Genomic DNA, 57671 nt, shown 5'->3' on the forward strand with positions numbered 1-57671 from the left:
TTATGAACTTATCATTTAAATCTTAAATCTACAATCGTAGATCTTAAATCTGTAGTCTCAGGCAGACTCGAACTGCCGACCTCTACATTATCAGTGTAGCGCTCTAACCAGCTGAGCTATGAGACTGTCTTATAGTAGTGAGTAATCAGTAATTAGTAATTAGATATAAATCTAAAATAATCTTACTTAACACTTAATACATCTGTACTCAAAACTAAATAATTAATTAACAGCATAAAGACTAAAAACAACCAAGATACATTCCATCGTATCATTTTTGGTCTCCTATTAAATAGGAAATCTCTAGAAAGGAGGTGTTCCAGCCGCACCTTCCGGTACGGCTACCTTGTTACGACTTAGCCCCAGTTACCAGTTTTACCCTAGGCCGCTCCTTACGGTGACGGACTTCAGGTACTCCCAGCTTCCATGGCTTGACGGGCGGTGTGTACAAGGCCCGGGAACGTATTCACCGGATCATGGCTGATATCCGATTACTAGCGATTCCAGCTTCACGGAGTCGAGTTGCAGACTCCGATCCGAACTGTGATAGGCTTTATAGATTCGCTCCTGGTCACCCAGTGGCTGCTCTCTGTACCTACCATTGTAGCACGTGTGTGGCCCAGGACGTAAGGGCCGTGATGATTTGACGTCATCCCCACCTTCCTCGCGGTTTGCACCGGCAGTCTTGCTAGAGTTCCCGACATCACTCGCTGGCAACTAACAACAGGGGTTGCGCTCGTTATAGGACTTAACCTGACACCTCACGGCACGAGCTGACGACAACCATGCAGCACCTTGTAAATTGCCCGAAGGAAAGTCTATCTCTAAACCTGTCAATCTACATTTAAGCCCTGGTAAGGTTCCTCGCGTATCATCGAATTAAACCACATGCTCCACCGCTTGTGCGGGCCCCCGTCAATTCCTTTGAGTTTCATTCTTGCGAACGTACTCCCCAGGTGGGTTACTTATCACTTTCGCTTAGCCACTCAGACCGAAGTCCGAACAGCTAGTAACCATCGTTTACGGCGTGGACTACCAGGGTATCTAATCCTGTTCGCTACCCACGCTTTCGTCCCTTAGCGTCAATTAATTGTTAGTGATCTGCCTTCGCAATCGGTATTCTGTGTAATATCTATGCATTTCACCGCTACACTACACATTCTAACCACTTCACAATAATTCAAGACTTGCAGTATCAATGGCAATTTTCCGGTTGAGCCGAAAACTTTCACCACTGACTTACAAACCCGCCTACGGACCCTTTAAACCCAATGATTCCGGATAACGCTTGGATCCTCCGTATTACCGCGGCTGCTGGCACGGAGTTAGCCGATCCTTATTCGTAGAGTACCGTCAGCATCTCACACGTGAGATGGTTTCTTCCTCTATAAAAGTAGTTTACAACCCATAGGGCAGTCTTCCTACACGCGGCATGGCTGGATCAGAGTTGCCTCCATTGTCCAATATTCCTCACTGCTGCCTCCCGTAGGAGTCTGGTCCGTGTCTCAGTACCAGTGTGGGGGATCTCCCTCTCAGGACCCCTATCTATCGTAGCCTTGGTATGCCGTTACCATACCAACTAGCTAATAGAACGCATAGTCATCTTATAGCAATAAATCTTTAATCCTTAGTGAATGCTCACTTAAGATACTATAAGGTATTAATCCAAATTTCTCTGGGCTATCCCTTACTATAAGGTAGATTCTATACGCGTTACGCACCCGTGCGCCGGTCGTCAGCGAGTGCAAGCACTCCTGTTACCCCTCGACTTGCATGTGTTAAGCCTGCCGCTAGCGTTCATCCTGAGCCAGGATCAAACTCTTCATCGTTTGTCTTTAAATATTATTCAAAACAATACAACGGAATTATAATCGTATCTCAATAATGTCTCTAGTCTTTATTCTTTGTATAAACTATTAATAGTTTAATACGCGCTGTCAATCAATATGTCTATGAACTTTTTTAACTAATAAAGCAATCTTCATCGCTATTAATTATAGATCGTAAATAAGGAATCGAACCCTATAAATGTTTACAAAAAACACCCTAAACCAATACTACTATTTTTATGAACTATGCTTTGTTTCTCTAAGCGGGTGCAAATATACAACCCTTTTTATTTCTACAAAGTTTTTTTTGATTTATTTTTAAAAAAAATTCTAAGAAAAAAATCAAACCAAATCTCAATGAACTCGCAAAAACATATCCCATTTTTGCAGGGCGCAAACATACAACCCTTTTTTATTCTGACAAGACTTTTTTGATAAAGTTTTTAAAACTTTCTCTTAACCTGAAAATCAAAAAAATAAATCTCAATGAACTCCCAAAACAATATCCCGTTTTGCGGGTGCAAATATAGAAACCTTTTTATTTCTAACAACAACTTTTCTTAACTATTTTGAAACTTTTTCTTAATATCTTGATATTACATTATTTACACGAAAATGAAAATAAAAACTCAAATTACACTACACAAACCTTTCAATATATAACCACAAAAAGCACAACCAAGACACATCAAAGATTCCGAATATCAACAACTACTCTACCATACAACTTTATTATAACAATAATCTATTAAATTATACCTTATATATATTGTATGGATTTTATTATCGTATTATCTTTACCCCTTTAATTAGAAAAAAAATGATCAAGATTACCTTACCAGACGGTTCAATTAGAGAATACAATAGCGAAGTTACTGCTATGGATGTTGCAAAAGATATTAGCGAAGGTTTTGCCAGAAATGTAATTTCTGCAAAATTTAACGGAACGACTATCGAAACCTCCACAGAATTAACCACAGATGGTAATCTTGTTTTATTCACATGGAGAGATGATGAAGGCAAAACAGCATTTAGACATTCTACATCTCATGTATTGGCTCAAGCTCTTGAGGAATTATACCCTGGTGTTAAACTATCTATTGGCCCGGCTATAGATAATGGATTCTATTATGATGTAGACTTAGGAGATCAAATTATTTCTGAAAAAGACTTTAAAGCGATCGAAGACAAAATGCTTGAAATTGCAAGAGGAAAGCATGATTTCAAAATGAGATCTATTTCTAAAGCTGATGCCTTAACCAAATACAAAGAAGAAAATAATGAGTATAAGGTTGAATTAATTGAAAACTTAGAAGATGGCACCATAACATTTTGCGATCACGATACTTTTACTGACTTATGTAGAGGAGGACACATTCCTAACACAGGACTTATTAAAGCTGTGAAAATCATGAGTGTTGCGGGAGCATATTGGCGAGGTGATGAAAATAACAAGCAATTAACAAGAGTTTACGGAACTTCTTTTCCCAAACAAAAGGAATTAAAAGAATACTTAGAACTACTTGAAGAAGCTAAGAAACGTGACCACAGAAAACTCGGAAAAGAGTTAGGACTTTTCACTTTTTCCCAAAGAGTAGGTCAAGGACTACCTCTTTGGCTTCCTAAAGGAGCTGCTTTGCGTGATCGTTTGGAACAGTTTTTGAAAAAAGCACAGAAGAAAGCTGGTTATGAAATGGTAGTTACACCTCATATTGGCCAAAAAGAATTGTACGTAACTTCTGGTCATTATGCAAAATATGGAGAGGATAGCTTTCAACCTATTAATACTCCGGCAGAAGGCGAGGAATTTTTGTTAAAACCAATGAATTGCCCTCATCATTGTGAGATTTACAACAGTCAACCATGGTCGTATCGAGATTTACCGAAACGATATGCAGAGTTTGGTACAGTATACAGATATGAACAAAGCGGAGAGCTTCATGGTCTAACTCGAGTAAGAGGATTTACTCAAGATGATGCCCATATTTTTTGTACTCCTGATCAATTAGATTTAGAGTTTAAAAAAGTAATTGATTTAGTTTTATATGTTTTTAGATCTTTAGGTTTTGAAGATTTCACAGCTCAAGTTTCTTTAAGAGACATAGAAAATCCTGATAAATATATAGGAGATGTCGAAAATTGGGAAAAAGCAGAAAATGCCATTATAAATGCCGCAAAAGACAAAGGGTTAAATTATGTAATAGAAAGTGGGGAAGCTGCTTTTTACGGCCCTAAGCTCGATTTTATGGTAAAAGATGCATTAGGAAGAAGTTGGCAACTAGGAACTATACAGGTAGATTATAATCTCCCTGAGCGTTTTGACCTTACCTACAAAGGTAGTGATAACGAATTACACAGGCCAGTAATGATTCACAGAGCTCCTTTTGGTAGTTTGGAACGATTTATTGCCATCTTGCTAGAACATACAGGAGGTAATTTCCCTCTATGGCTAATGCCAGAACAAGCTATTATACTCTCTATCAGCGAGAAATATGAAAAATACACTGAAAAAGTTTTAAATTTGTTAGAAAATGACGAAATTCGCGCCCTTACCGATCATAGAAATGAAACGATAGGTAAAAAAATTAGAGAAGCAGAAATGAATAAATTTCCTTATATTATCATCGTAGGGGAACAAGAAGAGAGAGACAATACCATATCTGTTCGCAAACATGGTGGTGAAGATTTAGGAGCTATATCTGTCGAAGAGTTTTCTAAAATAATAAAAGAAGAAATTAACAGAACGCTAATACCGTTTAATGGATAACGATAAATTAAGTTTAATTTAAAAATTTTAAGTCATAGCAATAAGAAGAAGAAGGTCTCAAAAACCACTAAGAGTAATCAAAGAAGATGCACACAGAATCAATCATAAAATTCGTGTTGATGAAGTGCGTCTTGTAGGTGACAATGTAGAAGTTGGCGTTTACCCAACAAAAAAAGCACTACAGCTTGCTGAAGAGCAAGAACTTGATCTTGTAGAAATTTCGCCTAAAGCAGTGCCTCCTGTTTGCAAAATAATGGATTACAAAAAATTCCTTTATGAACAGAAGAAAAGAGACAAAGCCTTAAAATCAAAAGCAACTAAGGTTGTTATTAAAGAAATTAGATTTGGTCCCAACACCGATGAGCATGATTATGAATTTAAGAAAAAGCATGCTATTAAATTTTTATCAGAAGGTGCCAAACTAAAAGCCTATGTCTTTTTTAAAGGGCGTTCTATAATATACAAAGATCAAGGTCAAATTCTACTACTTAGATTAGCACAAGAGTTAGAAGAGTATGGCAAAGTAGAGCAAATGCCTAAACTTGAAGGTAAACGAATGATTATGTTTATCGCTCCAAAAAAATAAGAAATTCCTACATACGGAATAATTAAGATAATAAGTGAGATTATAAAAACAAGGATACAATGCCTAAAATGAAAACAAAATCCAGTGCAAAAAAGCGTTTTAAGCTTACCGGTACTGGTAAATTAAAAAGAAAGCACGCTTTTAAGAGTCATATTTTGACAAAAAAATCTAAAAAACGTAAGCTTGCTTTAACGCACTCAACATTAGTGCACAAAAGCGATGAAAATAGTATTAAAGAACAATTACGTTTAAAGTAATTCTTTTTTAATCAGGTTAGAATTAGTATAAACCCAGGAGTTAGGCCTACAAATTTTAGATTGACAATTCTCGAATTAAGATGTAAAATTTAAATGATCAAGTGTCGGTTATCGACCGCCTACTACTAAAAAATTTAAATTATGCCAAGATCAGTAAATTCTGTTGCAAAAAGAGCTAGAAGAAAAAAAGTTCTCAAGCAAGCAAAAGGTTATTTCGGACGTCGTAAAAACGTTTGGACAGTAGCAAAAAATGCGGTTGACAAAGCGATGCAATATTCGTATAGAGATCGTAGAGCAAAAAAGAGAACTTTCCGTGCATTATGGATTACTCGTATTAATGCGGGTGCTCGTTTACACGGTATGTCTTATTCTCAATTTATGGGAAAAGTAAAAGCTAATAATATCGAATTAAACCGTAAGGTTCTTGCCGATTTAGCGATGAACAACCCAGAAGCTTTTCAAGCAATTGTAGAAAAAGTAAAGTAATTCTTTTAGTAAAATAATACAATCTCACTTATAAAAAATCCTGCTTTTAGAAGCAGGATTTTTTTATACATGACACTTAAGTCGAAACTGTATTTCGTCGTTAAAAACAGCATTTAGTCTATCAAAAAGAATTCAAATTGGTATTTTTTCATTACTTTTAAGAAAACTGGACAAAGTATGAAAAAAAAAGACTTTTTATTTATATTAGTATTGCTTTTCATAAGTCGAGAATCATTTGCTCAAGATCATAGTGCACATTCTAATACTAGTAATTTAGGAGTAGAACAAATTTTTGGACTTTTAGAAATGCCCTTTCTAGCTATCGCTCTTGTATTTAGTTTTCTAACAGCAACAAGGTTAAAAGGAGGAAAATTTGGATCAGGAATGACACTACTCGCTTGGGGGTTTGTAGTTATGGCTCTTGGACATCTTCATATGCAAATAGCTCATATCTTTGACTATAATATTTTCAAGAATATATTTGGGGATACTTTGGGCAATTACATTTGGTTCATTGCGTTAATTATTACATGGGGTTTATCAGCATTAGGTTTTTACAAAATATATAAAGCTAGCAAAATATGACCCTAGATGATCTCAAAATGGTTTAAAAGAATAACGACCACTAAGAAAACTAATCCAAAAAAAAGCCAAGAAGAGCAAGATATTATTGATCTAATTGATTTTCTTTGGAAAGAGATTGACATATCTAAAAACACTTCTAATCTAAAAATAAAAGTAAAAGCTTTTAGAGAATTTTCTCATGTAAAAAAGATTGAGTTTTTACCCGAAATATATTTATTACTAGAAGAATACATTACAGAAAAAAACGAAATTAGACGACCTAGTAAACAATTTGTACGTAATCAAATTATAGAGCAGTATAATTCGGTATTCAAACACACATCTTTTAAATTAATATTTGATCCACTAAAAGAACAAGAATTAATCTTATGCAAAGTTTTTCTCTCTAAAGTATTAGAGAAATCTTCAGAACTTATTGGAAGTTATAATGATCTAAAAATCATTCAGATCAAAAAATATCTTAACACTCCATATGATTTTCGAACTATTGACCTCATCAAAGAGAGAAAAAATCTATTAGAGTTTTCTAATCAGATTTTTCTTAAAATCAAAAATAGTTTAGGCATAAATGCAATTACCAATATCTATTTACTTATCTATAAAAAGCATTTTCAATCTTATCATTTATTAGACTCATTTACTGCAACATTAAATGTAATTCCCGAAGAAATTCTTGCTAAAGACCTTATCAATTTTCCTAGTAAACAACAAATGCATAAGATGCTGCAGAAACAGCTCTATAGCTTAGAAGAAATCAACGAAAGGCTTACAGAAGAAGTTATAGAAAGAAAAAAAGTAGAGGAAGAACTAAAATATAGTGAACATCTAAATACAACAATTTTAGAAACAGCAATGGATGGGGTGATTTTGGTGAATAGTAAAGGAGTGGTATTGAATTGGAATAAGCAAGCAGAAAATATACTAGAGTTAAAAAGAGAGGAAACAATTGGCCACAATATCTATTCGTTGGTCCCCTATAAACTTAGACAAGAGTTAAAAAGAAGTTTTAGTAATTATATACAAACCGGAAATGATGAATTGATCAATAAAAGAGTAGAAACCTCTGTAAACAGAAAAAATGGTTCTATTGTATACATAGAGCTTACAGTTATTGCTATTGAAACCAAAGATGATTATCTTTTCAATGGTTTTTTTAGAGATATAACAAATCGAAAGATTATTGATAATGAAATTAGAGAAGCTAAAGTTATCGCAGAAAAATCTACTAAGGCAAAGACTGTTTTCTTGTCTAACATGAGTCATGAAATCAGAACTCCCCTTAATGTTATTTTAGGACTTACTGGTATTTTACAAAAAAGTAACTTTACAAACCCTCAAGTTGACAAAAAGAACTTGGATGGAATTCAATTTTCTGCCGAAAACCTTTTAATACTAATCAATGACATTCTTGATTTTTCTAAAATTGAAGCTGGAAAACTCACATTACATAATACAGATTTTAGTCTTAAGGAATTAATCACTAACATCTCACGTGGTTTTAAAATAAAAGCAGATGAAAAAGGTTTAAAATATACAACGCTTATTACCCCTTCTGTACCTAAATTTATTATTGGAGATCAACTTAGACTAAATCAAATCCTAATTAACCTAATAGGTAATGCTATAAAATTTACGCAAACTGGTGAGATAACGATACAGGTAAAAACGGAAGAATCAAGCACAGAAGGAATCATTATCAATTTTTCTGTTAAAGATACAGGGGTTGGTATCCCAGAAAATAAGCTCAAGAATATTTTTGAAAGTTTTTATCAGGTACACAAACCAGGAAAAGATAAGATTGAGGGAACAGGGCTTGGCCTTTCTATCTCTAAACAACTTATTGAACTGCAAGGAGGAATACTTAAAGCTGAAAGCAAACCAGGAGCTGGATCTACTTTTGATTTCTCTATAACCTATGGCAAAAGTAATTTTAGATCTACAGGAATAAACAAGAAACATACTACAATGTCTGATAATACCCCTAACCTATCTGGGATGAGAGTACTGGTCGTTGAAGACAACAAAATGAATCAGTTCTTTATAAAACAATTATTCTCTAATTGGCATATAGACACGCATATAGCTGATAATGGAGTGATTGCATTAGAAAAACTCAAAAGCTCTACTTATGACCTTATTCTTATGGATATGCATATGCCCATAATGGATGGTCCTGAAACTACAGAAATCATAAGAAACTCTAATAATAATCAAATCAATAAAATACCAATAATAGCTTGCTCGGCAGACGTGTTTCCTGAATCAAAAAAGAAAGCAATAGAATCAGGAATGAATTTTTATCTTACTAAGCCGCTAAGTGAGCAGGCTCTTGAAGAAGTACTATTAAGTATTCAATCAAAAAACTCACAAAACGATATCTCTATACCTAACAACATTGATCATCCCAACAAGTTAACATCCCTAGAAACCAAAAAATTATGTGACCTGTCTTTTCTAAAAAATACTTTTGACAATGATACCGAGATCATTAAAGGTGTTTTACAAATGTTCATTGATGAAACCCCCAAGGACTATCAAAAACTAAGACAGGCCATTGAAGAAAAAAACTGGGGCGTGACACAAGAAACTGCTCACAAACTTAAATCTAGCTTTAAAACTATTGGTCTAAAAAATGAAACAGATATTCTGCAAAAAATAGAATATTCGTCAAAAGAAAAATTAGATTTTAACCTACTCAAAGAACACTTCATGGTACTAAATCAATCCTACTCTAAAATCATCAAAGAAATCAATAATTACATACAAGATTTCCCCTCTTAAATACATAAAAAAGAAAACATTTTTTTATTCGCTATTATTATCTTTGCGTTTATGCAAAACCAAATAAAAAGTTTTCAGAATGATAAAATAAAATTTCTTAACCAACTTAAAGAAAAATCGAGAGTTCGGAAAAGAGAAAAACGTTTTATTATTGAAGGTAAACGTGAAATTACATTAGCCATACAGGGAGGATACTCAATCTCTCAACTTTATTATTGTTCTTCTATAATCACTTATGAAGAAATTTCAACACTAATTACCACCTTTTCTCATCAAATTGAGCTGTTTGAGATTACTTTAGAAATATACCAGAAGTTAGCCTACAGAACCACAACTGAGGGGGTCATTGCATTGATGATTTCAAAAGATATTGGCATAGAAAATTTCACATTATCATCTACCAACCCTCTAATTCTTGTTGCCGAGGCTCCAGAAAAACCTGGTAATATAGGAGCATTATTACGTACCGCGGATGCGGCACAATTAGACGCTGTTTTTATTGCAAATCCTAAAACAGATATATACAACCCAAATATTATACGGTCTAGTGTAGGGTGTATATTTACAAATAAAATAGCAACAGGATCGTCTGAGAATATTATAGATTTCTTAAAAAAACACAACATCCACATCTATGGAGCTGCATTACAAAAATCTGTTGATTACCACACTCAAGATTACACCAAACCTTCTGCATTAGTTGTTGGTACAGAAGCTACAGGGCTAAGCAACATCTTTTTAGAAAATGCAACTCAAAATATCAAGATACCTATGAGTGGTGTGATAGATTCGATGAATGTTTCGGTCGCAGCCGGAATTCTTATTTTTGAAGCAAAACGACAACGGGGCTTCAATGGTTAAAAGATTAAAAATAGTATCAAAAATCAATTAAAAATCATTAACTTACAATTTCCTACATATCCCAAATCTTTAAACTACTAATTGCTCTAAACCAATGACCCCCAATTCCCTTTTTTACTTATTAATAGCTATAATTATTATTGTATTTCTAATAGATTCTTTATTAGATATTCTTAATTCTAGACACTATAATAATCAGATTCCACAAGAACTCGCAGACGTTTACCCTGAAGAAGAATACCGAAAATCAATAGCTTATAAAAGGGCTAATTATAAATTTAAATTAGTTTCTTCTACTATTTCGTTGTGTATAATGCTTGTATTTTTCTTTTTAGATGGGTTTGCCCTAGTAGATAATATATCAAGAAGTATTTCAAATAACCCCATTATAATTGGTCTTATTTTTTTTGGAATCATAATGATTGGAAGTGACATTCTCTCTACTCCTGCTACCTATTATAAAATTTTTGTTATTGAAGAAAAATTTGGTTTCAACAAAACTACTGTAAAAACCTTTTTTATTGACAAAATAAAAAGCATTATAATGATGATAATTGTTGGAGGTGGGCTTTTGGCATTAATTATATGGTTTTATCAAATTACAGGAAATTCTTTTTGGATCTATGCATGGACATTGGTATCTATATTTACATTGGCAATGAATATGTTTTATGCAAAGCTTATTGTCCCTATATTTAATAAACAAACCCCTTTAGAAACTGGAGAACTAAGAAATACTATTGAAGCATACTCTAAGAAAGTCGGTTTTCAGTTAAAAGATATTTTTGTCATTGATGGCTCTAAAAGAAGTACTAAAGCAAATGCTTACTTTTCTGGTTTGGGTAGCGAAAAAAGGATCACTCTTTATGATACATTAGTCAACGATCTAGATAATGAAGAGATTGTTGCAGTATTAGCTCATGAAGTTGGGCATTATAAAAAAAGACATGTAATCATTAATTTGTTTTTGTCCATTACACTTACTGGTTTAACATTATGGTTTTTATCTCTTTTTATTGGCAACCCTCTGCTATCTGAAGCACTTGGAGTAGAAACCCCTTCCTTTCATATTGGACTTATAGCTTTTGGAATTTTATATAGTCCGATTTCAGAAATAACCGGATTAATAATGAATATAGTTTCTAGAGCTTTCGAGTATCAGGCAGACAACTATGCAAAAGAGACTTACAACAATGAAGCATTAATTAGCAGTTTAAAAAAATTGTCGAAAAATAACCTTAGTAATCTAACTCCTCACCCTGCTATGGTATTTATTCATTACTCACATCCTACTCTATTACAAAGAATTAAAAATCTTAGAAAATAAATCCCTTACTCAAGACTTGGTGGTTACATTTCTTAATTGTATTTTTAATTATTAATGACAAAAAAATAATTTAATCATTAATCTCAAGGCACAATTTTGTCGGTTAATATTACTGGGGATATCACACACGATACTTAATAGGGCTTTCTTAAAAAACTTTATGTTATGACTGAAGCTGCTATAGATAAAGAAAATAAACAAATTGCGAAGCAATACAAAGAATTGCTTCGCATTAGTTATAGGAATCTTACTAAAGAAGATAAGGCACTTATACGACAGGCGTTTGACATTGCTGTTGATGCACATAAAGATCAACGTCGTAAAAGTGGTGAAGCTTATATTTTTCATCCTATAGCGGTAGCAAAAATTGTAGCTAGTGAAATTGGATTGGATGCTACATCAATTGCAGCGGCATTACTTCATGATGTTGTAGAAGACACAGAATATACCCTCGTAGATATTGAGCAGATGTTTGGCGAAACAGTAGCTCGTATTGTAGATGGTCTTACCAAGATCTCATCTCTTAAAAAGGATAGAGACATTTCTTTACAAGCAGAGAATTTTAGAAAAATGCTTCTTACACTTAATGATGATGTAAGGGTTATTATTATAAAAATTGCTGATCGTTTACATAATATGCAAACGATGGATGCCATGAGACCGGATAAACAAGTAAAGATTGCGTCTGAAACTTTATACATATATGCCCCTCTTGCTCATCGAATCGGTTTATACAATATCAAAACAGAATTAGAAGATCTGGGCTTAAAATATACCGAACCAGAAGTATATAAAGATATTCTCGAAAAAATTAAAGAGAGTAAGGAAGAACAAGATGAGTATATCAAAAAATTCTCTGATCAGATTAGAGAAGGTCTTGATAAAGAAGGACTAAATTATGAAATAAAAGGAAGGCCTAAATCCATTTTTTCGATTCGTAGAAAAATGGTAAAACAAAACATCTCATTCGACGAAGTGTATGACAAATTCGCAATACGAATAATATACAAGTCTGATAATATCGAGAATGAAAAGTTTATTGCTTGGAAAATATATACTGTAGTAACGGATTATTACAGACCAAACCCTATCCGATTAAGAGATTGGATTTCTCAACCGAAGTCCACTGGTTATGAAGCCTTACACATAACTGTTATTGGCCCAGACAGCAAATGGGTAGAAGTACAAATTCGTAGTGAGCGTATGCATGAAATTGCAGAAAAAGGATACGCAGCACACTATAAATATAAGAATACTGAAGAAAAACAAGATCAAGGATTAGATGGGTGGCTTAATCGATTACAAGAAGCTCTGGAAAATTCTGAAGCAAATGCTGTAGATTTTGTAGAAGAATTTAAACTAAACCTTTATGCAAAAGAAATATTTGTCTTTACTCCGGAAGGTGATCTAAAATCATTACCAAAAGGAGCAACTGCACTTGATTTTGGTTTTAGTGTACATACCGAGGTTGGATTAAGAACTAGAGGTGCACGAGTAAATGGCAAATTAGTACCATTAAGTCATGAGCTTAAAAGTGGTGATCAGGTAGAAATAATCACTTCGACCAAATCAAAACCTTCTTCTAGTTGGCTGGATTATGCTACTACAGCAAGAGCAAGGTCCAAAATTAAATCTGCTTTACGAGACGAGAAAAAACAAATTGCCGAAGATGGAAAAGTCGTTTTAAAACGTAAACTTCGTTCTCAGAAAATAACAATGAGCGAAAAAGTAGTTAATGAACTTGTACTCTATTTTAAACTTAAAACAAGTTTGGATCTGTTTTACAGAGTTGGCATAGGAACTATTGATAATCAAAAAATCAAAGAGTTCGCTACTACTCGAAGTAATGTCTTCATGAATTTTATCAAAAATAGAATTCGAAGAGGTAATATTAAAGATGTTAATAAAGATGAAATTACTTCTAAATACGACTTACTTGTTTTTGGAAAAGATTCAGAAAAACTAGAATATAAATTATCTAATTGTTGTAATCCAATTCCTGGAGATGATGTTTTTGGTTTTATAACAGTTAATGAAGGTATAAAAGTTCATAAAAACAATTGTCCGAATTCGTTACAATTACAAAGTAATTATGCTTATCGTATTATTCCTGCAAAATGGATTGATTCTAGTCAAGAAGAATTCAAAGCTGTAATAAGACTTAATGGTATTGATAATATTGGAGTCGTAAATGAGGTAACTCAAATTATTTCAAACAATATGAGTCTCGCCATATATAACATGAATTTTGACACCAATGATGGGGTTTTTACAGGAAAAATAACAGTAGGTGTCAAAAATAAAAACACTTTAAAAACTGTTATGAAAAACCTTTCAAAAATAAATGGTATCGATAAAGTGGTAAGAGAATAAAATCTTTGTGTTTTTATTCAAAAAAAATCATAAACTAAGAATCGTCTTATTCCATAAAGGCTCTCTTTTATGAAAAGATTGGTTCAAATCAGCTAATTTTAAAAATCCTCAAATAATCGTTTTTAAATCAGAGTCTCACTAATAAAAAATAATGTAACTTTGCGTTTTTAAACGTATGAGTACTAAAGCAACTACACAAAACGATCAAATTATCGTTAAAAATGTTTTCACCAGTTTCTTAGAAGAAAATGGTCATAGAAAAACACCCGAAAGATACGCTATACTTCAAGAGATTTACGAAAGTGATGAGCATTTTGATATAGAATCATTATACATCAAAATGAAAAATAAAAACTATAGGGTAAGTCGTGCCACACTTTATAATACTATAGAGCTTTTATTAGAATGTAAACTAGTTAGAAAACATCAGTTTGGACAAAATCAAGCTCAATACGAAAAATCATATTTCGATAGACAACATGATCATTTAATTTTAACTGATACAGGAGATGTATTAGAATTTTGTGATCCTAGAATTCAATCTATAAAAAAAACAATCGAAGAAATTTTTGATGTAGATATTACAAATCATTCTTTGTATTTCTACGGTACTAAAAAAAACCCAACTAATAAAGATAACTAATGGCGGTAAACTTATTACTTGGTCTTCAATGGGGAGACGAAGGGAAAGGAAAAATTGTAGACGTTCTTACAAAAGATTATAATATTATTGCACGATTTCAAGGTGGTCCTAATGCTGGTCACACTTTAGAATTTGATGGAATCAAACATGTGTTGCATACTATTCCTAGTGGCATTTTTCATGATAAAGCGATTAATTTAGTTGGAAATGGTGTTGTAATAGACCCTGTGATTTTCAAAAAAGAATTGGATAACCTTGATAAATTTAATTTGGATTACAAATCCAAATTGTTGATTTCTAGAAAAGCACATCTAATTCTTCCTACTCATAGGATTCTGGATGCTGCTTCTGAAGCTTCTAAAGGAAAAGCAAAAATAGGTTCTACCTTAAAAGGGATTGGTCCTACGTATATGGACAAAACTGGCAGAAATGGTATTAGAATTGGAGATTTAGAATTAAGTGACTGGAAGGAACGCTATCGCGCTTTAGCCAATAAGCACGAGGCTATGATTGACTTTTATGATTCTAAAATAGAATACGATCTAGTAGAATTAGAGAATGAATTCTTTGAAGCTGTTAAAGTTTTAAAAACACTTACTTTTATTGATAGTGAAGAATATTTACATCAAGCTCAAAAAGAAGGAAAAACAATTCTGGCCGAAGGAGCACAAGGATCTTTATTAGATATAGATTTCGGAACATACCCATTTGTAACTTCGTCAAATACTACTGCAGCAGGAGCATGTACTGGTTTAGGTATTGCACCAAATAAGATTAAAGATGTTTTTGGGATATTTAAAGCATACACTACGCGAGTTGGTAGTGGGCCGTTCCCTACCGAATTATTTGATGAAGATGGAGAAACAATGGCACAAGTTGGTCATGAATTTGGGGCTACAACTGGTAGACCAAGAAGATGTGGATGGTTAGATCTTGTAGCTTTAAAATATGCAGTACATGTAAATGGTGTTACAAAATTAATGATGATGAAAGGCGATGTACTAAGTGGATTTAACACCTTAAAAATATGTACAGCTTATAAATACCAAGGTAAAACAATTACTCATTTACCTTATAATATAGAGCCCGAAAATGTAACACCTATATATACCAAAATGAAAGGTTGGTCAGAAGATCTTACCGGTATGAATGACCCTTCTCAGCTTCCAAAAGAGTTAAACGAATATATTTCATTTTTAGAGAAAGAGTTAGAAACACCAATTACGATTGTTTCTGTAGGACCAGATAGAACGCAAACCATACATAGGTAAAACATATATTATTATAAAAAATAAGAGCGTCTGTCAAAAACAGACGCTCTTATTTTTTATATGCAACACTATTAATTTCCCAAATAAATAAAGGTATTAATTACCAAATAAGGTTGATAGCGATCAAAAGATTGATTTGCTCCGCCGCTATTTAGCGTTACATTATGATTATGATTACCTGCATTACTTGTATTTGTATTTCCTCCAGCTAATAAAATTCTTCTATTTGCATCTACACCATTTCGCACACGTTGATTAGAAAAGAAACCAGCAAATCATAGATATGATTTGCTGTAGTATTATTCGATAGCAGTAACATTAGGTAATCCAAATATAGAACTCCTATCTACCTGTGTATAAAAAAATTGAAGTATAAAGATGAAAATAAAAAATAGTTTTGATTTTATATAGTAATTTCTTTTAACTATAAATATATGAAAGCAAAACACCTATCAGAAAATAAATCTAAAAGACATTTTTTATTAAGAAATATTATAATGAAGTAGTTCCTTCTTTGCTAGGCTTTAACTCTATGATTCGTTCTAATTTTTTCATGATTCTTGGTTTACTATGATACTGTTCAGGAAATGAAATTAACTGTCTAAAACCATAAATATCATCGTCGCCTTTACCTCCACTGCGATTACTTGCAAAATAACCTGTTTTATTCTCTTCATTAATAATAAAGGTAAAATCATCTTTAGGGCTATTAATAGGTTCTCCAAGATTGTAAACTTCAACTAATCCTTCTTTATTTTCCATAGCCATAAAAATATCCAACCCTCCTATTCCCTGATGTCCATCACTTGCAAAAAACAATTTCCCCTTATCACTAATATATGGAAAGGTTTCTCTACCCGAAGTATTAATTTGACTCCCTAGATTCTTAGGGATTCCAAAACTTTTATCTTCATTTATTGCTACTACATACAAATCTGATTTCCCTTGAGTTCCCGGCATATCACTTGCGAAATATAAAAATTTCTCATCATAAGATAATGCGGGGTGTGCTATCGAATACTCATCACTATTAAATGGCAACTCTTCTACATTTCCCCATTTTCCTTTCTCATAACGTGCTCTATAAATTTTTAACAAAACAACACCCTCTGTATTTGTTTTAGATTTTCTTTTAGAGTAATTATTTCTGGTAAAGTATACTGTTTTTCTATCTTTACTAAACGTCGCTGAAGATTCATGGAACTTTGAATTAATATCTCCTTTTAATTTTTTAACACTCTGCTTTTTAACTGTTCCTTTTGTAGTTGTGTATAGGTCCAGAAATGGCTGATTGTTCCATTCATGCACTACTGCAGAAAAATTACGTGTATTTCTTGAAGAAGCAAATACTAATTCCCCATTATTAAAGCTAGGAGCATAATCCGAATATTTCGAATTAATATTTAAAACATCAACTATATATTTTTTTGATTTTTCTTTCTTAAAGGATACATCATTTATTAGGTTATACACCTCCTCTTCTTTCTGATCGTCACTATGACTAGCATATAACTGAGATGTTACATCATCTTCTTTTTCATCTCCCTCTGCACTCTTAAGACACTGTGCATATCTAATTCGATATTCTGATTTCACCTTTTCTGGATACAAAGAAGATAATACTCGATACCATTGTGCTGCCTTTTCTAATTCACCATTAAAGTAATATGAATCCCCTAATCTTTCATATAACTCTATTGAATTACCTCCTTTTTCTATTGCTTTTAAAAACATTTCTCTTGCCTCGATATAGGCATAATTTCTAAAAGCTTCGTTTGCTTTTTCTAATTGTTTTTCTTGAGAAAATACAGCACCCCAAAAAAACAAAAACAATAGAGCCCCTAAGTTTTTTTTCAAAACCATCTATTATCCTTTTGTTAATAGTAAAACGATCTAAACTGTTCTTTTTTTCAAAAAAAGCAACTCTAAATCTATTCTTAATAGTAGATCAGAATAAACAAATTTGTTTTTGATAAAAAATAAAAAGTTAAGATGACGCTATCCCCATAGCATTGATCGTTTCCTTTGTTGTTTCCGGTTGCAATTTACTGATGCTTAAGTAGATCTAGTGTTAAAAAAAATGAAAATTTAATTTATTTGCTTCTTTTTGCCTGTATTAGTCCTTTGATCGTACAAAACTTACAGATCGTCCTTTTTTTATTGATTTATTACATCCCAACTAGTACAGAAATCACTTGTATTTAACTTATCACAGAGGTAAAATATGTTAAAATGCAACATGAGTAGAGACTTATAGTTATTAATTGAACATGACTTACTTTTTATTTTAGCCTCAGAGCTACAATCATTAGATACAATTTTCGTTATTTTGCATACAAATTTGAAACACTTGAAAAACAAATTCTTCTATATATTACTTTCTTTCATATTTTCGGTAGCATCATTTGCACAGGAAGGAAAACAAATTAAAGTTCAATCTGATCGTACCATAAAAGATCAAAATCGGTTTCCCGGAGCAACTATTCTGGCTAAAGTAGACAAACAGGTATACATGCAACATGAAGGAATTGAGATATGGTGTGACCAGGCTATTCATTATGGTGAAGACAAATTTGTAAAGGCCTTAGGAAATGTAAAAATGAAGCAAGGAGATACTATTACTATGACCAGTAAATATGCTGAGTATAATGGTAATACTCAATTTGCATATGCAAGTGATAATGTATTTATGGAAACTCCTTCAAATACATTACGCACAGATACTCTATTCTTTGACCGACTTAAGCAACAAGCTTATTATCGTAGTGGTGGAACGGTTCGGGATTCTTCAAATACATTAACCAGTCAAATTGGCCGGTATTTTATGGATCGTAAACAATATTCATTTAATACGACAGTAAAAATTGTAAATCCAGAAAATACAATAGATTCGGATCGATTAGATTACTATGCAGAAAATGGTCATACATATCTGTATGGCCCTTCAACAGTAAAAGACAAAGAAAGTACCTTATATTGTGAACGAGGGTTCTATGATACTAAAGTTAAGACCGGATATGCTATCAAAAATGCCAAAATCGATTATGATAAACGTACTGTTTTTGGAGATAGTATTTTTTATAATAGTGCTAATCAATTTGCTTCGGCGACTAATAATATTAAAGTACTTGATACGGCTAATAATTCTGTAATTACTGGCCATTATGCCGAAGTTTTTAAAGAAAAAGATTCTGTATTTATTACCAAAAGAGCACTAGCCGCCACTTTACAAGAAAAAGATTCTATTTTTATTCATAGTGACACCTTGATGATTACCGGAAAACCTGAACGAAGAATAATGAATGGTTTTTATGATGTAAGAATCTATAAGAGTAATATGAGTGGTAAAAGTGATTCTATCAATGTTAATCAAACTACAGGTTATACTAAAATGATTGGCCGACCTATTATTTGGTCACAAAGAAATCAAATGACTGGTGATACTATAAAAATTATTTCGAATACAAAAACCGAGAAATTAGACTCACTTATCGTATATCAAAATGCGTTTTTGGTTCAAGAAGACACTCTTAAAGCAGGATATAACCAGGTAAAAGGCCAAATACTTTATGGCTTATTTAAAGATAATGAACTCTATCAGGTAGATATCGATAAAAATACAGAAACTATATTTTACCAAAGAGAAAGTGAAGGAGAGTTAAAACTTATTGGCATTAATAAAGTACTCTCTAGTTCTATTAAATTATTACTAAATAATCGCGAGATAGAAGATGTCTATTATTATCAGAATATTGACGGTACATTATATCGTGAAATTGATCTGCCAGAAAACGCTCGTGAACTCTCTGGTTTTAATTGGCGTGGTGATGAACGTATTAATAGTAAGGCTGACCTATTTAGAGGAGAATCTCCTCCAGAACTTATTAAAATAACAGGAATCCCATTACCAAAAGATGAAGCAGATTTCTTTGATGAAGAAACCGTGAAACGTTTGGAGGATAATAAATCTGAAGGGTCGCGACTATTAGAGCAAAAACTCAAAGATGCTGAACTTAAAGAAACCAACGAAGAACTAGATTCTATTCCTTCTAAAAAGAAAACAAAAGAAGAGCTTAATATTGAAAAGAAAAAAAATCAAAAAGAAGGGTAAAATTGAACATTAATATTATTTCGAATATTAGACAATATCAAGTAACGATACTAAAGCCGAAATATCTAGTAAAAAAACAACCTTGAAACAAGATTTTTTTAAATATCAAGCCCAAACAACTCCGCATCCTTTAGCAATAGAAGTCTCACATGCAGAAGGTAGTTATATTTACGATACCAATGACAAAAAGTATCTGGATTTTGTTGCTGGAGTATCAGCATGTAGCTTAGGCCATAAGCATCCCAGAATTATACGTGCAGTAAAGGATCAGCTAGACAAATATTTGCATGTCATGGTGTATGGAGAATACATACAACAACCTGCTGTAGAACTCACTAAACTATTGGCTTCTCACCTACCCAATCCTTTAGAAAAAACTTACTTAACGAACTCAGGAACCGAAGCTATTGAAGGATCTTTAAAATTAGCCCGAAGAGTTACTGGTCGGAGTCAGATTATTGCTGCAAAACTAGCATATCACGGTAATACTATGGGATCTATGAGTGTCATGGGATACGAAGAGCGAAAACAGGCATTTAGACCATTAATTCCCGATACCGCCTTTATTACATTTAATGATGAAAAAGATGTAAAACAGATTACGAGCAAAACTGCAGCGGTTATCTTAGAAACTATACAAGGAGGAGCCGGATTTATTGAACCTAAAAATGAATATTTAAAAAAGATAAAAAAGCAGTGTGAAGAAGTTGGAGCACTATTAATTTTAGACGAAATACAACCTGGGTTTGGGAGAACTGGTAAATTATTCGGTTTTCAAAATTATGATATCGTTCCTGATATCCTTGTAATGGGTAAAGGAATGGGTGGTGGACTTCCTATCGGAGCCTTTACTGCTTCGACAACAATGATGGATCAATTGCAAGATAATCCTAAATTAGGTCATATTACAACGTTTGGAGGAAACCCTGTCATTGCAGCTGCCGCTTTGGCAACATTACAGGAAATTAATGAAAGTGACGTAATGGCAGCTACTCTGGAAAAAGAAAAACTATTCAGATCACTATTAATTCACCCATTAATTAAAGAAATCAGAGGAGTAGGGCTTATGCTAGCTTTTATAACTCCATCTGCAGAAATAACAAATCAAGTTATATTGAAGTGCCAACACCATGGATTAATCTTATTCTGGTTGCTTTTTGAGCCCCTTGCAGTGCGCATTACACCACCGCTTACTATATCTGAAAAAGAAATCAGAGAAGGATGTCAAATCATTCTTAACGTTTTAAATCAAATACAAGACACCAAAATTTAAACAGTAATTATTGAAGGTTTATTAAAAAAACCGTATCTTTAGTAGACTATCCATTATTTTCACAAATCCATTAATGCTTTTCGGCTTATAAAAAGAAAAACTCTATATCGTTATCTATATAATGGTACGTATTTTGTTAATTAGTTTGTTAAAAACAATTGGTTTTTGAAGTATAATTATTCAATTTCATTTGTAATTTTAATACTGAGGAAATCAATAATGCAAAAATAAATTAAGTAATGGGATTATTAGGTACTTTTGTTTGTCGGGGAGAACAAAAAAGTATTTACATCAATTTTATGATTTATTGAGCATCTTTAATCAACGTGTATGAGATTTAACCACGAAGAAGAAGAAAATAATTTCTCGATTACTCGATACGAGTCTATGTTGAGATCTAATGATGTTAAGTTTTTTGATTCAGATGAATTTGAATCCATCATTCATCACTATCTGGAAAACGGAAAAATTGCTAAGGCAAAAAAGGCAATTTCTTTAGGCCTTTCTCAACATCCGTCGTCTGTTAACCTTAAGTTATTAGAAGTTGAAGTTCTTGTCTTCGAAAATCGCTTAGACAAAGCAGACAATCTTTTGGCTCAACTATATGCTATAGAGCCTGAAAATGAGGAAATCTACATCCAAAAAGCTAATATTCTTTCTAAACAAAACAATCACACAAGAGCTATAGAGTTATTAATGATGGCTCTTAGTTATACAAATGATGCAGCTGATGTGTACTCTCTTATAGGAATGGAGTATCTTTTTATGGATGATTTTGAAAATGCTAAAATCAATTTCATGAAATGTCTCGAAGCAGATGATCAAGATTATTCTGCTTTATATAATGTAATATATTGTTTTGATTTCCTTGAGCAACATGAAGAAGCCATCGAATATCTAAACATGTTTCTAAACAAAAATCCTTACTGTGAAGTTGCATGGCATCAGGTTGGTAAACAATATTTTGATTTAGAAGAATATGAAAAAGCACTTGCCGCTTATGATTTTGCAATTATAAGTGATGAACATTTTATTGGTGCTTATTTAGAAAAAGGAAAAGTATTAGAAAAACTGAAAAGGCATAATGAAGCTATAGAAAACTATAGAATAACATTAGAGCTAGATGACCCTACTTCTTTTGCATTGCTAAGAATAGGAAAATGTTATGAAAAACTAGGCGTAGATGACCTAGCCATTCAACACTATTCTAAGACCGTACATGAAGATCCATTATTAGATAAAGGATGGATAGCCATTACGGATTTCTACATGCGTAAACGCGATTATCAAAAAGCATTATACTATACAAACAAGGCTATAAACATCGATAGTGAGAATGTTTTATACTGGAAACGTTATGCTAAAATAAACAATAGACTTGCATTTTTTGAAGAAGCAGAACGAGGATATAGAAAAGCTATTGAATTAGGAAATTATGAACTAGAAACCTGGCTAAATCGTTCAGATATTCTTAGGTTTATAGGAGAATCAAATGCTGCAGTTCAAAACTTACATCAGGCTATCGAGTTTTATCCAGATAATGCAGAAATTCAATACAGACTTGCAGGTTTACACTATGAACTACAAGACTATCAAAAAGGTGAATATCATATAAGAAAAGCACTGGATCTCGATTATGAATATCATATTGTTTTGGAAGAGCTTTTTGAAAAGATTTTTAATCTTTCTCTTGTTAAAAACATTATTTCTGAATATAAATAATTCTAAAAAAGACTGTTTTTTTTCTACTAGATTACATTGCAAAAATCCATACATTTGTTTTAACTAAAAACACCAATAAAACAAATAAAGAATGCAAAGAAATCTTAAGGATTACCTCATCATCTCTGCAAAAGGATTAGCAATGGGAGCAGCAGATGTAGTTCCTGGAGTTTCTGGAGGAACTATTGCATTTATATCTGGCATATATGAAGAATTAATTGAAACTATTAATGGCTTAGATCTTAATTTTTTCTCAGTTTGGAAAAAAGAAGGATTTAAAACTTCCTGGAAAAAATACAATCTTTCTTTTTTAACAGCCCTTTTTTTAGGTATTATAACCAGTATTCTTTCTCTTGCAAAACTCATAAAGTGGTTGCTTCATAATGAACCGTTATTACTTTGGGGGTTTTTCTTCGGATTAGTTCTTGCCAGTATCGTTTATATTGGAAAACAAATCACTACCTGGAAACCTAAAGTAATTATTAGTATTGTTCTGGCAGCTGTACTTTCCTATTTTATAACTATAGCAGAACCTCTGGCTTCACCAGATAGTAACTGGTACCTCATGTTTTGTGGATTTATCGCAATCATTGCCATGATACTACCAGGAGTATCGGGAGCTTTTATACTACTTATCTTAGGAGTATATCAAACAGCCATTGATATCCTAAACCAATTACGTGAAGGAGTTGCGCAAATGGATTTTGATATGATGTGGCAGGCTATTTATAAAATAATAATTATGGCTATTGGTGCCGTTATAGGCTTAAAATTATTTTCTAAAGCACTTAACTGGATGTTTAAACATCATAAAAATACAACTCTAGCCATACTTACAGGATTCATGATAGGCTCTCTTAATAAGTTATGGCCCTGGAAAAAAGTAGAATCCTGGAGAACAAATTCTGAAGGAATTAAAATCCCTTTTATAGAAAAGAGTATTTTGCCAAGTCAATTTGAAGGTGATATCAAAATGATGTGGGTGTTACTTTTTATAGGTATAGGTTTTCTATTAATCCTTATCTTAGAACGCCTTTCTGCAAAAAAACCAAGCTAGCCAATGCAACAAAGTACCCGAACCTTTACTGATAGACTTTTCCTTGTTATTAAAGGTCTTGCAATGGGTGCTGCTAATAAAGTTCCTGGTGTTTCTGGAGGTGTAGTTGCATTTGTTGCCGGGTTTTATGAAGAATTTATCTATTCTCTTCAAAAAATAAATTTTAAAGCATTTAAACTTTTTATCAATTTTAGATTTAAAAGCTTTTGGAGATATATAAATGGGCGGTTTCTTGGCCTTTTAATCTTAGGAATGCTAATTAGCTATTTTAGTGTTTCTAAAATTTTGGATTACCTCATTATTCACTTTGAATTATACGTGTGGGCAGCATTTTTCGGAATGATCATAGGCTCAATTTATTACATAGTAAAAGATTTTAATGACTGGAGCAAAAGAAATATCTGTCTTATCATTATTGGTATTATAGTTGGCGTCAGTATTAGTTTATTGGCTCCTGCAAAAGAAAATGACAATCTCTGGTTTGTATTTATATGTGGTATTATAGGGGTGTCGGGTATGACATTACCCGGATTATCAGGTTCTTTTATTCTTATCTTATTGGGCAATTATGTTCTTTTACTAGTAGACTCGGTAAACGCGCTATACGATACAATAGCTGACCTAATACGTTGGGACTTCGATTTTATGGGAAACCCTCAAAGAATTCGATTATTACAAGTACTTACAGTATTTAGCCTTGGGTCATTAACCGGCTTAGTCACCTTATCTCATTTTTTAGGATATGTATTAAAACGCTATAAAAATGCAACTTTTGCAGCTATTATTGGTTTCATAACAGGCTCTCTTGGTGTTGTTTGGCCCTGGAAAAATAAAATTTACAAAATTGACACTTTAGGAAATACACAAATTGATGCATTGGGTAACCCTATACTAGATAATTATGATCGTTATTTTCCTGATTTTACAACTATCGAAACCTATATTGGGATTTTTTATATCCTCATTGGCATTGGCATGGTTTTATGGTTAGAATGGTATGGCCAAAAAACACTAAAAACTTCAAAATGAAAAAAGTATACGGTTTATTAGGTAGAAACATCAGTTATTCTTTTTCTAAGAGTTATTTTTCAGAAAAATTTGAAAAGGAAAATCTAGATTGTGAATATAACAACTTTGACCTTACTCAAATCAAAGAGTTCATCGAAGTTGCTAAAGACCCTCGAGTACAAGGTTTAAATGTAACCATACCTTATAAAGAGGAAATAATTCATTATTTGGATGATCTGGATCCAATTGCCAAAGAAATTGGAGCCATAAATGTTATCAAATTTGATAAAAGTCAGAAATTAAAAGGATATAATAGTGATTATTATGGTTTTACAGAATCTCTAAAACCCTTACTTAACAAAACGATAAAAAAAGCATTAATTCTTGGTACAGGAGGTGCTTCAAAAGCCATTGCTTATGCATTAAGCCATCTAAATATCGACTATACATTTGTATCTCGTAATCCAGATTTTAATGAACTAAGTTATAGTGATCTCGACGAAGACATTATACAAGCATATAAATTAATAATCAACTGCACTCCACTGGGAACGCATCCTAACATTCATAATTATCCCGACATTCCCTACGAATACATTACCAAAAACCATGTTCTATATGATTTGATTTATAATCCAGATGAAACTACTTTTATGAGCAAAGGAAAAGAAAAAGGAGCTACTGTTTCTAATGGATTACAAATGCTAATACGACAAGCAGAAAAAGCCTGGGAGATCTGGAATATGTGATTTTTCGATTCATTTTGTCATAAAATTCTTACCAAAATCCTTTTTTAGTAATCTTAAAATCTTTCAATAACTTTGAGTTTTTCTAATATGTTAGTATCTTAGTCAGGCATTAAGCCCAGATGAACAAAAACGCTCACACAATGTCAACACGTGATAACCTGCCTAAGGCAGATGGAAATGAAGAAAATAAGACTAAGATTTTAGATGTAAACTTAGAAACTAAAAAACCCGAAGCTGTTAAATCAGAAGGCTCTGACGAAGAAACTACTGAAAATACAGAACATTCTGAAAACGAAGAATCTAAAACATCAGTTAACCCTCAGGTTACAGATGCTGTAGAAGAAGATTCTAAATCTAAGAATAGTATTACAACTACAGAAGAAGCTTTACACTCTGATAGTGTCGTAAAAGAAAATGCACCTACTCCAGATGAAGCAAATGTGGAAGACAGTGATGCTATTACTTCAAAAAATGACACAATACAATCTGTAGACGAGAATAGCAATGTAATTACTTCGCAAAAAGAAGAATCAGAGCCTAAAACTCATGCTGGTGAGGGTGAGGATCAAATTCAAGATCAAATGAATGAGGCGGTTGCCGAACATAGTGAAGATGAAACTACTATCGAACGTCACGATATCGAGAAGAAGGATTATCACGCTATGAATAAGGAAGAATTGATCAAAGAATTACGTGAATTGGTCAAGAATGAAAAAATTCAGGCAATTAGGGAACATGTTGAAGAAATCAAAAGTGAGTTTAATGAAAAATTCAATGAAGAAGTAGAACAAAAGAAGGAAGAATTCATGGCTGATGGCGGTGATATTATAGATTTCTACTATTCTACACCAGTAAAAAAAGAATTTAATTCTGTCTATTTTGATTATAAAGAAAAACGAAATTCCTACTACCAAAACCTTAAAAAAGACCTTCAGGAAAACCTAAAAAGAAGGTTAGAATTAATTGATGAGTTAAAAGGGTTACTTAATGTAGATGAGAATATAAACACAACATACAATCATTTTAAAAGTATTCAGGAAAGATGGCGTAATGCTGGCCCTATACCAAGGGATAAATACAATACTGTATGGAATACCTACCATCATCATACCGAGAATTTTTATGATTTTCTTCATTTAAACAGGGAATTTAGAGATCTTGATTTTAAACATAACCTTGAACAAAAACTTAAGATTATCGAACGTGCTACTGAATTAGCACAAGAAACCGATGTTAATAGAGCCTTCAGAGAATTACAGCTACTTCATAAAATGTGGAAAGAAGATCTGGGGCCCGTTGGAAAAGAGTATAGAGAACCTATCTGGGAAAAATTTAGTGCACTAACAAAACAAATTCATGAAAATCGCCAGAAGTACTTTAAGGATCAAGATAAAGTTTATGAACAAAATCTAGAAGTCAAAAGAGAAATCATTGCAAAAATCATTGAAGTTAGCCAAGATCATCCTAAAAATCATAGTGGTTGGCAGCAAAAAATAAAAGAAATTGAAGCACTAAGAGATCAATTTTTTAAAGCAGGAAAAGTGCCTTCTAATTTAAATGAACAGACTTGGAGTGAGTTTAAAACTGCTGTAAGAGATTTCAACCGTAATAAAAATGCGTTTTATAAAGGCCTTAAAAAAGATCAGTTTGATAATTTAAATAAAAAGATGGAACTGATTAAGATTGCAGAGGATAATAAGGATAATGATGATTTCACTACCATTACCCCTCTCATGAAAAAAATTCAATCTGATTGGAAAAAAATTGGCCATGTTCCTAGAAAGGATAGTGATAGAATCTGGAAAAGATTTAAAGATGCATGTAACTCTTATTTTGATAGACTTCATTCTGAGAGAGATGAAGCAAATAAAGAAGAACTTGTTTCTTTTGAAAAGAAACAGGAACATATTGAAACTTTTAAAAAATTAGAACTTTCTGGTGATACTGAAGCCGATCTAAAAACTATAAAAGATAACATTGCTATCTGGAAAACTTTAGGAAGAGTACCTTATAAGAAAAAGAATATAGAAACAGAATATAATAAGATTCTCGATAATTTCTTTCAGCAACTTAATTTAGGTCGTAAAGAAACAGAACTTATCAAATATGAAAATAAGCTAAATACTTTATCTAGTCAGAGTGATGATAGGGCTCTTAGAAATGAACAAAGTTTTATTCGTAAAAAAATTGATGAAGTTAATGGTGAAATTCGTCAATTAGAAAACAATCTTCAATTCTTTAAACATGCCAAAGATGATAATCCAATGGTAAGAGATGTACGGAAAAACATAGAAAAGTATAAAGAAAACCTCGATGTTTGGAAAGCAAAACTAAACAAGATCAAACAACTTTAATCATATGTATAATAGTTTTCTATAATTAGGAAACCTAATATTCTAAAAACACAGCATCGAATACATTTATAGTGCATTTTCATATTTTCTTTCTATGAAGAAAAAGAACACTATTCATTACATCAAAATGATGTGAATAACCTCGAATTTGTATCATCAATTGTTATTATACAACATGATGGTTTAGATTTTGTATCATAAAATGGTCTTGTAGTTGCCTACTTATCATCTTAAGTAAATTTCTCCGAGGCAAGCCCACAGAGCATTTTATAGGAACACGTTTTCAAACTTTAAACATTTACTAACGAGGCAAGCCTCGGGGTATTAAACCCTCTATAGAATAAAATCTAAAAAAATTATATTTTTTTTGCTTCTTCCCAAAAAACGTCCATTTCAGCAAGTGTCATGTCTTTAAGACTTTTATTACTTTCTTTTGCTTTTGACTCTAGATACTGAAACCGTTTTATAAACTTTTTGTTAGTACGTTCTAATGAATCTTCTGGATTTACTTTGAGAAAACGAGCATAATTAATCATAGAGAAAAGAACATCTCCAAATTCTGATTCTATTTTTTCCTGATCTTGTACTTCGATTTCGTGTTGTAATTCATCAAGTTCTTCTTTAAGCTTTTCAAACACTTGATACGGCTCTTCCCAATCGAAACCTACTCCTGCTACTTTATCCTGAATTCTACTTGCTTTTACCATTGCTGGTAAAGATTGAGGAACCCCTTCTAGAACACTGTTTTTTCCTTCTTTAAGTTTTAAATTTTCCCAATTACGTTTTACGTCTTCTTCATTCTCAACAGTAACATCTCCATAAATATGAGGATGTCTATGAATTAGCTTTTCACAAATTTCATTAGCTACATCTGCAATATCAAAAGCTTCTGTTTCACTACCAATTTTAGCATAAAAAATAATATGTAGTAATAGATCACCCAATTCTTTTTTCACTTCTTCAAGGTTATTATCTAGAATTGCATCTCCAAGTTCATATGTCTCTTCTATAGTTAAATGTCTTAAGGATTGAAGGGTTTGTTTTTTATCCCATGGACATTGTTCTCGAAGCTCATCCATGATGGTTAATAACCTGTCAAAAGCTTGAAGTTGATTTTCTCTTGAGTTCATTTGTGATTTACTTATAAAATAATTTGTTCCATATTATTTTTGGTTACTTTAAATTCTTCGACCATATCTTTTATTATGACCTCTACAGATTTAATATCATGAATTAGCCCTGATACTTGTCCAATCTCTAATTCTCCTTCAATAAGATCTCCTTCAAACATACCTCGTTTTGCTCTGGCACGTCCTAACAATGTTTTTAACTCATCTACCGAAGGTGCAGTAGCATATAATGTTGCTACATCTTGATAAAACTTATTTTTAAGCATTCTAACTGGCGCTAATTCTTTTAGAGTAAGCTGCGTATCACCTTCTTTTGCCTCAACTACCATATTTTTAAAATCAATATGTGAAGATGCTTCGTCACTTGCTACAAAGCGGCTCCCTACCTGAACTCCATCTGCTCCCAAAGCCATAACAGCATACATTGCTGCACCTGTAGCAATACCTCCCGCTGCAATTAAAGGAATATTGATCTTTTCTTTTACTATAGGAATCAATGCCAATGTAGTTGTTTCATCTCTTCCATTATGTCCTCCCGCTTCAAATCCTTCTGCTACTACTGCATCAACACCGGCATCCTGCGCTTTTAAAGCAAATTTAAGGCTACTTACTACATGTACTACCGTAATTCCTTTTTCTTTAAGGTAAGATGTATATGTTTTTGGGTTTCCGGCAGAAGTGAATACTATTTTTATACCTTCTTCGATAATGATTTGTATAATCTCATCCAAATTAGGATATAACATTGGAATATTAACTCCAAAAGGCTTACTAGTGGCTTTTTTACATTTCTGAATATGATCTCTAAGTACATCTGGATACATAGACCCTGCTCCTATAAGTCCCAATCCTCCAGAATTACTTACTGCACTAGCTAATTTCCAACCGCTTGCCCATATCATTCCTCCTTGAATTATCGGATATTGAATATTAAACAGTTCTTTAATTTTGTTCATATACTATAAATATGTGTAATTTAATTCTTATGAAATCACTCCTGAGCCAACTAATTCATCTTCGATATACCAAGCTACAAACTGACCTTCGGTGATTGCGCTTTGATTATTTTCAAAAACAACATACACTCCAGAATCAACCATATGTAGCGTAGCTTTCTCTAATGGTTGTCTATATCGAATCCTCGCCATTACTTCTAACTCTTCGTCTACCTTAAGTTTAAGGTCATCTCTTACCCAATGTAACTCTTCTTTAGATATAAATAATGCTTTTCTGTATAAGCCTGGATGTTTTTTTCCTTGACCCGTATAAATTGTATTGGTCTCTACATCGGTTTCTATTACAAAAAGTGGTTCTGGAGTACCTCCTACAGCCAAACCTTTACGTTGTCCTTTGGTATAATAGTGAGCGCCTTGATGTTTTCCTACCACCTTACCATCATTAACATCGTAGGTATATTTACCAGATAAGAATTCTAATTCTTCTCTTTTAGAAGTAAATTGTGGGCGTTCTCGCTGATATTTTACTTCTGAAGGAGATATCTCAATAATATTTCCTTGTTTTGGTTCTAATTTTTGTTGAAGAAATTCTGGTAATCGAACTTTTCCAATAAAACATAACCCTTGAGAGTCTTTTTTATCTGCTGTAGCTAAATCTTGTGCTTTGGCAATATCCCGAACTTCAGGCTTCAGTAATTCACCTACAGGAAAAAGTGTTTTTGCAAGTTGTTTCTGAGATAGCTGACATAGAAAATAGGATTGATCTTTATTAGGATCTTTTCCTTCTAATAATCGATGTACTTCTTTCCCATCTTTTATAATAGTATCTTTTCGACAATAATGACCTGTAGCTACATAATCTGCTCCAAGAGATAATGCTATTTTTAGGAAAACATCAAATTTAATTTCTCGATTACATAATACATCTGGATTAGGGGTACGTCCTTTTTCGTATTCATTGAACATATAATCTACTATACGTTCTTTATATTCTTCACTTAGATCAACAGTCTGAAATGGGATTCCTAACTTCTCAGCCACCAATAATGCATCATTACTATCATCTAACCAAGGGCACTCATCAGATATGGTAACTGAGTCATCATGCCAGTTCTTCATAAATAAACCAATAACTTCATATCCTTGCTCTTTAAGCAAATATGCTGCTACACTAGAGTCAACTCCTCCTGATAATCCTACGATTACTCTCTTCATCAAAAAATCCTTTATTTAATCTTTAAAATTATTATGCAAAAGTAATAAATAAAAAAAGCAATGCTAACGCAATGCTTTATGGTTTTATCTATACTAGTATTTTATATATCAATATTAAAATCCTCTTTTTTGAACCGGAAATAATTTTCGTTCAGAGAGTTTTCCATCTTTATAATAGTTCCAGATACCATCTTTACGACCTCTTTTATAATTCCCTTCGATGATCAATACTCCATTTATATCATAGTACTTAGTAATTCCATGTAACTGGTCATTCTCATACATAAATTCTTTTATGATCACACCAGTATCAGAATACATAATTCTCTTCCCATTTTGTTTTCCGTCGATATATGAAGTTTTCTCGGTTAACTGACCATTTATAAAATAAGTGAGTTGTTCTCCTTGCAATTTTCCTGATTGATATTCTTCGGTCATCATGATTTTATCAGATCCGTTATGGTAATATTTCCATAACCCTATACGATCTTTACCAATCATCTGACCCAGGCTTATTACTTTTCCTTTTTGGGTAAAATATTTTACATTAACAGTATCATTATTTTTTGAAAACGTTTTAATTGCTGTAGGAAACTCCCCGTTAATAGGTTTATAAAATTTAAACTCTCCTGTTTCTTTTCCATGATCAAAAGTTCCTTCATAACGAAGCTGATCGCTTCCTTCATATTTTTTTTGCCATTTACCATGTCGCTTACCATTAGCATCATAGGTATTATATTTTTGACCTAAAACAGAGAAACACACAAAAAAAGATAAACTACAAAATAAAAATACACTTCGCATAACTACTATTTTATTTGGGACATTATTTCAACGAATCTAACTTCCAAAAAGTATACCAATATTATAAAATCAAATTCATAAAACGAAGGTTAAATTAAAAAAAGCCCCTAAAAAGGAGCTTTTCTAAAATACATGAATAATAAAATTATTTCTTTTTCCCTTTTTGTTCTTCTGCCTGCTCCATTAATTCTTTCATTTTTTTCTGGAACTTACCTTGCTTTTTAGGTTTTTTCTTGTTTTCCTGAATTTTGGCATGAATCTTATCTTCATCAATAATTACGTTTTTAATAACTAACATAATTCCGATAGTAATCAGGTTAGAAATAAAATAGTACAATGATAATCCACTTGCATAGTTATTAAAGAAAAATAACATCATTAATGGGGATAAATACATGATAAACTTCATGTTTGGCATCCCTGGTTGTTGCGTTTGCATAGTTTGCCCTGTAGTCATCATCATATAGATAAATATAGCGACCGATGCTAGTATAGGAAATAAACTAATGTGATCTCCATAAAAAGGAATTGTAAATGGCAATTGTGCTATGTTATCATAACTAGATAAGTCATCTGCCCAAAGGAAACTTTTTTGTCGTAATTGAAATGCACTTGGGAAGAAATTGAATAATGCATAGAAAACAGGAATCTGCATTACAGCTGGTAGGCAACCACTCATAGGGTTAACTCCTGCCTTACCATAAAGAGCCATTGTTTCTTGCTGTTTTTTCATCGCATTATCCTTATGCTTCTCATTAATCTCTGTAATCTCTGGGCGTAAAACTTTCATTTTAGCCTGCGATAAGTATGACTTATATGTAACAGGAGATAAGATGATACGTACAATTATAGTCATTACCACAATTGCAATACCATAAGGAAGAAATCCACTTAAAAACCCAAAAAACGGAATAAACAAATATTTATTTATTATTCCGAAAATCCCCCAACCTAGAGGTACTATCTCATCGAGGTTACGGTCATAAGTATTTAAAATCCTATAATCGGTTGGACCATAATACCAATCCATGGTATAACTAAGCTCTCCTCCTTGCAATTCTAGAGGCATAGAGGCAGAAAATTCTTTGGTCACTTTTATATCTTTATCATCCAACTCGCTTGAGTTAGCGATATTCTTAGAGGTAAAAGATGCTTTTTTGAACGGGGTATCTGTTAGAAGCACAGAAGTAAAGAAATGTTGCTTAAAGGCAATCCAGCTCACATCTTGCTCTTCATCATCTGCAAACTCTCCTTGCCCTAAATAATCATCTTTATCACCATCATATTCGTATGAAAGTTCGGTATATCGATTTTCGTAAGTTGCACTTTTAGCATGTCTGATTCCTTGAAGTTTCCAATCTAAATTTACTGTTTGGCTACTATTAATTACTTGTTGTAATCCTTGAGATCGAATTGTAAAATCAACCATATACTCATTTGGCTTCAATTCGTAACGATACTCCAGGAATTTGGTATCAGAAACCTTTAGTTTCATAGACAGGATTGTACTCTCTCCATTTTTGGTTACCGAAGGTTCAAAAAATAAGTCTTCTGTATTTAAGATTCTATTATCTGTGGTTCCAAAATTAATATTGAAAGAAGCATTTTTTCCATCTTTAATCAAGTATACAGGTACCGAGTCGTAGGTTTTAAAGTTTTTTAGCAGTGCTTCTGAGATATACCCTCCTCTATTATTTACCTTAAGACTCAAAACTTCGTTTTCGACCTTTGTAAATTCATCTTTGGCCGATGGTAAACTAGCAGAGTACGAAAATGCGCCCAATTGAGATTTTGCATTAGATAATGCTACAGAATCTTGAGAGTTTACTACGATCGCTTCGCTTTCTTTTACAAAATCTGTAGTTTTTTCGGTATCTGTTTTTTTCTCTGACTCTAGTTGTTCTTTTTTGGCTTTTTCTGCCTCAATTTCTTCAGGAGTTGGTTGATTTAGATAGAACATCCAAACGATGATTCCAAAAATAAGTGCAAATCCAATTATCGAATTAAGATCAAATTTCTTTTCTTCCATGTATTGATGTATAAAAAGCCTTTATCTGATGACTCAGAAAGGCTTTTAAAATTATATATTGTTATTTTGTTGTCAATTATCTAGCCAATTACTGTCCTTGTGACACTTTGGCACTCTTATCTTTTTTTGAATATTCAACAGCTGCCCTTATAAAAGCAATAAACAAAGGATGCGGATTTGCAACTGTACTCTTATATTCTGGGTGATATTGAACCCCTACAAACCATGGATGATCTGGGATTTCTACAATTTCTACCAATCCAGTTTTAGGGTTAACTCCAGTAGTCCTAAGTCCTGCGTTTTCTAGTTGTTCTTTATATTTATTGTTATATTCATATCGATGACGATGGCGTTCGGCTATCATAGATTTTCCATAAGCTTCAAATACCTTACTATTTTCTACCAATTCGCAATCCCAGGCACCTAGTCTCATTGTACCTCCCATATCCGTAATACTCTTCTGCTCTTCCATAATATCTATTACCGGATGTGGTGTATCTTTATTTACTTCTACAGAAGTAGCCTCTTTTAATCCTAAAACATTACGAGAGTATTCAATAACCGCCATTTGCATTCCTAAGCAAATCCCAAAAAACGGTAGCTTATTCTCTCTTGCAAATTGCACAGCTTTAATTTTTCCTTCTGTACCACGTTCTCCAAATCCCGGAGCAACTAAAACTCCATCTAAATGAGCTATTTCATTTTCTATTGTATCATTAGTAATATATTCTGAATGGATGCTTACTACATTTACTTTCACTTCATTCTCTGCTCCTGCATGAATAAATGCTTCTAAAATTGATTTATAAGAATCTTGTAACTCTACATATTTACCAATAAGCCCAATAGTAACCTGACATTTTGGATTTTTATGTCTTTGCAAAAACTTATTCCATTTCTCTAAGTTAGGTTCGTCGTCATCTTGAAGAAGTAATTGCTTAAGAACTACTTTATCCAAGCCTTCTTGAAGCATTAAATTAGGTACATCATAAATTGTTGATGCATCGATTGATTCTATTACCGCTTCTTGTCTAACATTACAGAAAAGTGCTAGTTTTTTACGTAAATCATCAGAGAGTTTATGCTCTGTTCTACATACTAAAATATCGGCTTTTATACCACTCTCCATCAATGTTTTTACACTATGTTGGGTAGGTTTTGTTTTTAACTCTCCTGCAGCAGATAAGTACGGTATCAATGTTAAATGAATAACTAGAGCATTATTATCTCCCAGTTCCCATTTTAATTGACGTACTGCTTCTATATATGGTAGAGATTCGATATCACCAACAGTTCCTCCTATTTCGGTTATTACAATATCATAGGCTCCACTTTTACCGAGAATCTGTATTCTCTCTTTAATTTCGTTAGTGATATGTGGAACAACTTGAACTGTTTTTCCTAAAAACTCCCCTCGTCTTTCTTTTTGGATAACACTTTGATAAATCCTTCCTGTAGTAACATTATTAGCTTGCGAGGTTGGTGTATTCAAAAAGCGTTCATAGTGTCCAAGATCAAGATCGGTCTCTGCTCCATCATCGGTTACATAGCATTCACCATGTTCATATGGGTTCAAGGTTCCTGGATCAACATTTATATAAGGATCCAGTTTCTGAATTGTAACCCTGTATCCTCTTGCCTGCAATAATTTAGCCAGAGAAGCTGCTATTATCCCTTTTCCTAAAGAAGAAGACACACCTCCGGTTACAAAAACATATTTGGTATTAGCCATGTAAACTAAATATTAGTAAGATTGTATTAAAATTTTGCGCAAAAATACAAAGAAGTCATCAAATCATACATCGAAAATCAATCAATATTATATAATTTATCCATATTCCTTCAACAACTTAAAAACCTAAAAACAAATTCTTTATGTTTATAAAAAATAAAATCCCGTCTTGAGACAGGATTTTCTGATAAAAAATTATGTTTTTATTCTTCTTCTTCAGCTACTTTATCTTCTTCTTCTGCTTCAGAAAAATCTGTTAATCCTTTAGATTGTAGAATATTATACCATTGGATTACTTTTTTTATATCACTTGCATATACCCTATCTTCATCATAATCAGGTAATATTTCACTGAAATAAGCTTCTAATTTACCCTTAGATTCTTTATGATTTATAGCTTGTTCTCCGTTTTCCTTTTCAAAGATCTTTTTAAAAATTTCTCGTAAAGGAACTTCTTCAGTAAACGTATAAATTGCAATTTCACTAAGTACGCTTACATTGTGTCTTATACTTACTGATAATCTTTTTCCATCCAATAAAGATTCTGCCAAAAACCCACTACGAGTTTGTGTTTTCAACTCATACAAACCGGGTTTACCCGATATTGCTAATATCTTATCTAAGCTCATATATTTTCTATCTATTTATGATATATTCATTCTTAAGGCCAGATCTTTACTGGCAAAAGTTTTTAGAGATTTCGAACACTCAAGATTTAAACTATCATTAAAATCTCTAAATATGCTGATTTCTCTTCTAAAGTTGGCAAATATCAGTAGTTCGTTTTAAAAAATCAAACATTACCCTACATAAATATGTAAAGGCAAAATATACTTATCTACCTTTTTTAGCCAAAGGAAATCGCATTCTATATTCTGAACTAATTTTTCCTTTAGAAATATTAGCCAGTTTTCCTTTTATTAAACGCTTCTTAAGGCTTGATAGTTTATCTGTAAACAAAATTCCTTCAATATGATCGTATTCATGCTGAATCACTCTTGCTACCAACCCATCATAGGTCTCGGTATGCTCCACAAAATTCTCATCAAAATACTTAATTTTAATCGTTTCATTACGAAATACATCTTCTCGTATATCGGGAATACTCAAACACCCTTCTGCAAAAGCCCATTCTTCTCCTGTTTCTTCTAGAATTGTAGCATTAATAAATACTTTTTTAAAATTCTTTAACTGTTCTGCTTCTTCTTTGGATAACTCTTCATCTTCAGAAAAGGGTTCTGCGTCAACAATAAATAATCTAATAGGAATTCCTATTTGAGGAGCTGCTAATCCAACTCCATGTGCATTATACATGGTCTCAAACATATTATCCAGCAATTCTGATAATTTAGGATAATCCTTGGTTATCTCTTTTCCTTTTTTCTTCAATACCGGATCTCCGTATGCTACAATGGGAAGTATCATATTTTATTTCTTATTTCTATTATTATCGATTATACAAATAATCTTGCAGTATAATCGTTGCACTAATCTGATCTACTAATGCTTTATCTCTTCTTTTCTTTTTTGAAATACCACTAGCGATCATAGTATCAAAAGCAATTTTAGAGGTAAAACGTTCATCAATCCTTTTAACAGGAATATTTGGCAGTAATTCACCTAGCTTGTCTAAAAAAGGTGAAATTAACTGTTCACTTTCTGAGGCTTCGCCATGCAATCTTTTAGGCTCTCCTACTATAAAAAGTTCTACTTCTTCTTTAGACACATAATCCTCTAACCATGACAATAATTCTGAAGTATCTACAGTAGTTAATCCAGAAGCGATAATTTGCAATTCATCTGTAACTGCAATTCCGCATCTTTTCCCTCCATAATCTATCGCCAATATTCGTGCCATTTATTTTTTTTTGCAAAAATATAATATTATTACAAAACTGCCCTTATTTATTAATGGTTTCCTAAAATATCTACAATCGACACTTTTTTCAATGGAAGCTATTATCTTTACCAAAATTTTTTATTCGATGAACCAACTAAAAGAAACTATAGAAAAAGCTTGGGAAAACAGAGAGCTTTTAAAAGAACCAAATACTCAGAATGCGATACGTGAAGTAGTTAGCTTATTAGATTCTGGAGAACTTAGAGTAGCAGAACCTATAGAAGGTGGCTGGCAAGTAAATGAATGGGTAAAAAAAGGAGTAGTATTATACTTCCCAATCCAAAAAATGGAAACTCTAGAAGCTGGAATTTTTGAATACCATGATAAAATTCCATTAAAAAAAGGATATGAAGCTAAAGGAATTCGTGTAGTTCCTAATGCTGTTGCACGTCATGGTGCTTATATCTCTTCTGGTACTATTTTAATGCCTAGTTATGTAAACATAGGTGCTTACGTAGATAAAGGTACTATGGTAGACACATGGGCCACTGTTGGTAGCTGTGCTCAAATTGGAAAAAATGTTCATCTTAGTGGAGGTGTTGGGATTGGTGGTGTTTTGGAACCATTACAAGCTGCCCCTGTTATTATAGAAGATAATGCATTTATAGGATCAAGATGTATTGTAGTCGAAGGTGTTCGAGTAGAAAAAGAAGCTGTATTAGGTGCTAATGTAGTACTAACAGCATCTACCAAGATTATCGATGTTACAGGAAATACTCCTGTAGAAAGAAAAGGAGTTGTACCAGCTGGTTCTGTTGTAATTCCAGGAAGTTATACTAAGAAATTTGCTGCTGGAGAATTTAATGTACCTTGCGCTTTGATTATTGGAAAACGTAAGGAAAGTACTGATAAGAAAACTTCACTCAATGATGCTCTTCGTGAATACGATGTAGCCGTATAGTGTAGAAAGGAACTTGAGCTTGTCTTTTGTTTTTTTAGACAAGCTCAACTATTTTGATCAATAGCATATGAAGATTTTGGTTATTCAACAGAAGATGATTGGTGATGTACTCACAAGTACTATCATTTGTGAGGCATTACGAAAAGAATATCCTGATGCCATAATTGATTTTCTTGTAAACTCTAATACAAAACCTGTTATATTAGAAAATCCATTTTTTGATCATATTATAGAGTTTAAGAATGAATACCAAGAGGATAAAAAAGCGCTGTATACATTTTTAAAACAGATACGAAAATCTAAATACGATTATGTAATTGATGTCTATGGAAAACTAGAAAGTAATCTTATTACACTGTTTTCTGGAGCTTCTCAAAGAGTTTCTTTTTATAAATGGTACACTCAGTTTTTGTATACAAAGACAATTAAAAGAAACCTTGTACCTATTACAAATGCAAGTATTTCAATAGAAAACAGATTGCGCTTAGTTTTTCCTGAAAACAGAATCACCTCTGAGATCACAAGGCCAAAAATATTTTTAACTAAAGAAGAAAAAGAAAAAGCTCGTGAGTTTTTAGAATCGAATGGAATTACTTCAAAAACGCCATTAATAATGATCAGTGTTTTAGGTAGTGAAATGAGAAAAACTCTTCCTCTAGAGTACATGGCTAAAATTATAGATATTATCGTTAAGAATACAGAGGCTCATATTCTTTTTAATTATATTCCTGATCAGGAAAAAGATGCTCGTACTGTTTATAATCTTAGCATGCCGAGAACACAAAGACATATCCATTTTGACGTATTTGCTAAGAGCTTACGTGGATTTCTTGCCATCCTCTCTCATTGTGATGCATTAATTGGTAATGAAGGAGGTGCGGTAAATATTGCAAAAGCTCTTGATATACCTACTTTTACTGTTTTTTCTCCTTGGATTCCTAAAAAAGCCTGGAATATGTTTGAAGATGGAGAAACACAAATGTCTGTTCATTTATCTGAGTATATGCCCGAACTATTTTCAAACAAAAGCACTAAGGAGCTCAAAAAGAAATCTTTAGAACTTTACCCTTACTTTAAACCCGAATTATTCATTAATCAATTGCATGATTTTTTAAATAAAAACTTGTAACTATTTTTTTCAAATTAATACTATTTCTTCCTATAGAATATTGGTTCTAATATTTGAAATGAATTGTTAACAAAACGTTTCGTTATCTTAAAATTAATTATTTTTGCTCAACATGACCTACAAAACAACATCAACAATGGTTAAGCTCTCTGGAGTTATTATTACATATAATGAAGAAAGGAAAATTGAAAAATGCTTGGAGTCACTTCAAGGGGTAGTTGATGAAATTGTTGTTGTTGATTCTTTTTCTACGGATAGAACTGAAGAAATTTGCAAAAAATACAATGTTAAGTTTGTGAAGCAAGAATTTCTTGGTTATAAGGAACAAAAAAACTTCGTAATTACTCAAGCTTCTTATGATCATATTATCTCTCTTGACGGAGATGAGGCCTTATCCTCTAAACTTCAGGAATCTCTCATAAAATTAAAATCTAATTGGGTTCATGATGGTTATTACATGAACCGATATAATAATTTTTGTGAGCAATGGATTAATCATTCTGATTGGTATCCTGATAAAAAATTAAGGGCTTTTAAAAAAGGAAAAGGAGAATGGAAAGGAATTAATCCTCATGATTCTTATAAATTATACGATCCTAAAAAATGTGGCAAATTAAAAGGAGATATACTTCATTGGAATTACCCGACATACAGCGCTTATAATAAACAAATTGAAAAGTTCTCTACAATATCAGCTCATTCATATTATGAATTAGGAAAAAATGCAACGTTGTGGAAAATTTTATTTAATCCTACCTGGGCTTTTTTTAAAGCATACTTCTTAAGGCTTGGATTTCTAGATGGGCTAAATGGGCTTATTATTTGTATCCAAACTGCAAATCTTACTTTTTTAAAATATATTAAACTAAGAGAATTAATACGAGAAAAAAAGCTTAAAACAGTCAGGGAAAATTCTCAACAAATAACAGAACAGGTATAAAGGCAACAACCATAAATTCTTGTATTCATTGATTTATTATGATATTTCTTGATACTTCTTTTTCCAGAAAAATATTTTTCTTTTTATTCGACGTTTACGGTAATATTTGTCCTGAAACTCTTCAGTGTACTTCCACATAAGATCAAATATCTCTTTTTCATCTTCTCCTGTACATTTTGCATATTCATTACTCATTACCTGAACCATAGATTCATGTATGGTTAATTTAGCAAAATTTTTAATTCTAGTATCAAAATCCATTTCTCCAAATTTCATCCGGTTAAGATCTACCAAATAAAACTCATACTCTTCTTTTTTTCTTTTTACCAATGTATTCCCAGGGGAATGATCAAGGAAATTAACTCCATTTTTATGCAACATATATGTAAACCGAGTAAAGGCCCTAAGAATAGATTCATGGTCAGGTATATCAAAATCGGTAGTTAATTCGCGATATGTAAGATCACAATCTACCAGTTTACTTATATAATAGCTTTTCTTAAATAAACAAAAGGTAGTATATAAATCATATGCCAATGGGAATGGTGTTTTTATGCCTAGCTCCAATAACTTATTCGCATAACTATAAGATCTTTCTGCTTTTGATTTTCTAAAGAATCGATATACAACCTGATTTATAAAATTAGGAACCTTGAATGATTTGATTGTATATTTTTCACCTTCAATCTCTACAATTTTTATAACATTGCGCTCTGCATCTCCTAATATCTCATGATAGTCATCAAAATGCGCTATTGTTTTCTGCACTTCGGTTTCTACTGATTTATAATCTGGATGTATGATAAATTTATGTTGCATTCTTTATTTATAATAATCTAAACAAAAGTAACTTTTTGATACGGTTCCTCGGTAATTAGTATTCAGGAATAAGACAAGCTTATATACTTAGATACTACTTAGTATAAATTACATTAAGGATTTGTATATTTTATTGTATTCTAATGCTGCTGTTTGCCAGCTAAATTTTTCTAATTGGGTTTTAATTTTTTCCTCCATTATAAGTCTATTAGACTCAAAATAGGTGATTTTTGTTAAAAACATATTAGCCATATATTCAGGCTCTAATTCTTCCCAATAAAAACATGCTTCTCCTCCTATTTCTGGTAAAGAAGTTTTATTATAAAGAAAAATAGGTTTATTAAAGTTTAATGCTTCAACCACCGGTAATCCAAATCCTTCTCTGGAAGAAGGAAACACAAAAGCAAAACAATTAGTAAACAGTTCTACTTTTGTTTCTTCGGATACAATACCTTTCAAAAAAACTCTTTCCTCAAGGTTATTTTCTTGAATTAAATTTTCTAAATGTAAAACATAATCACTACTACCTTTTCCTGCAAGAACAAGTTTAAATCTTTCTGGAATATGATTCATCATCAAAATAAGTTTCTCCAGATTTTTGTATGGTCTCATTTCCGTAATGCAAAAAAGATAATCATCTGTATTCTCATCAGGGTTAACTAACGAAATTTCTTTTAAGGAATTACCATTATATATTACTTTTTGTGTTTTTGATGCAGCAACATCAAAATGTTTATTCACTTCATCTTTAGTAAAGTTTGACACAAAAACAAGTACTTGAGCTCTATCTATTTTTTTTTGAATAAAATCCTTAGTTTTTTGATCTACAGCATCTTCATAAATAAAATTAATATCATGAATAGTTAAAACATATGGGATCTTTTTATTTAAAGGCTCAATTTTACTTAGCTGATTGGTAGAATGAAATATATAGTTACGACCAAAGATACCCAACTGGCGATGTATTGAATAATAGTATTTTACAAAAATATTCTTTTGATTAAATATCGATTTATAACGTCCTTTTTTAGGAGTATAAAAAACATAATTTATATCAGTATCAATAGATGAAAAAGCTTTAGACAAATGATATGAAAATTGTCCAAAGCCTTTATTTAGATTTTTCAAGTAATGAAAATCTACAAATACTCTTTTATTTTTCACCTTTTTATAAATTTAGAATTCTGTTTATCCAATTATCTACCAGGTACTTTTGATAGATCTCACTTGGTATTTCTTCATATTCATTCTTAAAAAAAGAGTTAGGAATTTGAATATTATTTTTATCTATTATTAAGATATTATTTGGGTTATAAAAATCATAGTTAGCAATAGCTGCGTTAGTAGTTATTAACTTTTTGCTATTCCCTAAACTTTCAAAAACTCTAAACGATAGTCCATCCTGTCCTTCTCTATGAATATCTAATAATACGTTAGAATGAGCTACTAATTCATTTACATCTTTCATATTTATCCTTTCTGTAACGTACGCTACACTACTCTTGGATTCAATTTTCTTTTTTCCGAAACTGATAATTTTATATGATATCCCTAAATCATCTAATTTTAATGCTATATCATCTATAAGTTTAGATCTCTTACTAAACGTGCTTATATTAAAAACTTCTTGTTCTATCGACAAGTTCTTTTTGTTTTCTTTAAAAATATAATTTGTCGCAAATTTAAAATTATGCTTTTTTGAATCATTAGGTTCAAAAGTATATACCTCATCAAAAAAAGGAGCTACTAATAATATTTTTGGTATTCTTTCTATATTATCATTAAAGAACGCTGTCAAATCCCCTGTAAATGACCTTATATTCTTAATAATCTGAGGAAGTAAAAAATTAGCGTTAAGCATCAGGATTTTATCTTGTTTTCCAATTTCACCCAATCGCTTAAGAATTTCTTTATTTAAGTGATTCTTTTTTATATCATATTTAAAAAAGGTTTTCCCAACAAAATTAAAAATTCGGTGAAAAACTGTAGGATACTGATACCTAAAAGTATGAAAGTTTATATGATTAACTTCATATCCCTGCTTTTTTAGACTCTTGGCAATTTCATCGTTAATCCCCAAAACATCTAGACTAATCAGTGTTATTTTCATGTTTTAAATAATAATAGAGACAAACTTACTAAAAGTAAAGAATCATATTGCTAAAAAAATAATTTTTAAAATTAATACATTTGTCAACATTATGTTAAATTCACTATAATGAACTATCTATTTATTATTTTACCTATTGTGCTACTAGGAATTGCATCTCCCAAACTTATCAAACTTATCAAACATAAGTCATTATATCCTTTCATGCCTTACAAATATAATTTTAGGAGAAGACGTATAACTTTTTCTAAAACACTACAGCTCTTAAATGAACGAAACGCTAAAATACTGGTAGAGACAGGAACTTCGAGAAATGGTCTAAAAGCTACTAAAACTGATGGTGGTGCAACAATCGTTTTTGGTAAATGGGCAAAGGAAAATGATGCTAAGTTACATTCTGTAGATATTAGTGAAAATTCGGTTAAAGGAGCACAAGAAGCAGTACAAGAAGAAAGTTTACAAGATAGTACAACGGTATATCTTGGGGATTCTCTAGACTTCTTAAAGAATTTCAACGACTCTATTGACTTTTTATATCTAGATAGTTATGATTATTCAAAAACCGATATAGAAGTTCAAAAGAAAAGTCAGGAGCATCACTTACAAGAGTTTATTCTGGCTGAAAATAAATTACATGATAAATCTATCGTTTTAATAGATGATTGTAGGCTTCCTGGAGGTGGTAAAGGAAAAACAGTTGTAGAATATATGCTAAAAAAAGATTGGAAAATTTTAATTAATGCTTATCAAATTTTATTAGTGAAAAAGTAGCACTTTCTATACTATTTTTTTCTAATAACTTGAACTTCTTTTATTTTAAAATCATGATGACATAGATATAGGTTAAATAACCGTTCGGCTAAAAAACCAAAGACCCTTGGTTCTATTCCTATACCTGATTTAATTATTCTTTGTTCGACTTCAAATAAAATACGCATTAACCATGTCATATATTGATCATAAATAACCTTTGAGGTAATCATCATCGAATAAAAATATCCTTTCTTTTTATTAAAAACCTGAGTCATACTTGTTACATAATCAGGGTATAACTCGTGTATAATCTCAATAGCTAATTTTAAATTTTCTTCTTTATGATTCTCTATATATTGATTATACATTGTTTTTTTTAACGGTCGCTTTTTGGGAAGAATAAAATCATAATCTTTCAAAAGTTTTTCTATTTTTTTATTATGCCTCTGGCTACATACTTTTTCTAAACTATATCTATTTTTATATTTTTTGACTCTTTTTATATGTGAAAAAGTAAATGCATCTATAAAATTGAAATAACGACGATAATGACATATACCTATATAATCAATATGTTTAACATTTTTCCAAATCCAGTACATTGCAGTGATTTCACAATAATTAGGATTCTTTTCTGCTATATGGTTTTCGATATCATCTTGTAGAAAATTATCAGGAATATTCTCTTTTCTATTTCCTACCAATATAGGCTGAAATAAGTCATTAGTTGGTAATGCTAAACTTTTATGAGTAACGGTGTAAATATTTATTTGCATTTAAAAACCTATTATAATAATTATTTGCATAATTGCTTCTTTTAAAAACAATCCATTTATAATTTTATTTCGAACTTCTTTTTTATTTTTTTATTGTATCACTTGGCATACCAACTAAATTACTTGCACCCATTATTTTGACACTGTTTCAATTTCAAATCTTTATTATCTTAAAATATCAAAATCATACAAACAACATTTATTGTAGTTTCCTAAAAATCAACACACAAGGAGCATGTAAAAATCTCACTAAACAAAAACAACACATAATCTGTTGTTTTTTTAAGCAATTATAAAATAAAATACGTGATAACAATTAACAAATATATAGCATATTTTGATTATGCAGAATAATAACTTGAGGAAAATCTACTAAAAAAACATGAAATCATACAACTACTTCTTTTCTATTGTTTTTGTTGTATAGAACTACATTTTTCTAGTTTCATTTTAATTCTGACAAAAAAACAACAGCCCCTCTTTTTATCCAAATCACTACTTAAATATTTTCTATAAATAATCCTTGAAGCAAGTCCACAAAACATTCAACGGAAAAAAGTTTATTTTTAGTTTAATGAAAACCTTAGATTTTCAAACTCTCCTCTTCTTACAAGGTAGCCGCTTTTAGGTTAGTATAATGAAAAATAACACTTCTGAAAAGGATATAATGATAGTGATAAAGTTTCTTTTTTGCTTCTTTTTCCTTACTGGGAAATTAACTTTTTTTTAACGTAATACTATCGTAACAAAACAACTCTTCAGTACATTATTATGTGTAAAAGGGAACTATTCTTTTTATAATTTTTTATTTAATCTTAAAACCTAATTATTATGAAAAATTTATTTTTTGCCTTTTTGGCATTACTTATTGTTTCTTGTTCTCAAGATCAAAATTTCGAAAGTGATCTTACAGATCAATCTTTAAAAAAAGAAACTTCATTACTAACATTTAAAGACTGGGATCATTTCTATGAAGAATATAATTCTATATCATATTTAAATCAAGATGAATTAACATCTTGGGTTTCTAAAAAACACCATAATGCACTATTAAATTCGTTCAATGATTCAGACGAATATAGCATTGAAAAAGAAACCGACATAAACACGTTGACTAATGGATTATTAGCTATTCTAAATGAAAATCAAGAATTTAAAGTTGGAGAAAACATTATTTATTTTAAAAACGGAAAATTTTATGAAATTTCTAAGAAAAAAATTATTAGAAATTCTGAATGGAAAAATAATTTATCTAATCTAAAAAAAATTGGAGAAGCTAATATTGAGCTAGCAAACAGTCAGAAAGAAAATAAAACATTTTCTTTTAATGCTGGAAATGGTACCATTAAAATAGAAGCACATGATTTCAGACGGCAAGTTTGGAAAAATTGTAGTAGTGGTGCATTAATTAATGGTACTTGTTGCACTACAAGGTACACTAACAGTCTTATCAACAGAAGTTTTAATTTAGGTGGTTCACATAATATTATAAGTGAACTTTATTTTGATGTAAACATGGGATATCATTATAAAGGTAAATGGAGAAAATCTGGAGAACATAGAAATATTACTGTTAATTTATCTACAAATGGTAAACTTCTTTTTGATAATGGTTATCCTACCGGTCCAAACAATAATTTTAACAAAAATGTTTCTAGAAATCTTCCTTGTAAAACTTCGGATCAAAGAATTTTACTTGGAAATGCATCTTATTCTGTTGCTTTAGGAGGTTATGGTGTTTGGCATGTGAATATCGAAGGCACAACAACACAACATGTTAATGGAGATGTTTCTTCAAATAAGTGGACTAATTACATTAATTGGACTAGATAGTTATCACTGTCAAATTTTATAAGAGAGACTGTCTGAAAAGGCAGTCTCTCTTAGTTTTGGAGCTCCTACCTTTACTTATACATTTTTTCAAGATAGTTTATTATGCCTTAATAAATATTATAGAAAAATGAAGAAAGGCAAAGGTAATCAGATTTAAAAAACCTACTCAGTTTACAAGGAGTAACATATCGTAAAAGAAGATGTTGGGATGTATGAAAACATAAAGCAAAACATGAACTTCAAACGCTTTATGTTAAGAGGAATTCAAAAATAGAAACAGAAATAAGGTTAATTACTATATCATACAACCTCAAAAAAGTGAAATAGGTAAAGAACACTAAAAGGTCTTAAAAAGTAAAAATCAAAAGAAAAAGATCCCCTAAATACTTTTTAGACAACTTCTTTTGTATTTTGCGACATTAAAAAATTATCTAATGCCAGATCAAATTACAGAAATCCAAAATGCAATTAATACATTAAAAAAAGGAGGAATCATCCTCTATCCTACCGATACAATTTGGGGTATTGGCTGTGACGCCACTAATGCAGAAGCGGTTGATAAGTTATATGCCTTAAAAAATCGGGAAGAAAGCAAGTCTATGATCTGCTTGGTTAGTGATTTTAAAATGCTGCAACAATATATAGAAGAAGTTCCTGAAGTAGCCTATGATATTCTAAAATATGCTGCAAAACCTACTACTATTATCTATGACAGACCGCTACATGTTGCAGAAAATATTATCGCAGATGATAATACATTAGGTATTCGGGTTGTGAGAGATCCTTTTTGTGGAAAATTAATTAAGAAGCTTAAACGACCTATTGTTTCGACCTCTGCTAACATTAGTGGTATGCCTGCTCCAAAAAACTTAAAAGAAATACCCGCAGCAATTTTGGAAGGCGTAGACTATGTCGTAAATTTGCCTCTACAAAAAAAAGGAGCTAAACCTTCTTCAATTATTAAAATAGGAAGCGATAGTACCGTAAAAATTATTAGGAAGTAATTGATTCATGTCGGAAATCAAAAATTATAAAAAAGCTTTACAACATCCAATTTTTGAAACAATTGCCAAAGCATCAGCAAATCTAGAACTAGACAGCTATGTTATTGGTGGATTTGTAAGAGACCATATATTGCAAAGAAAAACGGTCAAAGATATTGATATTGTTGCTGTTGGTAGCGGAATAGCATTAGCAAAAGAAGTATCCAAACTTTTACCTGGCAATCCCAAAGTGCAGATTTTTAAAACCTATGGTACGGCAATGCTAAAAGCTGATGATATCGAGGTAGAATTTGTTGGAGCACGAAAAGAATCCTATTCTGAAGATAGTCGCAATCCCATTGTAGAAAATGGAAGTTTAGAAGACGATCAGAATAGACGAGATTTTACAATCAACACTCTTGCCTTACACCTATCACCAGAAAATTTTGGAGAAATATTAGATCCTTTTAATGGCTTAGAAGATCTAAAATCAAAAGTAATCCGTACTCCTTTAGATCCTGATATTACATATTCTGATGATCCTTTGCGAATGATGAGAGCAATTCGTTTTGCTACACAACTCGATTTCAAAATTGAATCCACCTCATTAAAAGCTATTACCAAAAATAAAGATCGAATTAAGATCATTACCAAAGAACGTATAGTAGATGAGTTGCATAAAATTATTTTAAGTGATAAACCTTCAACAGGCTTTATATTACTGGAACAAACCGGTCTTTTGGAGTATATACTACCCGAACTTATCGCGTTAAAGGGTATTGATGAAGTCGAAGGGCAACGACATAAAGATAATTTTTATCACACCCTAGAAGTTCTAGATAATATTGCAGAAAACACAGATGACCTCTGGTTACGTTGGGCGGCTTTACTTCATGATATCGGTAAGGCACCTACCAAAAAGTTTAGCAAAAAAGTAGGATGGACTTTTCATGGGCATGAATTTGTAGGTTCAAAAATGGTATTCAAACTATTTAAGCGCCTAAAAATGCCGCTAAATGAAAAAATGAAGTTTGTTCAAAAAATGGTATTAATGAGCTCCAGACCTATAGTGATTGCAACAGAGGTTACAGATTCTGCTGTGCGAAGACTAGTATTTGATGCAGGAGAGTACATTGAAGAATTAATGACACTTTGTGAAGCCGATATTACAACCAAAAACCCTAAACGTTTTAAAAAATATCATAATAATTTCAAGATTGTAAGGCAAAAAATGATTGAAGTTGAAGAACGAGATCATGTTCGCAATTTTCAACCACCTGTTACAGGAGAAGAGATTATGAAGACCTTTAATATCAAGCCCTCTCGCGAAATAGGAATCATTAAAGAAGCAATTAAAGAAGCAATTCTTGAAGGTGAAATCCCTAATGAGCACGAAGCAGCTTATGAATATATGGTAAAAAAAGGTGAAGAATTAGGGTTAAAAAAGTAACTAAGAATCTAAGTAGGTACTTCATATTTTCAAACTATATAATACAACTTTATAATTCTGAATCTTTGTCACTTTGAAACTTTGAATAAAAAATGAAAAAAGACAATAAAAAAGTAATATACTGGCTACTTACAGGGTGCTTATTGATTTTTATTATGGTTGTAGTTGGTGGAATTACCAGACTTACTCATTCTGGGTTATCTATCTCTAATTATAAACTAATTTCGGGCACTATCCCTCCTATGAATGATGTAGAATGGAACGCAGCATTCGACCTCTACAAGCAATACCCAGAATATCAAAAGATAAATCATCAATTCACACTTGACGATTTTAAAGATATTTATTTTTGGGAATGGTTACATCGTGTCATCGGAAGATTCATAGGTGTTATATTTATAATACCTTTCGTATATTTCTTAATCAGAAAACAGCTTACTACGCCTACCATAAAAAAATCTCTAATACTCATGTTATTAGGAAGTTTTCAAGGATTTCTTGGTTGGTTTATGGTAAAAAGTGGATTAATTGATAGGCCCGATGTAAGTCACTATCGACTTGCCATGCATCTCACCGCAGCATTTATAACCTTTGCATATACATTTTGGGTAGCTCTGGATTTGATATATCCTAATAAAAAACAAATCGATATTAAGTTTAGAAAACTGATTCGATGGGGTTTAGGAGTTCTTTTACTTCAGATTATCTATGGTGCTTTTGTCGCTGGCTTAGATGCTGGTTTATTACATAATTATTGGCCATTAATGAGTGATGGAACCATAATTCATGAATCCGTTTATATTGAACAATCTCCCTTACTAAAGAATTTTGTAGAAGGAAAAAGTGGAGTCCAGTTCATACATCGTTATCTGGCTTATATAGTTGTAGGACTTATTGTTTTCATTTGGTTTCGAAGTAAAAAAATTCAGACAAGTACTACTCAGTCTAATTCACTAAATGCCTTACTAATTATTGTTTGCATTCAATTTTTATTAGGTGTATTTACATTAATATTTAGAGTCCCAATCTTATTAGGAGTATTACACCAGATTGTTGCTTTTTTCTTATTAGGGGCAATGACTTTTTCATTACATCGTTTTAGTAAATAACAATGCATTTATAGTATCTTTGCATTTCCAAATTAATTAATTAATAATGATATACCGTTTCAGAGTTATTCTGGATACAGAAGAAGATGTATTTAGAGATATTGAAATAGAACAAGGAGCAACCTTAGAACAGTTTCATAATGTAATCACCCAATCTTTTGGTTTTGATGGAACAGAAATAGCTTCTTTTTACATTAGTGATGATCAATGGAATCAAGGAGAAGAAATATCATTATTTGATATGAGTGATGGTAATCAGCCTGTTAGACTGATGAATGAAACTACTCTTATTGATGTTGCTCATGAGGCCTCTCCCAGGCTAATTTATATCTATGATTTCTTAAGTATGTGGACATTTTTGGTAGAACTTGCAGAAATTGCCGAACATGAAAACGGAAGAGAATATCCAAACGTAATGTATATTCATGGTCAAATACCAGATCAGGCACCTGATAAAGAGTTTAAAGCAGAAAAATCAGATGACTTTAATGAAGATGAAAATGAAGGCTTTATGGATCTTGATGAATATGAAGATCTCGGGTTTGATGAAAATTGGAATTAATTTAAGTAGTAAAGTTTCATAGAAACAAAGTCACTATATATATGAGTACCTTCTCAGAAATTTAAAAATATAACTAGAAGGCTTTATAACAATTAAAACCTCAAAATAAACTATAAACTCTGCTACTTAGTAGCTTTGAAACTTATAAAAAATGATCAACTTATATAGCGCTCAGATCGAATCACTATCGGTTCATAGGGTTGGAAACAAGAATAAAAATGAAAATATATTCTTGTCAGAATCTCCGTATGCCCTTAATGATGAATTAACTGCACTTCTAAAAGAGTATTTTTTTAAGCCTTTTAGAGAAAAAGAAGAAAATTATTTTCAATTTGCTAATGAGGTAGATATAGAATTTAATCCACTGTTTAAGATCGTAACCGAAATTTTTGAACATCCCTCTTCAGTTCATGAAAAATCTAAACGAATTGCTTCATTATTATATGAACAATCCCAACACCCTCATATTAAAAGTGGCGAGGTGTATGTTACATATCTAGATAATGTAAATATAGATAATGAAAAAGTTGATGCTATTGGGATCTTTAAATCAGAATTAAAACATGATTTTCTTCAGTTTGACGAAAAAGAAAGTGATATTGAATTATTAATTCAACAAGGTGTAAACTTAAATAAGCTCGATAAAGGCTGTTTGATTTTTAATCATAAAAAAGAAGAAGGTTATAAAATCCTTTCTGTAGATTCTAATCGATATGATACCAAATATTGGTTAGAACACTTTTTAGGCGTAGAAGCTTTTGCCGATGAGAATTTTTACACTAAGAAATACATGAAATTCTGCCAGGATTTTGCAAAAGATGTTGTGCTTCCTGCCGAAGATAAAAAAGAAGAAGTGATGTTTATGAATCGTGCAGTAAACCACTTTGCTAAAAATGATGAATTTGAAGAGTCTGCATTTTTAAATGATGTAATCGATAATCCTGATTTGATTCCAGAATTTAAGCATTACAAAGTAGAAAAAGCACCAAAATACCAAATCGAAGACCTCACCTCCTTTCCTATTGCCAATAACGCAGTAACTGCTGCTCGTAAAAAAATAAAAAATGTCATCAATCTAGACACTAATGTACAGATAAAAATGGATTTCATTAATCCAGAATCTGCAGAAAAATTTGTAGAAAAAGGATGGGATGAAGAGAAGCAAATGTATTACTATTTGGTATATTTCAATAAAGAGCAAAAAACCTAAGAAAATAAAAAACTAATAGCTATCGTATTATGGATTTTATTCTGGTTGGTATTATAGCTTTATTAGGGTCGGGATTAACATTTTTTTCTGGTTTTGGATTAGGTACATTATTGATGCCTGTGTTTGCACTATTCTTTCCTATAGATATTGCAATCGCTCTTACAGCAATTGTACATCTGCTTAATAACTTATTCAAATTAACCCTTGTTGGCAAAAAAGCTAATGTACAAACGGTACTACGCTTTGGTTTACCTGCAATTGTATTTGCCTTTTTCGGAGCTTATATATTAGGCAAAATCACCTATATAAAACCTATATTTTCATATACTATTGCTGATACCATTCACGAAATCACGGTGGTAAAAATATGTATAGCAACACTATTACTTTTTTTCTCCCTCTTTGATCTTATCCCAAAGCTAAAACGATTGGAGTTTGATATCAAATATTTACCTTGGGGTGGTGCGTTAAGTGGTTTTTTCGGGGGATTATCCGGTCATCAAGGGGCATTACGAACTGCTTTTTTAATTCGGGCAAAACTTAGTAAAGAAGCTTTTATTGCCACCGGAGTAGTTATTGCATGCTTTATTGATATCTCAAGACTCACTATATATGCAAAAGATCTTTTACAATTAGGAGATCAACTTAATTATCCTATGCTTATTGTCGCTACTGCAATGGCATTTATTGGAGCTTATATCGGCAACAAGTTTCTTAAAAAAATCACCATACATACGATTCAAATGTAACCGTTCAGCAAACCACATATTGTATAGCTTGTGTTTGTGTTTTAGTTTTGCGATATGCAAAAACAAGATACAAAAAGAAAACAACAGATGTATTCCATTATTAGATCTTGGAAAAAGAGTAAATTAGGTTTACGAGAATATGGAGAAAAACAAGGTATTACATATGGAGTCATGAAATATTGGCATAGGAAGTTTAAGGTAGAATTTCCAGAATCTAAGAAAAAAGTTTCAAAGAAAGAGCCTTCATTCATTCCAGTGGAAGTTTCTACTCCAATATCAATTGCTAAAGTAGTTTCTATTAAGGTTCATTATCCGAACGGAGTATTTTTGCAATGCCCTTCTGATATCTGTAAAAAGGAATTGAAAAATCTAATCACCCTTTTGTAATGTTTGGACTTACCACCACCCATCAGTTTCATTTGTATAGTAAATCTACTGATATGCGAAAAGGCTTTAATGGACTTTGTGGTTTGATACAAAACGATCTTTCTACATCTCCCACCAATGGCTCTGTATATATTTTCATCAATAAAACCCGTGATAAAGTAAAATTATTACACTGGAGTGGAAGCAGTTTCATATTGTATTACAAAAGATTAGAATCTGGCACTTTTGAAATTCCATATTATGATGAACAAGTAGACAGTATCTCCATAACGTATTCGCAGTTAGTATTACTAATCGATGGCATTTCTATTACTAATATAAGTAGAAGGAAACGTTATAAATCAGCAGCTAAAAATGTTTGATTTTATTGGAAATAGGATGGCTTTTGAGTATCTTTATAATGTGGAAATCATACCTCATAATCCTTTGTCTGATAAACAATCTCTGCTGCAAGAAGCTTATGATACTCTTGTAAAAGAACATCAAAAATTACAGTTTGATTATCAATATTTGCAACAACAATTATCAGAGCTTAAGCGAATGATTTTTGGTAGTAAAAGTGAGCGTTTTGTTTCATCAGATACTGGACAGTTAGATTTATTTGTAGCACAATCACAAGTTTCTACTATTGGATCTGAACCTATTGAAATTAGCTATAAGAGAGAGCAACAAGTAGCAGAGAAGAGGCAGCCTGTTCGTACTTCACTTCCATCTCATTTACCACGAATAGAAGAAACTATAGAACCAGATGATATCATACCAGGAGCAACAAAGATTGGAGAAGAGATCACCGAGATATTAGAATACAACCCTTCCAGTATTTTTGTTAGAAGGATAATACGCCCTAAGTATATCTTAGCTGAACAAGAAAGAATAGTGATTGCATCACTACCATCACTTCCAATTCCAAAAGGGAATGCAGGAGCTGGATTACTAGCTCATATTATGGTTAGTAAATTTGTACATCACTTACCTTTTTATAGACAACAACAAATATTCAAGAGTCAACATCTAGATATTAGTAGAGGAACACTTTGTAATTGGTTTAATACAACTACTACACTATTAGAACCATTATACAATACCTTACAAAAGGAACTTTTACAAAGTAATTACCTTCAGGTGGATGAATCACCGATAGGAGTTCAGGATACTACTAAAAAAGGAAAACTTCATATGGGATATCATTGGGTACATCACGCTCCAATAGAGCGATTAGTTTTATTCAAGTATGACCCCAGTCGATCCAGAAAAGTGCCTGAAGAGGTATTACAGGAGTATACTGGAACCATTCAGACAGATGGATATTCAGGGTATCTAAATTTGAAAACCAAAGGAAGTATTACGTTATTGGCATGTATGGCACACGCCAGAAGGTATTTCGAAAAAGCACTGGATAATGATGCATCCAGAGCCAGCTATGTATTGGAACAAATTCAACGTCTATATGCTATGGAGCGAAAAACCAGAGAACGAAAAAGCACTTTTGAACTCATAAAACGATATCGAGGGTTATATGCAGTTCCTGTTTTAAATAAACTAGAACACTGGCTTAAAGATCAAGTCTTACAAGTACTTCCTAAAAGTGCTATTGGAAAAGCTATTGGATATACCCTAAAATTATGGGATAAGCTAAAAAGATATACAACCGATGGTCGTTATGAAATTGATAATAACCTAGTGGAAAACACTATTAGACCGTTAGCATTAGGTAGAAAGAATTACTTGTTTTCCGGTTCTCATAAAGCGGCACAGAAAGCAGCTATCTTATATTCTTTCTTTGCGAGTTGCAAAATCAATAATATTGATCCTTACAGGTGGCTTAAAGATGTATTGGAGAAAATACAAGAACATAAAGCGAATCGGTTGAGTGAGCTATTACCTAATTATTGGGTGGCGCCATAAAATTAAATAGTTAACGATCCATATAGTCTTGCCAGGTTACTAAGAGATACTTTTCTTTCTGGTTTTCTTTTAAATCCAGAAAACCATACTCATAGCAGAAAAGATATACCTGTCCTTTTTTGTTTTTCCAGTAATGCGTAAAATAAGTAGGATCAAAACCTTCTGATAATAGTTTTTCTTTGCGTACAGTTGACATCCCAGATTTATTATACGCTTTTAAGAGTTTTCTGTTCGTTTTAAGTTTCTTATCAATTGTGTAATATAGAGCTTCTTCTGATTTGCGGTTTTGATATTGATGAGCAGATTTGCAATGTATAGAACAATATTTCTTATCGGATCTACCGATAATTTTAGAATTGCAGTGTGGACATATATTCATAATCTCAAATTAATTAAATAGTATACGAATCCTATTCGAATGTTATTCGACTAAAATACTACTATGATTTTTAAATACTGCATTTTTGTATCATGAACCTCACCAAACATATCACCTTAAAGCATTTGCTGATTGGTAACCAAAAGATGATTGGGCTACAGTTTCATCCTGATAAGGTGATCCAGGCATTGATAAAAGAACTCCCCAATCCTAAGTGGAGCAGAGAATTTGCGATGGTGTATATAATTCATACCAAAGAAAACTTGAATCATGTTTTTGAGAAATTTAGAGGTGTCGCTTGGATTAACGGAAATTCTTTTTTTAAAGAGAAAGTTATACGAGATAATGAGCCTGTCGACGTTAACTGGTATCGTAATAGAGCTAAAGCAGCTTCATATAGATATGTACCAGAAGCATATCTTCTGAAACTAGAACTCAAAAGATATGCCCTAAACACCTGTAAAATATACATCTCGTTATTTGAGAAGTTCATAAATCAGTATCCCGATAAGGATATTGTGGAATTATCAGAGCAGGAGATAAGAGCATATTTGCAATTACTTATTCGTCAAAAAAAATCTAATAGTTATATTAATCAAACGATCAATAGCATTAAGTTTTATTACGAAGTAGTGATGGGAATGCCCAATCGATTTTATAGTATTGAAAGACCGAGAAAAGAACAAAAGCTTCCACAAGTAGTATCAAAAGAAGAAATTCTCGCTATGATTGCCAATACCAATAATATAAAACATCGTTGTATTATAAGCCTGTTATATTCTGCTGGATTACGAAGAAGTGAACTATTAGAATTAAAAATTCAAGATATAGATAGTAAGCGGATGCTAATTCATATTAAAAACGCAAAAAATAATAAAGACCGATATTCATTGTTATCAGAAACTGTGTTAAAAGAATTAAGAGTATATTATAAAGAGTGGAAACCACAAGAATACCTGTTTGAAGGATTAAAAGGAACTAAATATAGTGGAAGTAGTGTAAAAGAAATAGTAGTTAAGGCAGCGGAAAAATCGAAGATAAACAGGAGAGTAACTCCGCATATGTTAAGGCATAGTTTTGCTACTCATCTTTTAGAAAATGGTACTGACTTAAGGTATATTCAGACGCTGCTAGGACATGGTAGTACAAAAACAACAGAAATTTATACTCAAGTGGCAATAAACAATTTCAAATCAATTAAAAATCCACTAGATTTGTAATAAATACATGGAATGTAATAGCAATTGCTATTACAACATTGTTACCTGCAAGCTGAAAATTCAATCGCACAGTCAAGCACATTTCATTTTTTTCGTGCCTCAAAAAAAAAAAAGAGCTTGCCTTTTCCCAACGCTCACTCAGAACAAAAACCAGAATTAAATAGGAATTTAAAAAAATGTCCGTAAATTTGTCCGTGTACGTAAAAACGTCCGTGAATAATTATGGCAACAATTAATTTTTATTTAGACAAACCTGACAAAAAAGGGTTTGCACCAATTCATCTGCGAATAAACTGTAACGGAAGCCAAGTTAAGGTTTCTACAGGACAGAAAATAGAGCCGAAAAACTTCAATAAATCCAAACAAAAAGCGATTGGATTGGGTGTGGAATCTCACGAAATCAATCATTATTTAGATTTCCTAAGAGAACGAGCGGACGAACTTTTGCACCACTCTAATAAAAAAACCTTTGTACAAGACGAAGTTAAAAGCGTATTGAACGAACACATAGAAAATTACAAAGAAAATAGCAATGTAAATATTGTGAAAGAGCAAGTTGCGCTTTATGGAAAACCATTCACTTTTGTAGATTTATTTGCTGGAGCTGGTGGTTTTAGTGAAGGTTTTTTGCAAGCTGAACATAACAATAA

At 31.9% G+C, this 57671-nt stretch carries 50 protein-coding genes, 1 tRNA gene and 1 rRNA gene (1 of these 52 only partly in view); 34 read left to right on the forward strand and 18 right to left on the reverse strand.

What is annotated here, in order from left to right; translation table 11 throughout:
- Positions 1 to 52: 52 nt before the first annotated feature.
- Positions 53 to 126: transfer RNA gene (locus ATE84_RS20720), tRNA-Ile, on the reverse strand.
- A 181-nt stretch (positions 127 to 307) separates the two neighbouring features.
- A 16S ribosomal RNA gene (locus ATE84_RS20725) occupies positions 308 to 1829 on the reverse strand.
- A gap of 820 nt (positions 1830 to 2649) precedes the next feature.
- Here ATE84_RS20725 and thrS point away from each other — a divergent pair.
- The 11 genes from thrS (at position 2650) to ATE84_RS20780 (ending at position 15766) form a co-directional block, all read left to right on the forward strand.
- Positions 2650 to 4596 carry a threonine--tRNA ligase gene (gene thrS, locus ATE84_RS20730; protein ID WP_101449783.1) on the forward strand — a complete coding sequence of 649 codons (1947 nt, stop codon included), beginning with the start codon at positions 2650 to 2652 and terminating at the stop codon, positions 4594 to 4596.
- Between the two features lie 76 nt (positions 4597 to 4672).
- Entirely contained in the window at positions 4673 to 5182 is a 510-nt protein-coding gene (gene infC, locus ATE84_RS20735; protein ID WP_074408604.1) for a translation initiation factor IF-3, read from the forward strand.
- Positions 5183 to 5241: 59 nt separating this feature from the next.
- Positions 5242 to 5439: a 50S ribosomal protein L35 gene (gene rpmI, locus ATE84_RS20740; RefSeq protein WP_025743024.1), complete on the forward strand. Its 198-nt coding sequence runs from the start codon at positions 5242 to 5244 to the stop codon at positions 5437 to 5439.
- Positions 5440 to 5580: 141 nt separating this feature from the next.
- Entirely contained in the window at positions 5581 to 5925 is a 345-nt protein-coding gene (gene rplT / locus ATE84_RS20745; protein WP_101449784.1) for a 50S ribosomal protein L20, read from the forward strand.
- 177 nt (positions 5926 to 6102) lie between these two features.
- Positions 6103 to 6510, forward strand: a complete 408-nt coding sequence (locus ATE84_RS20750) for a hypothetical protein (protein WP_101449785.1) — start codon at positions 6103 to 6105, stop codon at positions 6508 to 6510.
- 6 nt (positions 6511 to 6516) lie between these two features.
- Positions 6517 to 9291: an ATP-binding protein gene (locus ATE84_RS20755; RefSeq protein WP_101449786.1), complete on the forward strand. Its 2775-nt coding sequence runs from the start codon at positions 6517 to 6519 to the stop codon at positions 9289 to 9291.
- 51 nt (positions 9292 to 9342) lie between these two features.
- Positions 9343 to 10152 carry an RNA methyltransferase gene (locus ATE84_RS20760; protein ID WP_101449787.1) on the forward strand — a complete coding sequence of 270 codons (810 nt, stop codon included), beginning with the start codon at positions 9343 to 9345 and terminating at the stop codon, positions 10150 to 10152.
- Positions 10153 to 10246: 94 nt separating this feature from the next.
- On the forward strand, positions 10247 to 11479 hold the full coding sequence (locus ATE84_RS20765) for a M48 family metallopeptidase (protein ID WP_101449788.1): 1233 nt from the start codon (positions 10247 to 10249) through the stop codon (positions 11477 to 11479).
- A gap of 165 nt (positions 11480 to 11644) precedes the next feature.
- Positions 11645 to 13852: a bifunctional (p)ppGpp synthetase/guanosine-3',5'-bis(diphosphate) 3'-pyrophosphohydrolase gene (locus tag ATE84_RS20770; RefSeq protein ID WP_101449789.1), complete on the forward strand. Its 2208-nt coding sequence runs from the start codon at positions 11645 to 11647 to the stop codon at positions 13850 to 13852.
- A 175-nt stretch (positions 13853 to 14027) separates the two neighbouring features.
- Positions 14028 to 14495: a Fur family transcriptional regulator gene (locus tag ATE84_RS20775; protein WP_024771200.1), complete on the forward strand. Its 468-nt coding sequence runs from the start codon at positions 14028 to 14030 to the stop codon at positions 14493 to 14495.
- Complete coding sequence (locus tag ATE84_RS20780) at positions 14495 to 15766, forward strand: adenylosuccinate synthase (protein WP_101449790.1); 1272 nt, start codon at positions 14495 to 14497, stop codon at positions 15764 to 15766. Before ATE84_RS20775 ends, ATE84_RS20780 begins: the two co-directional genes overlap by 1 nt.
- A gap of 71 nt (positions 15767 to 15837) precedes the next feature.
- Here the strand turns inward: ATE84_RS20780 and ATE84_RS26335 are convergent, their stop codons facing one another.
- Together ATE84_RS26335 and ATE84_RS20785 are read right to left on the reverse strand one after the other, a co-directional pair.
- Positions 15838 to 16014 (reverse strand): hypothetical protein, encoded by a 177-nt coding sequence (locus tag ATE84_RS26335; protein ID WP_158237312.1) that lies wholly within the window; start codon positions 16012 to 16014, stop codon positions 15838 to 15840.
- A 244-nt stretch (positions 16015 to 16258) separates the two neighbouring features.
- Positions 16259 to 17629 carry a tetratricopeptide repeat protein gene (locus ATE84_RS20785; RefSeq protein WP_101449791.1) on the reverse strand — a complete coding sequence of 457 codons (1371 nt, stop codon included), beginning with the start codon at positions 17627 to 17629 and terminating at the stop codon, positions 16259 to 16261.
- A 487-nt stretch (positions 17630 to 18116) separates the two neighbouring features.
- On the opposite strand from ATE84_RS20785, the gene ATE84_RS20790 reads away from it, so the two are divergent.
- From ATE84_RS20790 to ATE84_RS20820, 7 genes are all read left to right on the forward strand, one after another.
- Entirely contained in the window at positions 18117 to 19877 is a 1761-nt protein-coding gene (locus tag ATE84_RS20790; RefSeq protein WP_101449792.1) for an OstA-like protein, read from the forward strand.
- Between the two features lie 82 nt (positions 19878 to 19959).
- Positions 19960 to 21150 (forward strand): aspartate aminotransferase family protein, encoded by a 1191-nt coding sequence (locus tag ATE84_RS20795; RefSeq protein ID WP_101449793.1) that lies wholly within the window; start codon positions 19960 to 19962, stop codon positions 21148 to 21150.
- Positions 21151 to 21480: 330 nt separating this feature from the next.
- Positions 21481 to 22872 (forward strand): tetratricopeptide repeat protein, encoded by a 1392-nt coding sequence (locus ATE84_RS20800; protein ID WP_101449794.1) that lies wholly within the window; start codon positions 21481 to 21483, stop codon positions 22870 to 22872.
- Positions 22873 to 22963: 91 nt separating this feature from the next.
- On the forward strand, positions 22964 to 23929 hold the full coding sequence (locus ATE84_RS20805; protein ID WP_101449795.1) for a DUF368 domain-containing protein: 966 nt from the start codon (positions 22964 to 22966) through the stop codon (positions 23927 to 23929).
- A 3-nt stretch (positions 23930 to 23932) separates the two neighbouring features.
- Positions 23933 to 24958 carry a DUF368 domain-containing protein gene (locus ATE84_RS20810; RefSeq protein ID WP_101449796.1) on the forward strand — a complete coding sequence of 342 codons (1026 nt, stop codon included), beginning with the start codon at positions 23933 to 23935 and terminating at the stop codon, positions 24956 to 24958.
- Positions 24955 to 25686, forward strand: coding sequence for a shikimate dehydrogenase (locus ATE84_RS20815; RefSeq protein WP_101449797.1), 732 nt, complete (start codon positions 24955 to 24957; stop codon positions 25684 to 25686). Before ATE84_RS20810 ends, ATE84_RS20815 begins: the two co-directional genes overlap by 4 nt.
- Positions 25687 to 25826: 140 nt before the next feature.
- Positions 25827 to 28040 (forward strand): DUF349 domain-containing protein, encoded by a 2214-nt coding sequence (locus ATE84_RS20820; RefSeq protein ID WP_101449798.1) that lies wholly within the window; start codon positions 25827 to 25829, stop codon positions 28038 to 28040.
- Positions 28041 to 28396: 356 nt separating this feature from the next.
- Here ATE84_RS20820 and mazG read toward each other — a convergent pair whose 3' ends face one another.
- The 9 genes from mazG to ruvX all read right to left on the reverse strand — a co-directional run bounded on the left by mazG (position 28397) and on the right by ruvX (position 37764).
- Complete coding sequence (gene mazG / locus ATE84_RS20825; RefSeq protein ID WP_101449799.1) at positions 28397 to 29170, reverse strand: nucleoside triphosphate pyrophosphohydrolase; 774 nt, start codon at positions 29168 to 29170, stop codon at positions 28397 to 28399.
- An 11-nt stretch (positions 29171 to 29181) separates the two neighbouring features.
- Entirely contained in the window at positions 29182 to 30126 is a 945-nt protein-coding gene (locus ATE84_RS20830; RefSeq protein WP_101449800.1) for a nitronate monooxygenase family protein, read from the reverse strand.
- A gap of 27 nt (positions 30127 to 30153) precedes the next feature.
- Positions 30154 to 31341, reverse strand: a complete 1188-nt coding sequence (mnmA, locus tag ATE84_RS20835; protein WP_101449801.1) for a tRNA 2-thiouridine(34) synthase MnmA — start codon at positions 31339 to 31341, stop codon at positions 30154 to 30156.
- A 114-nt stretch (positions 31342 to 31455) separates the two neighbouring features.
- Positions 31456 to 32145 (reverse strand): toxin-antitoxin system YwqK family antitoxin, encoded by a 690-nt coding sequence (locus ATE84_RS20840; RefSeq protein ID WP_101449802.1) that lies wholly within the window; start codon positions 32143 to 32145, stop codon positions 31456 to 31458.
- Between the two features lie 145 nt (positions 32146 to 32290).
- Complete coding sequence (gene yidC, locus ATE84_RS20845; protein WP_101449803.1) at positions 32291 to 34174, reverse strand: membrane protein insertase YidC; 1884 nt, start codon at positions 34172 to 34174, stop codon at positions 32291 to 32293.
- An 88-nt stretch (positions 34175 to 34262) separates the two neighbouring features.
- Complete coding sequence (locus tag ATE84_RS20850) at positions 34263 to 35906, reverse strand: CTP synthase (RefSeq protein ID WP_101449804.1); 1644 nt, start codon at positions 35904 to 35906, stop codon at positions 34263 to 34265.
- Between the two features lie 203 nt (positions 35907 to 36109).
- Positions 36110 to 36535, reverse strand: a complete 426-nt coding sequence (locus ATE84_RS20855) for a DUF5606 domain-containing protein (RefSeq protein WP_101449805.1) — start codon at positions 36533 to 36535, stop codon at positions 36110 to 36112.
- Between the two features lie 205 nt (positions 36536 to 36740).
- Positions 36741 to 37331 (reverse strand): peptide deformylase, encoded by a 591-nt coding sequence (def, locus tag ATE84_RS20860; protein WP_101449806.1) that lies wholly within the window; start codon positions 37329 to 37331, stop codon positions 36741 to 36743.
- A gap of 22 nt (positions 37332 to 37353) precedes the next feature.
- Complete coding sequence (gene ruvX / locus ATE84_RS20865; protein WP_101449807.1) at positions 37354 to 37764, reverse strand: Holliday junction resolvase RuvX; 411 nt, start codon at positions 37762 to 37764, stop codon at positions 37354 to 37356.
- 127 nt (positions 37765 to 37891) lie between these two features.
- Between ruvX and ATE84_RS20870 the strand changes: the two genes are divergently transcribed.
- From ATE84_RS20870 to ATE84_RS20880, 3 genes are all read left to right on the forward strand, one after another.
- The gene (locus tag ATE84_RS20870) at positions 37892 to 38707 is read left to right on the forward strand and encodes a 2,3,4,5-tetrahydropyridine-2,6-dicarboxylate N-succinyltransferase (protein WP_101451135.1); all 816 of its coding nucleotides are present in this window, start codon (positions 37892 to 37894) and stop codon (positions 38705 to 38707) included.
- Between the two features lie 67 nt (positions 38708 to 38774).
- The gene (locus ATE84_RS20875) at positions 38775 to 39836 is read left to right on the forward strand and encodes a glycosyltransferase family 9 protein (protein ID WP_101449808.1); all 1062 of its coding nucleotides are present in this window, start codon (positions 38775 to 38777) and stop codon (positions 39834 to 39836) included.
- Positions 39837 to 39948: 112 nt separating this feature from the next.
- Positions 39949 to 40776: a glycosyltransferase family 2 protein gene (locus ATE84_RS20880; RefSeq protein WP_233195862.1), complete on the forward strand. Its 828-nt coding sequence runs from the start codon at positions 39949 to 39951 to the stop codon at positions 40774 to 40776.
- A gap of 36 nt (positions 40777 to 40812) precedes the next feature.
- On the opposite strand, the gene ATE84_RS20885 is transcribed toward ATE84_RS20880, so the two are convergent.
- The 3 genes from ATE84_RS20885 to ATE84_RS20895 all read right to left on the reverse strand — a co-directional run bounded on the left by ATE84_RS20885 (position 40813) and on the right by ATE84_RS20895 (position 43705).
- Positions 40813 to 41595, reverse strand: a complete 783-nt coding sequence (locus ATE84_RS20885; RefSeq protein ID WP_101449809.1) for a Kdo domain containing protein — start codon at positions 41593 to 41595, stop codon at positions 40813 to 40815.
- Between the two features lie 108 nt (positions 41596 to 41703).
- Positions 41704 to 42759 carry a glycosyltransferase family 1 protein gene (locus ATE84_RS20890; RefSeq protein ID WP_101449810.1) on the reverse strand — a complete coding sequence of 352 codons (1056 nt, stop codon included), beginning with the start codon at positions 42757 to 42759 and terminating at the stop codon, positions 41704 to 41706.
- 4 nt (positions 42760 to 42763) lie between these two features.
- The gene (locus tag ATE84_RS20895; RefSeq protein ID WP_101449811.1) at positions 42764 to 43705 is read right to left on the reverse strand and encodes a hypothetical protein; all 942 of its coding nucleotides are present in this window, start codon (positions 43703 to 43705) and stop codon (positions 42764 to 42766) included.
- Between the two features lie 108 nt (positions 43706 to 43813).
- Here ATE84_RS20895 and ATE84_RS20900 point away from each other — a divergent pair, with 108 nt between their 5' ends.
- Entirely contained in the window at positions 43814 to 44476 is a 663-nt protein-coding gene (locus tag ATE84_RS20900) for a class I SAM-dependent methyltransferase (protein WP_101449812.1), read from the forward strand.
- A gap of 11 nt (positions 44477 to 44487) precedes the next feature.
- Here the strand turns inward: ATE84_RS20900 and ATE84_RS20905 are convergent, their stop codons facing one another.
- Positions 44488 to 45234 (reverse strand): DUF4422 domain-containing protein, encoded by a 747-nt coding sequence (locus tag ATE84_RS20905; protein WP_101449813.1) that lies wholly within the window; start codon positions 45232 to 45234, stop codon positions 44488 to 44490.
- Positions 45235 to 46065: 831 nt separating this feature from the next.
- On the opposite strand from ATE84_RS20905, the gene ATE84_RS20910 reads away from it, so the two are divergent.
- From ATE84_RS20910 to ATE84_RS20955, 10 genes are all read left to right on the forward strand, one after another.
- Positions 46066 to 47067, forward strand: a complete 1002-nt coding sequence (locus ATE84_RS20910) for a hypothetical protein (protein WP_101449814.1) — start codon at positions 46066 to 46068, stop codon at positions 47065 to 47067.
- A gap of 434 nt (positions 47068 to 47501) precedes the next feature.
- Positions 47502 to 48071: an L-threonylcarbamoyladenylate synthase gene (locus ATE84_RS20915; protein WP_101449815.1), complete on the forward strand. Its 570-nt coding sequence runs from the start codon at positions 47502 to 47504 to the stop codon at positions 48069 to 48071.
- A 7-nt stretch (positions 48072 to 48078) separates the two neighbouring features.
- Positions 48079 to 49500 carry a CCA tRNA nucleotidyltransferase gene (locus tag ATE84_RS20920; RefSeq protein ID WP_101449816.1) on the forward strand — a complete coding sequence of 474 codons (1422 nt, stop codon included), beginning with the start codon at positions 48079 to 48081 and terminating at the stop codon, positions 49498 to 49500.
- 92 nt (positions 49501 to 49592) lie between these two features.
- On the forward strand, positions 49593 to 50609 hold the full coding sequence (locus tag ATE84_RS20925) for a COX15/CtaA family protein (protein ID WP_101449817.1): 1017 nt from the start codon (positions 49593 to 49595) through the stop codon (positions 50607 to 50609).
- A 46-nt stretch (positions 50610 to 50655) separates the two neighbouring features.
- Positions 50656 to 51171 carry a hypothetical protein gene (locus ATE84_RS20930; protein WP_101449818.1) on the forward strand — a complete coding sequence of 172 codons (516 nt, stop codon included), beginning with the start codon at positions 50656 to 50658 and terminating at the stop codon, positions 51169 to 51171.
- Between the two features lie 151 nt (positions 51172 to 51322).
- Positions 51323 to 52381 carry a nucleoid-associated protein gene (locus ATE84_RS20935; RefSeq protein WP_101449819.1) on the forward strand — a complete coding sequence of 353 codons (1059 nt, stop codon included), beginning with the start codon at positions 51323 to 51325 and terminating at the stop codon, positions 52379 to 52381.
- Between the two features lie 29 nt (positions 52382 to 52410).
- Entirely contained in the window at positions 52411 to 53130 is a 720-nt protein-coding gene (locus ATE84_RS20940; RefSeq protein WP_101449820.1) for a sulfite exporter TauE/SafE family protein, read from the forward strand.
- Between the two features lie 54 nt (positions 53131 to 53184).
- The gene (locus ATE84_RS20945) at positions 53185 to 53517 is read left to right on the forward strand and encodes a hypothetical protein (protein WP_143273681.1); all 333 of its coding nucleotides are present in this window, start codon (positions 53185 to 53187) and stop codon (positions 53515 to 53517) included.
- Positions 53517 to 53879, forward strand: coding sequence for an IS66 family insertion sequence element accessory protein TnpB (gene tnpB, locus ATE84_RS20950; RefSeq protein ID WP_101449822.1), 363 nt, complete (start codon positions 53517 to 53519; stop codon positions 53877 to 53879). The genes ATE84_RS20945 and tnpB overlap by 1 nt, the downstream gene beginning before the upstream one ends.
- Complete coding sequence (locus tag ATE84_RS20955) at positions 53872 to 55422, forward strand: IS66 family transposase (protein ID WP_233195863.1); 1551 nt, start codon at positions 53872 to 53874, stop codon at positions 55420 to 55422. The genes tnpB and ATE84_RS20955 overlap by 8 nt, the downstream gene beginning before the upstream one ends.
- A gap of 10 nt (positions 55423 to 55432) precedes the next feature.
- On the opposite strand, the gene ATE84_RS20960 is transcribed toward ATE84_RS20955, so the two are convergent.
- Positions 55433 to 55801 carry a hypothetical protein gene (locus ATE84_RS20960; RefSeq protein ID WP_101449823.1) on the reverse strand — a complete coding sequence of 123 codons (369 nt, stop codon included), beginning with the start codon at positions 55799 to 55801 and terminating at the stop codon, positions 55433 to 55435.
- Between the two features lie 92 nt (positions 55802 to 55893).
- Here ATE84_RS20960 and ATE84_RS20965 point away from each other — a divergent pair, with 92 nt between their 5' ends.
- Positions 55894 to 57021, forward strand: a complete 1128-nt coding sequence (locus ATE84_RS20965) for a tyrosine-type recombinase/integrase (protein WP_199176900.1) — start codon at positions 55894 to 55896, stop codon at positions 57019 to 57021.
- A 222-nt stretch (positions 57022 to 57243) separates the two neighbouring features.
- Positions 57244 to 57671, forward strand: partial view of a DNA cytosine methyltransferase gene (locus ATE84_RS20970; RefSeq protein WP_101449825.1) — the beginning only. It continues 1780 nt past the right edge of the window; only the first 428 of its 2208 coding nucleotides appear in the window; the start codon lies at positions 57244 to 57246; its stop codon lies beyond the right edge, outside the window.

The organism is Aquimarina sp. MAR_2010_214, assembly GCF_002846555.1.
GTDB lineage: Bacteria > Bacteroidota > Bacteroidia > Flavobacteriales > Flavobacteriaceae > Aquimarina.

Bases quoted from the DNA above. Each gene is read 5' to 3' on its own strand.
- thrS (WP_101449783.1), top strand. From the start codon at position 2,650: ATGATCAAGATTACCTTACCAGACGGTTCAATTAGAGAATACAATAGC.
- rpmI (WP_025743024.1), top strand. From the start codon at position 5,242: ATGCCTAAAATGAAAACAAAATCCAGTGCAAAAAAGCGTTTTAAGCTT.
- rplT (WP_101449784.1), top strand. From the start codon at position 5,581: ATGCCAAGATCAGTAAATTCTGTTGCAAAAAGAGCTAGAAGAAAAAAA.
- ATE84_RS20750 (WP_101449785.1), top strand. From the start codon at position 6,103: ATGAAAAAAAAAGACTTTTTATTTATATTAGTATTGCTTTTCATAAGT.
- ATE84_RS20755 (WP_101449786.1), top strand. From the start codon at position 6,517: ATGATCTCAAAATGGTTTAAAAGAATAACGACCACTAAGAAAACTAAT.
- ATE84_RS20760 (WP_101449787.1), top strand. From the start codon at position 9,343: ATGCAAAACCAAATAAAAAGTTTTCAGAATGATAAAATAAAATTTCTT.
- ATE84_RS20765 (WP_101449788.1), top strand. From the start codon at position 10,247: ATGACCCCCAATTCCCTTTTTTACTTATTAATAGCTATAATTATTATT.
- ATE84_RS20770 (WP_101449789.1), top strand. From the start codon at position 11,645: ATGACTGAAGCTGCTATAGATAAAGAAAATAAACAAATTGCGAAGCAA.
- ATE84_RS20775 (WP_024771200.1), top strand. From the start codon at position 14,028: ATGAGTACTAAAGCAACTACACAAAACGATCAAATTATCGTTAAAAAT.
- ATE84_RS20780 (WP_101449790.1), top strand. From the start codon at position 14,495: ATGGCGGTAAACTTATTACTTGGTCTTCAATGGGGAGACGAAGGGAAA.
- ATE84_RS20785 (WP_101449791.1), bottom strand. From the start codon at position 17,629: ATGGTTTTGAAAAAAAACTTAGGGGCTCTATTGTTTTTGTTTTTTTGG.
- ATE84_RS20800 (WP_101449794.1), top strand. From the start codon at position 21,481: ATGAGATTTAACCACGAAGAAGAAGAAAATAATTTCTCGATTACTCGA.
- ATE84_RS20805 (WP_101449795.1), top strand. From the start codon at position 22,964: ATGCAAAGAAATCTTAAGGATTACCTCATCATCTCTGCAAAAGGATTA.
- ATE84_RS20810 (WP_101449796.1), top strand. From the start codon at position 23,933: ATGCAACAAAGTACCCGAACCTTTACTGATAGACTTTTCCTTGTTATT.
- ATE84_RS20815 (WP_101449797.1), top strand. From the start codon at position 24,955: ATGAAAAAAGTATACGGTTTATTAGGTAGAAACATCAGTTATTCTTTT.
- ATE84_RS20820 (WP_101449798.1), top strand. From the start codon at position 25,827: ATGTCAACACGTGATAACCTGCCTAAGGCAGATGGAAATGAAGAAAAT.
- mazG (WP_101449799.1), bottom strand. From the start codon at position 29,170: ATGAACTCAAGAGAAAATCAACTTCAAGCTTTTGACAGGTTATTAACC.
- ATE84_RS20830 (WP_101449800.1), bottom strand. From the start codon at position 30,126: ATGAACAAAATTAAAGAACTGTTTAATATTCAATATCCGATAATTCAA.
- mnmA (WP_101449801.1), bottom strand. From the start codon at position 31,341: ATGAAGAGAGTAATCGTAGGATTATCAGGAGGAGTTGACTCTAGTGTA.
- ATE84_RS20840 (WP_101449802.1), bottom strand. From the start codon at position 32,145: ATGCGAAGTGTATTTTTATTTTGTAGTTTATCTTTTTTTGTGTGTTTC.
- yidC (WP_101449803.1), bottom strand. From the start codon at position 34,174: ATGGAAGAAAAGAAATTTGATCTTAATTCGATAATTGGATTTGCACTT.
- ATE84_RS20850 (WP_101449804.1), bottom strand. From the start codon at position 35,906: ATGGCTAATACCAAATATGTTTTTGTAACCGGAGGTGTGTCTTCTTCT.
- ATE84_RS20855 (WP_101449805.1), bottom strand. From the start codon at position 36,535: ATGAGCTTAGATAAGATATTAGCAATATCGGGTAAACCCGGTTTGTAT.
- def (WP_101449806.1), bottom strand. From the start codon at position 37,331: ATGATACTTCCCATTGTAGCATACGGAGATCCGGTATTGAAGAAAAAA.
- ruvX (WP_101449807.1), bottom strand. From the start codon at position 37,764: ATGGCACGAATATTGGCGATAGATTATGGAGGGAAAAGATGCGGAATT.
- ATE84_RS20870 (WP_101451135.1), top strand. From the start codon at position 37,892: ATGAACCAACTAAAAGAAACTATAGAAAAAGCTTGGGAAAACAGAGAG.
- ATE84_RS20875 (WP_101449808.1), top strand. From the start codon at position 38,775: ATGAAGATTTTGGTTATTCAACAGAAGATGATTGGTGATGTACTCACA.
- ATE84_RS20880 (WP_233195862.1), top strand. From the start codon at position 39,949: ATGACCTACAAAACAACATCAACAATGGTTAAGCTCTCTGGAGTTATT.
- ATE84_RS20885 (WP_101449809.1), bottom strand. From the start codon at position 41,595: ATGCAACATAAATTTATCATACATCCAGATTATAAATCAGTAGAAACC.
- ATE84_RS20895 (WP_101449811.1), bottom strand. From the start codon at position 43,705: ATGAAAATAACACTGATTAGTCTAGATGTTTTGGGGATTAACGATGAA.
- ATE84_RS20900 (WP_101449812.1), top strand. From the start codon at position 43,814: ATGAACTATCTATTTATTATTTTACCTATTGTGCTACTAGGAATTGCA.
- ATE84_RS20905 (WP_101449813.1), bottom strand. From the start codon at position 45,234: ATGCAAATAAATATTTACACCGTTACTCATAAAAGTTTAGCATTACCA.
- ATE84_RS20910 (WP_101449814.1), top strand. From the start codon at position 46,066: ATGAAAAATTTATTTTTTGCCTTTTTGGCATTACTTATTGTTTCTTGT.
- ATE84_RS20915 (WP_101449815.1), top strand. From the start codon at position 47,502: ATGCCAGATCAAATTACAGAAATCCAAAATGCAATTAATACATTAAAA.
- ATE84_RS20920 (WP_101449816.1), top strand. From the start codon at position 48,079: ATGTCGGAAATCAAAAATTATAAAAAAGCTTTACAACATCCAATTTTT.
- ATE84_RS20925 (WP_101449817.1), top strand. From the start codon at position 49,593: ATGAAAAAAGACAATAAAAAAGTAATATACTGGCTACTTACAGGGTGC.
- ATE84_RS20930 (WP_101449818.1), top strand. From the start codon at position 50,656: ATGATATACCGTTTCAGAGTTATTCTGGATACAGAAGAAGATGTATTT.
- ATE84_RS20935 (WP_101449819.1), top strand. From the start codon at position 51,323: ATGATCAACTTATATAGCGCTCAGATCGAATCACTATCGGTTCATAGG.
- ATE84_RS20940 (WP_101449820.1), top strand. From the start codon at position 52,411: ATGGATTTTATTCTGGTTGGTATTATAGCTTTATTAGGGTCGGGATTA.
- ATE84_RS20945 (WP_143273681.1), top strand. From the start codon at position 53,185: ATGCAAAAACAAGATACAAAAAGAAAACAACAGATGTATTCCATTATT.
- tnpB (WP_101449822.1), top strand. From the start codon at position 53,517: ATGTTTGGACTTACCACCACCCATCAGTTTCATTTGTATAGTAAATCT.
- ATE84_RS20955 (WP_233195863.1), top strand. From the start codon at position 53,872: ATGTTTGATTTTATTGGAAATAGGATGGCTTTTGAGTATCTTTATAAT.
- ATE84_RS20960 (WP_101449823.1), bottom strand. From the start codon at position 55,801: ATGAATATATGTCCACACTGCAATTCTAAAATTATCGGTAGATCCGAT.
- ATE84_RS20965 (WP_199176900.1), top strand. From the start codon at position 55,894: ATGAACCTCACCAAACATATCACCTTAAAGCATTTGCTGATTGGTAAC.